General features: G+C 63.5%; 54 protein-coding genes (2 of these 54 only partly in view). 23 read left to right on the top strand and 31 right to left on the bottom strand.

The genetic code is table 11. The features are described 5' to 3' along the window. A protein-coding gene (locus AQZ50_RS00525; protein WP_067741147.1) for an SDR family NAD(P)-dependent oxidoreductase crosses the window boundary here: on the top strand, positions 1-52 show its final stretch. 719 nt of this gene lie to the left of the window's left edge; only the last 52 of its 771 coding nucleotides appear in the window; the start codon falls outside the window, past its left edge; the stop codon is at positions 50-52. Next, positions 45-581 carry a nuclear transport factor 2 family protein gene (locus tag AQZ50_RS00520; RefSeq protein ID WP_231730036.1) on the top strand — a complete coding sequence of 179 codons (537 nt, stop codon included), beginning with the start codon at positions 45-47 and terminating at the stop codon, positions 579-581. Before AQZ50_RS00525 ends, AQZ50_RS00520 begins: the two co-directional genes overlap by 8 nt. Positions 582-598: 17 nt before the next feature. Here the strand turns inward: AQZ50_RS00520 and AQZ50_RS00515 are convergent, their stop codons facing one another. The 6 genes from AQZ50_RS00515 to AQZ50_RS00490 are packed head-to-tail and all read right to left on the bottom strand — an operon-like array spanning position 599 to position 6,858. Further along, positions 599-1,348 carry an SDR family NAD(P)-dependent oxidoreductase gene (locus tag AQZ50_RS00515; RefSeq protein WP_067741143.1) on the bottom strand — a complete coding sequence of 250 codons (750 nt, stop codon included), beginning with the start codon at positions 1,346-1,348 and terminating at the stop codon, positions 599-601. Then, complete coding sequence (locus AQZ50_RS00510) at positions 1,348-2,478, bottom strand: Gfo/Idh/MocA family protein (protein ID WP_067741140.1); 1,131 nt, start codon at positions 2,476-2,478, stop codon at positions 1,348-1,350. The genes AQZ50_RS00515 and AQZ50_RS00510 overlap by 1 nt, the downstream gene beginning before the upstream one ends. Continuing rightward, on the bottom strand, positions 2,475-3,326 hold the full coding sequence (locus AQZ50_RS00505) for a sugar phosphate isomerase/epimerase family protein (RefSeq protein WP_231730035.1): 852 nt from the start codon (positions 3,324-3,326) through the stop codon (positions 2,475-2,477). The genes AQZ50_RS00510 and AQZ50_RS00505 overlap by 4 nt, the downstream gene beginning before the upstream one ends. Before the next feature lie 5 nt (positions 3,327-3,331). Further along, positions 3,332-4,549: a hypothetical protein gene (locus AQZ50_RS00500; protein ID WP_067741134.1), complete on the bottom strand. Its 1,218-nt coding sequence runs from the start codon at positions 4,547-4,549 to the stop codon at positions 3,332-3,334. Between the two features lie 3 nt (positions 4,550-4,552). Next, positions 4,553-5,812, bottom strand: a complete 1,260-nt coding sequence (locus AQZ50_RS00495) for a sulfotransferase family protein (RefSeq protein WP_067741131.1) — start codon at positions 5,810-5,812, stop codon at positions 4,553-4,555. After that, entirely contained in the window at positions 5,809-6,858 is a 1,050-nt protein-coding gene (locus tag AQZ50_RS00490) for a zinc-dependent alcohol dehydrogenase (RefSeq protein ID WP_231730034.1), read from the bottom strand. The genes AQZ50_RS00495 and AQZ50_RS00490 overlap by 4 nt, the downstream gene beginning before the upstream one ends. Positions 6,859-6,974: 116 nt before the next feature. Between AQZ50_RS00490 and AQZ50_RS00485 the strand changes: the two genes are divergently transcribed. After that, positions 6,975-7,604: a TetR/AcrR family transcriptional regulator gene (locus tag AQZ50_RS00485; RefSeq protein WP_067741128.1), complete on the top strand. Its 630-nt coding sequence runs from the start codon at positions 6,975-6,977 to the stop codon at positions 7,602-7,604. 108 nt (positions 7,605-7,712) lie between these two features. Further along, positions 7,713-8,216: a nuclear transport factor 2 family protein gene (locus AQZ50_RS00480; RefSeq protein ID WP_067742268.1), complete on the top strand. Its 504-nt coding sequence runs from the start codon at positions 7,713-7,715 to the stop codon at positions 8,214-8,216. Here AQZ50_RS00480 and AQZ50_RS00475 read toward each other — a convergent pair whose 3' ends face one another. Both AQZ50_RS00475 and AQZ50_RS00470 read right to left on the bottom strand, forming a co-directional pair. Continuing rightward, on the bottom strand, positions 8,217-9,953 hold the full coding sequence (locus AQZ50_RS00475) for an N-acyl-D-amino-acid deacylase family protein (RefSeq protein WP_067741126.1): 1,737 nt from the start codon (positions 9,951-9,953) through the stop codon (positions 8,217-8,219). Beyond that, entirely contained in the window at positions 9,953-10,807 is an 855-nt protein-coding gene (locus AQZ50_RS00470) for a hypothetical protein (RefSeq protein WP_067741123.1), read from the bottom strand. The genes AQZ50_RS00475 and AQZ50_RS00470 overlap by 1 nt, the downstream gene beginning before the upstream one ends. 334 nt (positions 10,808-11,141) lie before the next feature. On the opposite strand from AQZ50_RS00470, the gene AQZ50_RS00465 reads away from it, so the two are divergent. The 4 genes from AQZ50_RS00465 to AQZ50_RS00450 all read left to right on the top strand — a co-directional run bounded on the left by AQZ50_RS00465 (position 11,142) and on the right by AQZ50_RS00450 (position 15,240). Beyond that, a complete protein-coding gene (locus AQZ50_RS00465) occupies positions 11,142-12,062 on the top strand; it encodes a VOC family protein (protein WP_197412343.1) in 921 nt (306 codons plus the stop codon). Between the two features lie 15 nt (positions 12,063-12,077). Next, complete coding sequence (locus AQZ50_RS00460) at positions 12,078-13,271, top strand: flavin-dependent monooxygenase (protein WP_067741120.1); 1,194 nt, start codon at positions 12,078-12,080, stop codon at positions 13,269-13,271. Between the two features lie 21 nt (positions 13,272-13,292). Next, positions 13,293-14,378: a 3-ketosteroid-9-alpha-monooxygenase, oxygenase component gene (locus AQZ50_RS00455; protein WP_067741117.1), complete on the top strand. Its 1,086-nt coding sequence runs from the start codon at positions 13,293-13,295 to the stop codon at positions 14,376-14,378. A gap of 94 nt (positions 14,379-14,472) precedes the next feature. Further along, positions 14,473-15,240, top strand: coding sequence for an SDR family oxidoreductase (locus AQZ50_RS00450; protein WP_067741114.1), 768 nt, complete (start codon positions 14,473-14,475; stop codon positions 15,238-15,240). Between the two features lie 50 nt (positions 15,241-15,290). Here AQZ50_RS00450 and estDL136 read toward each other — a convergent pair whose 3' ends face one another. From estDL136 to AQZ50_RS00410, 8 genes are read right to left on the bottom strand one after another with little or no spacing between them, the layout of a single operon-like run. Beyond that, entirely contained in the window at positions 15,291-16,223 is a 933-nt protein-coding gene (gene estDL136, locus AQZ50_RS00445; protein WP_067741111.1) for a chloramphenicol hydrolase, read from the bottom strand. A 21-nt stretch (positions 16,224-16,244) separates the two neighbouring features. Further along, entirely contained in the window at positions 16,245-17,150 is a 906-nt protein-coding gene (locus AQZ50_RS00440) for an NAD-dependent epimerase/dehydratase family protein (protein ID WP_067741108.1), read from the bottom strand. Positions 17,151-17,208: 58 nt separating this feature from the next. After that, complete coding sequence (locus AQZ50_RS00435) at positions 17,209-17,643, bottom strand: nuclear transport factor 2 family protein (protein WP_067741105.1); 435 nt, start codon at positions 17,641-17,643, stop codon at positions 17,209-17,211. Further along, positions 17,640-18,509, bottom strand: coding sequence for an SDR family NAD(P)-dependent oxidoreductase (locus AQZ50_RS00430; protein ID WP_067741102.1), 870 nt, complete (start codon positions 18,507-18,509; stop codon positions 17,640-17,642). The genes AQZ50_RS00435 and AQZ50_RS00430 overlap by 4 nt, the downstream gene beginning before the upstream one ends. A 37-nt stretch (positions 18,510-18,546) precedes the next feature. After that, complete coding sequence (locus tag AQZ50_RS00425) at positions 18,547-19,419, bottom strand: SDR family NAD(P)-dependent oxidoreductase (RefSeq protein WP_067741099.1); 873 nt, start codon at positions 19,417-19,419, stop codon at positions 18,547-18,549. 17 nt (positions 19,420-19,436) lie between these two features. Further along, positions 19,437-20,318: an AraC family transcriptional regulator gene (locus AQZ50_RS00420; RefSeq protein WP_067741096.1), complete on the bottom strand. Its 882-nt coding sequence runs from the start codon at positions 20,316-20,318 to the stop codon at positions 19,437-19,439. Positions 20,319-20,325: 7 nt separating this feature from the next. After that, on the bottom strand, positions 20,326-21,039 hold the full coding sequence (locus tag AQZ50_RS00415) for an EthD domain-containing protein (protein WP_067741093.1): 714 nt from the start codon (positions 21,037-21,039) through the stop codon (positions 20,326-20,328). 10 nt (positions 21,040-21,049) lie between these two features. Beyond that, positions 21,050-21,811 (bottom strand): SDR family NAD(P)-dependent oxidoreductase, encoded by a 762-nt coding sequence (locus tag AQZ50_RS00410; protein WP_067741090.1) that lies wholly within the window; start codon positions 21,809-21,811, stop codon positions 21,050-21,052. Between the two features lie 156 nt (positions 21,812-21,967). Here AQZ50_RS00410 and AQZ50_RS00405 point away from each other — a divergent pair, with 156 nt between their 5' ends. Beyond that, complete coding sequence (locus tag AQZ50_RS00405) at positions 21,968-23,659, top strand: FAD-dependent oxidoreductase (protein WP_067742266.1); 1,692 nt, start codon at positions 21,968-21,970, stop codon at positions 23,657-23,659. 112 nt (positions 23,660-23,771) lie between these two features. Here AQZ50_RS00405 and AQZ50_RS00400 read toward each other — a convergent pair whose 3' ends face one another. The 3 genes from AQZ50_RS00400 to AQZ50_RS00390 form a co-directional block, all read right to left on the bottom strand. Then, the gene (locus tag AQZ50_RS00400) at positions 23,772-26,141 is read right to left on the bottom strand and encodes a TonB-dependent receptor (protein ID WP_231730033.1); all 2,370 of its coding nucleotides are present in this window, start codon (positions 26,139-26,141) and stop codon (positions 23,772-23,774) included. A 197-nt stretch (positions 26,142-26,338) separates the two neighbouring features. Beyond that, positions 26,339-27,220: a hypothetical protein gene (locus AQZ50_RS00395; RefSeq protein ID WP_067741087.1), complete on the bottom strand. Its 882-nt coding sequence runs from the start codon at positions 27,218-27,220 to the stop codon at positions 26,339-26,341. 5 nt (positions 27,221-27,225) lie between these two features. After that, a complete protein-coding gene (locus tag AQZ50_RS00390; RefSeq protein WP_067741084.1) occupies positions 27,226-28,968 on the bottom strand; it encodes an N-acyl-D-amino-acid deacylase family protein in 1,743 nt (580 codons plus the stop codon). Between the two features lie 129 nt (positions 28,969-29,097). Here AQZ50_RS00390 and AQZ50_RS00385 point away from each other — a divergent pair, with 129 nt between their 5' ends. Continuing rightward, entirely contained in the window at positions 29,098-29,865 is a 768-nt protein-coding gene (locus tag AQZ50_RS00385; RefSeq protein ID WP_231730032.1) for a helix-turn-helix domain-containing protein, read from the top strand. Between the two features lie 10 nt (positions 29,866-29,875). On the opposite strand, the gene AQZ50_RS00380 is transcribed toward AQZ50_RS00385, so the two are convergent. Then, on the bottom strand, positions 29,876-31,066 hold the full coding sequence (locus AQZ50_RS00380; RefSeq protein ID WP_067741081.1) for a sulfotransferase family protein: 1,191 nt from the start codon (positions 31,064-31,066) through the stop codon (positions 29,876-29,878). 167 nt (positions 31,067-31,233) lie between these two features. Beyond that, positions 31,234-32,088, bottom strand: coding sequence for a LysR family transcriptional regulator (locus AQZ50_RS00375; protein ID WP_067741080.1), 855 nt, complete (start codon positions 32,086-32,088; stop codon positions 31,234-31,236). Between the two features lie 130 nt (positions 32,089-32,218). On the opposite strand from AQZ50_RS00375, the gene AQZ50_RS00370 reads away from it, so the two are divergent. The 7 genes from AQZ50_RS00370 (at position 32,219) to AQZ50_RS00340 (ending at position 40,564) form a co-directional block, all read left to right on the top strand. Beyond that, complete coding sequence (locus AQZ50_RS00370; RefSeq protein ID WP_067741078.1) at positions 32,219-33,298, top strand: 3-ketosteroid-9-alpha-monooxygenase, oxygenase component; 1,080 nt, start codon at positions 32,219-32,221, stop codon at positions 33,296-33,298. A gap of 391 nt (positions 33,299-33,689) precedes the next feature. After that, positions 33,690-36,224 carry a TonB-dependent receptor gene (locus tag AQZ50_RS00365; RefSeq protein WP_067741077.1) on the top strand — a complete coding sequence of 845 codons (2,535 nt, stop codon included), beginning with the start codon at positions 33,690-33,692 and terminating at the stop codon, positions 36,222-36,224. A 192-nt stretch (positions 36,225-36,416) separates the two neighbouring features. Next, positions 36,417-36,881, top strand: coding sequence for a nuclear transport factor 2 family protein (locus tag AQZ50_RS00360; RefSeq protein ID WP_067741075.1), 465 nt, complete (start codon positions 36,417-36,419; stop codon positions 36,879-36,881). Beyond that, positions 36,878-38,122 (top strand): MFS transporter, encoded by a 1,245-nt coding sequence (locus tag AQZ50_RS00355; protein WP_067741072.1) that lies wholly within the window; start codon positions 36,878-36,880, stop codon positions 38,120-38,122. Before AQZ50_RS00360 ends, AQZ50_RS00355 begins: the two co-directional genes overlap by 4 nt. Before the next feature lie 19 nt (positions 38,123-38,141). After that, a complete protein-coding gene (locus tag AQZ50_RS00350) occupies positions 38,142-38,921 on the top strand; it encodes an SDR family NAD(P)-dependent oxidoreductase (protein ID WP_067741069.1) in 780 nt (259 codons plus the stop codon). Between the two features lie 22 nt (positions 38,922-38,943). After that, positions 38,944-39,741, top strand: a complete 798-nt coding sequence (locus AQZ50_RS00345) for an SDR family NAD(P)-dependent oxidoreductase (RefSeq protein ID WP_067742256.1) — start codon at positions 38,944-38,946, stop codon at positions 39,739-39,741. 46 nt (positions 39,742-39,787) lie between these two features. After that, positions 39,788-40,564 carry an SDR family NAD(P)-dependent oxidoreductase gene (locus AQZ50_RS00340; RefSeq protein WP_067741066.1) on the top strand — a complete coding sequence of 259 codons (777 nt, stop codon included), beginning with the start codon at positions 39,788-39,790 and terminating at the stop codon, positions 40,562-40,564. Here AQZ50_RS00340 and AQZ50_RS19915 read toward each other — a convergent pair. From AQZ50_RS19915 to AQZ50_RS00320, 3 genes are read right to left on the bottom strand one after another with little or no spacing between them, the layout of a single operon-like run. Further along, on the bottom strand, positions 40,561-41,379 hold the full coding sequence (locus tag AQZ50_RS19915; RefSeq protein WP_082703320.1) for a nuclear transport factor 2 family protein: 819 nt from the start codon (positions 41,377-41,379) through the stop codon (positions 40,561-40,563). The two genes, AQZ50_RS00340 and AQZ50_RS19915, sit on opposite strands and share 4 nt — an antisense overlap. Continuing rightward, a complete protein-coding gene (locus AQZ50_RS00325; RefSeq protein WP_067741064.1) occupies positions 41,376-42,479 on the bottom strand; it encodes a zinc-binding dehydrogenase in 1,104 nt (367 codons plus the stop codon). Before AQZ50_RS00325 ends, AQZ50_RS19915 begins: the two co-directional genes overlap by 4 nt. After that, positions 42,476-44,128, bottom strand: a complete 1,653-nt coding sequence (locus tag AQZ50_RS00320; protein ID WP_067741061.1) for a GMC family oxidoreductase — start codon at positions 44,126-44,128, stop codon at positions 42,476-42,478. Before AQZ50_RS00320 ends, AQZ50_RS00325 begins: the two co-directional genes overlap by 4 nt. Before the next feature lie 189 nt (positions 44,129-44,317). Here AQZ50_RS00320 and AQZ50_RS00315 point away from each other — a divergent pair, with 189 nt between their 5' ends. From AQZ50_RS00315 to AQZ50_RS00300, 4 genes are all read left to right on the top strand, one after another. Continuing rightward, positions 44,318-44,527, top strand: coding sequence for a ferredoxin (locus AQZ50_RS00315; protein WP_067741058.1), 210 nt, complete (start codon positions 44,318-44,320; stop codon positions 44,525-44,527). Beyond that, positions 44,527-45,759 carry a cytochrome P450 gene (locus AQZ50_RS00310; RefSeq protein WP_067741056.1) on the top strand — a complete coding sequence of 411 codons (1,233 nt, stop codon included), beginning with the start codon at positions 44,527-44,529 and terminating at the stop codon, positions 45,757-45,759. Before AQZ50_RS00315 ends, AQZ50_RS00310 begins: the two co-directional genes overlap by 1 nt. A gap of 203 nt (positions 45,760-45,962) precedes the next feature. After that, positions 45,963-48,281: a TonB-dependent receptor gene (locus AQZ50_RS00305; protein WP_231730031.1), complete on the top strand. Its 2,319-nt coding sequence runs from the start codon at positions 45,963-45,965 to the stop codon at positions 48,279-48,281. A 50-nt stretch (positions 48,282-48,331) separates the two neighbouring features. Further along, positions 48,332-49,072: an SDR family NAD(P)-dependent oxidoreductase gene (locus AQZ50_RS00300; RefSeq protein WP_067741052.1), complete on the top strand. Its 741-nt coding sequence runs from the start codon at positions 48,332-48,334 to the stop codon at positions 49,070-49,072. Positions 49,073-49,081: 9 nt separating this feature from the next. On the opposite strand, the gene AQZ50_RS00295 is transcribed toward AQZ50_RS00300, so the two are convergent. Continuing rightward, the gene (locus tag AQZ50_RS00295; protein ID WP_231730030.1) at positions 49,082-49,570 is read right to left on the bottom strand and encodes a nuclear transport factor 2 family protein; all 489 of its coding nucleotides are present in this window, start codon (positions 49,568-49,570) and stop codon (positions 49,082-49,084) included. A 29-nt stretch (positions 49,571-49,599) separates the two neighbouring features. Here AQZ50_RS00295 and AQZ50_RS00290 point away from each other — a divergent pair, with 29 nt between their 5' ends. Continuing rightward, the gene (locus AQZ50_RS00290; protein ID WP_067741047.1) at positions 49,600-50,685 is read left to right on the top strand and encodes a DUF1214 domain-containing protein; all 1,086 of its coding nucleotides are present in this window, start codon (positions 49,600-49,602) and stop codon (positions 50,683-50,685) included. A gap of 34 nt (positions 50,686-50,719) precedes the next feature. On the opposite strand, the gene AQZ50_RS00285 is transcribed toward AQZ50_RS00290, so the two are convergent. After that, positions 50,720-51,412 carry a hypothetical protein gene (locus AQZ50_RS00285; protein ID WP_067741044.1) on the bottom strand — a complete coding sequence of 231 codons (693 nt, stop codon included), beginning with the start codon at positions 51,410-51,412 and terminating at the stop codon, positions 50,720-50,722. Positions 51,413-51,558: 146 nt separating this feature from the next. Between AQZ50_RS00285 and AQZ50_RS00280 the strand changes: the two genes are divergently transcribed. After that, on the top strand, positions 51,559-52,359 hold the full coding sequence (locus tag AQZ50_RS00280; RefSeq protein WP_067741041.1) for a sugar phosphate isomerase/epimerase family protein: 801 nt from the start codon (positions 51,559-51,561) through the stop codon (positions 52,357-52,359). Here AQZ50_RS00280 and AQZ50_RS00275 read toward each other — a convergent pair whose 3' ends face one another. The 5 genes in view from AQZ50_RS00275 to AQZ50_RS00255 are tightly spaced (at most 21 nt apart) and all read right to left on the bottom strand, a layout consistent with a single transcriptional unit that may run on beyond the window. Further along, positions 52,360-53,322 (bottom strand): aldo/keto reductase, encoded by a 963-nt coding sequence (locus AQZ50_RS00275; RefSeq protein WP_067741039.1) that lies wholly within the window; start codon positions 53,320-53,322, stop codon positions 52,360-52,362. It abuts the gene before it with no gap. 13 nt (positions 53,323-53,335) lie between these two features. Next, positions 53,336-53,869, bottom strand: coding sequence for a nuclear transport factor 2 family protein (locus AQZ50_RS00270; RefSeq protein WP_067741036.1), 534 nt, complete (start codon positions 53,867-53,869; stop codon positions 53,336-53,338). A 4-nt stretch (positions 53,870-53,873) separates the two neighbouring features. After that, complete coding sequence (locus AQZ50_RS00265; RefSeq protein WP_231730029.1) at positions 53,874-54,422, bottom strand: SRPBCC domain-containing protein; 549 nt, start codon at positions 54,420-54,422, stop codon at positions 53,874-53,876. Next, a complete protein-coding gene (locus tag AQZ50_RS00260; protein ID WP_067741033.1) occupies positions 54,419-55,192 on the bottom strand; it encodes an SDR family oxidoreductase in 774 nt (257 codons plus the stop codon). The genes AQZ50_RS00265 and AQZ50_RS00260 overlap by 4 nt, the downstream gene beginning before the upstream one ends. A 21-nt stretch (positions 55,193-55,213) precedes the next feature. Further along, positions 55,214-55,905, bottom strand: the 3' portion of a protein-coding gene (locus AQZ50_RS00255) for an FAD-dependent oxidoreductase (protein WP_067741031.1). It continues 766 nt past the right edge of the window; the window shows 692 of its 1,458 coding nt (coding positions 767-1,458); its start codon lies beyond the right edge, outside the window; it ends in the stop codon at positions 55,214-55,216.

The following is a 55,905-nucleotide window of genomic DNA, read 5'->3' as shown; positions in this document are numbered from 1 at the left end:
CAACTACGTCACCGGGCAGACCATCTCGGTCGCAGGGGGCTTTGGTGTCTGACCATCCGCTGGCCCCGCGCGCTATAAGCGCGCAAGAGGCCGCGAACCGCGAGGCGTTGCGCCATCTGGTGGCGGCCTACGGTCATGGCATCGACCGGCGCGACTATGATCTCGTGCTCAGCTTGTATCATGATGACGGCACCGACGATCACACGCCCTATTACTCCGGATCGGCCAAAGGCTACGTCGATTGGCTGCCCGGCATGATGGCCCATTGGCGCGCCACCAGCCATGTCATGCTGAGCGCGCTTTACGCATTTGATGGTGATCGGGCCGAGGGTGAGGTGGTGGCGCGGGCCTGGCACCTGACGCTCGATGGCACGCGGCAATTCGTGGCCTGGGGCCGCTATGCCGACCGCTATGAGCGCCGCGACGGCATCTGGCGCTTTGCCCACCGTTCGTTCATCCTCGACCATGCCGAGGATCTGCCGGCGAATGCGGGCGACGATTTCGGCAGCGATGGCGTGGGCAGGGGCAGGGCAGGGCGCGACGATCCGGTCTATGCCCGGCTGCCCCTGTTCAACCGCTGATGTTCAATCGCTGATGTTCAACCGCTGACGGTATAGCCGCCGTCCACGGCCAAAGTCTGACCGGTGATCCAGCTTGCCGCAGGGCTGGCGAGAAACAGCACTGCACCGGCAATATCCTCGGCCTCGCCAAGGCGGCCCAGCGGCGTGCGGGCAAGGGTGGGCGCGGTCCATGCGTCTTGCGCAAAAGTGTCGGCGGTCATGCGGCTGCGCGTCAGGCCCGCCGCAACCGCATTGGCGCGCACGCGCCGTGGACCCCAATGCACCGCCATCGTGCGCGTCAACCCGACCAATCCGGTCTTGGCCGCACCATAGCCGGGCACTATCGGAATCCCGAAATAGCTGCTCATCGAGGCAATGCCGATCACCGAGCCGCCGCCCGGAATCACGCTTTGGGCGAGCAGGTCGACCGAGCGTCGCGCCATTCGGAATGCGGCGTTGAGCAGCATGGCCACGGCACGATCGAACACATCGGGCTCCCATTCGTCGAGCCCGATCGAGGGCAGGGCAAACCCGGCGTTGTTGACCAGTACGTCGAGCCGGGGGAGCGATGCGGCCAGCGCATCGATCTGGTCGGGCTGTTCGATGTCGAGCCGGTGATAGCCAAAGCCCGACAAGTCATGGTCATAGTCGGCAGGCGAAGCGCGCGTGCCGGTGATCGTCACCCATGCGCCCGCGTCACGAAACGACGCCGCACAGGCCGCGCCAATCCCGCTGGTGCCGCCGGTGACGAGCACATGCGCTCCGGAAAAATCGTGGCCCGTTTTCATCATGGCGCCTCCACTGCGATCCATTGCCCCGCTTCGGCCGAGGCGCGCGCAGCGTCGAGCACGGCTTGTCCGGCGGCAGCATCGTGGAAATCGGCCGCCGGATCGGGCAGCGGTGTCGGCTGACCCAGGATCAGCGCGCGCGCCTGCCCGAACAGTTTGGCATAAGGCGCCACATCGAACCCTTGCGTGTGCCAGCGATCCATCTCGGTCTGGATCAGCTCGGTCACGGGAAAGGGTTCGGGCGCGGAATTGGTCAATTCAGGCGGCATCGGCAGCGCGCGCGCGCCTTGTGCATCCTGCAACCAGACCTGTTCGGGTTCGCCGAAGGCCGCGCCCGACTGGATCCACGCCGCGCCCGTAGTGCCGGCCACACGCGTGCCCATCGTGAACGGCCCGGGCAGGCACATCGCCGCCTCGATCACCGCCATGCAACCGTTGGCGCAATGCAATTGCACATTGTAGTAATCGTCCGAAGTCATCGAGGGGCGTCCGGTCGAGAGCTTGCGCAGGATCGCGCTGACCGCCGTGATGTCGCCCACCGTGGCGCGCACCTGATCGATCATGTGCGTGCCGAATGCGCCGAGAAAACCGCCACCTTGTGCGGCATCGATCCACCAGTCGGCCAGCGGTTCGTCCTGTTCGCCGGCCTGATTGCCGGGTTGCTGATAGATGCGGTGGAACAGCAGCGGATCGCCGATCATGCCCGCATGCACCACCCTTGCCAGCAACGCCTGCGCGCTGTCATAGCGGAATTCGGCCCCCAGGAGAGCGACCACACCCGCCTCGCGCGCGGCCTTCACCATCAGGCGCGCTTCGGCCAGATCGCGGGCAAAGGGCTTTTCGCACACGACGTGGCGCCCTGCGGCCAGCGCCTGAAACACGGGCCCGGCATGAGCATGCGGCGGGGTCGCCACGGTAACCAGCCGGATCTGCGGATCATCGTTCAACAGCGCGGGCAAGTCATTGGCGGCGCGCGCAATCCCGAGTGGTGCGGCGCGCGCCTTCGTTTTGGCCAGATCGCGGCCGATGATCGCGCGGACTTCGAAGCCGGCCATGCGTAGGGCGCGCACGTGGGTAAACAGGCCAAAGCCGGTGCCGACGACAGCGGCGCCGATGGGGTTTTCGCTCATGGGCGGGTCCTTGCCTTGGCCTGTACCGCGCGCGTGCTGGTGACCCAGTCTCGCGCAGTATTGGCCAGTGATTGATCATTCTGGCGTAAATTGAACACTTCGACGCCGGTCGGCGCTGTGCAACCGATCGCATCGAGCGTGCGGATAAGGCCGACGAGATCGATCGCCCCTTCGCCCGGCAGCAGCCTTTGCGTCATCAGTTCGGCCCATGCGTCGGGCAGGGGGCTTGGCAGGGCATCGCACAGTTGCACCGCGTGGATGCGCTGCCCCGGGATGGTCGCCAGCAGGTCCAGCGTCGAACCGCTGCGGTGGAAATGCCAGGCGTCAAGCGTGATCCCGCCATTGGCGCGGCCCGCTGCCGCAGCGATAGCCCAGGCATCGGCCAGCGAGCGGATGCCGCCCACCGGCAGGAATTCGATATGCGCTTTCAGGCCATGCTCCGCGGCCATGTCGCACACCCGCGCAAAGGCTTGCGCGGCGACATCGACCGGGGTGGGTTTCGGCGACATGTCGATCAGCGCGACCGACAGCGCACCCAGCCGCGCGGCGGTTTCGATCACGCGTTCCGGGGTCAGCATGCGCAACAGGCGCGACAGGTCATCGTCGGCACCTTGCTGCTGGTGGTCCATCCAGCAGGCGATGCAATCGAGCTCGGCAATGGCAAGGCCGGCATCGCCGATCCGCGCGGCAATGTCGCGCACCGCCATTCCTTGCGCCTCCAGCGCCCAGACATCGCCGGGGCTGATCGACAGGGCGGCAAATCCCGCCGCGCGAAGGGGGGCCAGCCGATCGAGCAGCGGCACGTGCAGGAACGGTGCGCTGCAGAAACAAAGGTCGTTTGGTCCCATTGCCATCAATCCACGAACTGGCCGGTCAGCACGGCCTGTGCGGGATCGAGCGTACCAACGCCCGCCAGCGGCGCGCGCCACAGCCGCACCGGCACAGTCCGGGTGGTCTGCACCAGCCGCAGCCCCCAGATGCCGCGTTCATGGCCATAGGAATTGATCCAGTTGCCCCCCGTGCCCGGATCGTGTTCGGCGATTACCACGCGCACCCGGCCATCGGGTTCGGCACGGTGGCGGGTGTTGTTGATCCAGCCGTTGCCATCTTCAAACGTATCGAGATTTTCCTGCCACATATTGCACACCTGAAAATTCCAGTATTCGCACGGCGGCGGGGTGAACTCGAGCACCAGGGCCTCGTCCAGCCGCTTTTCCCAGCCGCCGAATGCGACATGCCGATCGGGCACGCCGCCATTCGACAGGTATTGCGCGCGGCTGTAGTCCAGCCGGTTCAGCCGCGCGGCAAAGTTGCCCTGGCTGCCCTGCCACCAGTTGCGCACCAGTTCGGCGTAGCCGAGCACGGCTTGCCCGGTCCAGGCGAGGCCGTCGGCGATCAGCGCGGGGGTGATCGGTTCGGGCGCGGCATGGTCCATGCGTTCGATCGTCATGGCGGGGGCCACGTCCTGCGTGCGGTCGCGCCAGGTCAGGCGGATCAGGATGCAATTCGTCTCGGGCGAGAGCTTCAGCCAGGTCTTGCCAGGCCCCGGATTGTGCTGCGACGCGATCACTTCGAACGTGCCGTCTCTGCCCACCGGGATCTGCTGGCTGGCGAGAAAGCCCGTGGTCTTGAGGTTGCCGGGATCGAACCGCGCCAGTCCGTCCAGTCCTTGCGGCGCCCAGTCCTCGGCGCCCGGAGTCGGCGGGGCAGGGCAGGTCAGCACCGCCATCACGAAATAGGGGATAGTGCCGCGCGTGCCGGTGATACGATAATCGCGTGCCGCATCAAACTGGCACATCAGATGGTCCTGATCGACCGTCTGGACATTGATCGACTGGCGCCAGACCATGTCACGCAAACGCGGCCGGGTCGGTTCGGCATTTTCGATCAGGCGTTCCATGCTCGAACGGGCCAGCCGGGTCATGAACCTGTACCATTCGGCGCGGTCGAGATCGGACAGCGGCCCGTCAAAGGCCTCGATATGTCGCCCGGCGCGTTTCAGCGTGTCGCAGAAATCGTCCCATGCCTGCCCGGAATTGAGCCGCTGGCGCGCGGTTTCGTGGCGGTTCATCGCCTAGGCCTCCTGCAACACGGGGAAACGGTCGTAATAAAAGGCGAAACGGCGCCGCAGGTCGGCAAGGTCCACGCCAAACGTGCCTTCCAGGTCATAGATCACCCGGCCTGCGGCATGGCGCGGGTTTTCGGCGAGATAGCCGTTCAGCCGCGCCTCCGCTTCGTCCGTCAGCGGCAAGCCGGCGCGGGCATAGATCGCGCGCGCCATGCCCGGCTGATCGGCCATGTATTCATGAAACAGCACATCGATCGACTGGCCCGCCGGCCAGACTTCGCGGGTTGCGACACAGGCGCGCAACAGCCGTTCGATCCGGTCGATCCAGTGGCGTGCCAGCCCTTCAGGATCGGTCGGCTGGCGACGGATGCGGTCGGAATAGCCCAGCATCGTGGTCAGCGAGCGCAGCACGTCGACCGGATCGCGGTGCGTGATGACCATCGTCGCGTCGGGAAACACCGCCTTGATCGCGGCCAGGTTTTCCATGTGTTGCGGTGATTTCAAGAGCCAGCGCCGCCGCCCCGTTTCGCCCCGGTACCACGACAGCACTTGCAGCACCTTTTTCTCATAAGCATAGGATCCGGTGCGGTCGTGCGCGAAATAGTGGTCGATCCAGCGCGGCAGGCGGGCCTGGAATTCCCAACTGTAGCAATTGAGATCCATGAACAGCAGTTCGTTGTCTTCGTGGATCCCGGTCGCCGCCATTTCATGCATCGCCGCCATGTGCGGCAGCAGCGCGCCGAATGTCGCCCAGACTTCGGCCGATCGGGCAAGGCGCGGATCGGCTTCTCCATGTGCGATCTGCACCGCAGGAACCGGCTCTTCGGATTCCCACAGTGTCAGGGAATTGAGCCGGTCATCGCGCGCCAGCCAGTTGACGAGGTGGGTGGTGCCCGATCGCGGCAATCCGGCGATGAAGATGGGGCGTTCGATCGCAATGTCGCGAATTTCCGGATGGCGGCGCACCAGATCGTCGACACGCAGGCGATTGGCCAGCGCGCGGACGGCATTGCCGACAATGGTGATGCGCCCGCCGCGCGTCAGCCCTTTGTCCTCGTACAGCGCTTGCAGCGTGACCGAGAGCCGTTCAAGCAGCCCCGGCGCCCCATCGTCGTCGAATTCGCGCAGCCCGGTTTCGGCCACGGCGCGTTCGATCACCTGTTCGGCGGTCAGATAGTCGGGAAAATCAGCCGGTCCCTCGCGCGCGGCAATCAGGCCCGGGGTCATGACCGGGTCGGCCATGTCGCGGATCACGATATCGGTCATGCCGCACCTTCGGGAAAGGTCAGCATGACTTTCGCCGCCTTGTCCGCATCGGCGGCCATGGCAAGCGCCTCGGCAAAGCAATCAAACGGATAGCTGTGGCTGATCAGCGGGGCGAGCGCGGCGCCATTTTCGGCGATCATCGCCAAGGCCTCGGCAAATTCGCGTGGGCGATCGTCGGCGATGGCCCCGGCCAGCGTAATCTCGTTGGCCATCAGGCGGAACAGGTCGATCGGCAGCGGCGCCTTGTGCAGCGCGATGACGGCCAAGCGCGCGCCTTTTTTGGCATGGCCGATCGCCTCGGCCAGCGCGGGGCCTGATCCTGCCGCATCGACAAACACATCAGTGCCGACAAATGGCGCGCCAAAGCGATTACCGGCCCCGTGCCATCGGCCAAGCGCCGCCGACAGCGGTTCGGTCGTGACATTGACGGCCAGGCTCGCGCCCAGCGCGCGGGCACGTTCGAGCCGACTGTCCACCCGGTCGAAAATCGCGATCCGGCGTGCGCCCATGTGGTGCAGCAGCGCGACCGTGCACAGCCCGATCGGCCCCGCGCCCAGGATCGCGACAGAATCAGCCGCAGTGGCGCAGACCATGCGCAAACCGTGCAGCGCGACCGACAGGGGTTCCGCCAGCGCCGCGTCGGCAAAGGAGACATGATCGGGCAGGGGAAACAGCGTGTCGCCCATTTTCGCCGCGCCGACCCGGATATAGGGCGCCATGGCGCCATCCGGCCCGCCGCCGCCGATATAGGCCCGGTCGGGATTGACCGCGACGCGCGATCCCGTCGCCACGCCGTCGACGCCCGATCCCACCGCAACCACGGTTCCGGCGAATTCGTGACCGATCGGCAGGGGGTGAAGCAAGGGGTGAACGCCATCGAGGCTGCCCTTGGCAATGTACCCCAGATCGCTGCCGCAGATGCCGCAGGCGGCCACGCGTACCAGCACTTCGCCGGGGCCAGGCAAGGGCACCGCGATGGGGTCGAGCCGCACATCGCCCGGCCCATGCACATGCGCGGCCATCATGGTCGCAGGCTGCATTGCCATTGTCCTCTCCCAGGGGGCGGCACGTGGATTGCGCCTTGTCGGGCCTTATAATATACTTGAAAGTATATTTAGCAAGCGGGATTGCTTCATGCAGCGGCGCAAGCCATGGAGAGCGCGTGCCACAGGAAAAAACGCCTACGGCCCGGCGCGGGCGACCTTCGGCGGATCAGACCCGGCTGCGCATGGCGCATCTGATCGGGGTTGCGCGCACAATCTTTGTCGCGCGCGGTTATCGCCTGACCACGATGGACGAAGTCGCGGCCGCCGCCGGGATCACCAAGCGCACGCTTTACGCCTGGCATCGTGACAAGGCGGCGCTGTTCCGGGCCTGCGTCGTAGCGGGGGCGGAACGCTTTCCCGGGCTGACGCCTGCGAGTGACGGGGGCGGCGACGTGCGCGGCGCGCTCGAACGCTATGTCATGGCGCTGCACGGTGAACTGACGCGCGAGGACAGCTTTGGCATGGGCATGCTGAGCATGCGCGAATCCGCCGAATTTCCCGAACTGGTTGAAGCCGTGCAGCGCGGGCATCTCGATTACATGGTCGAACCGCTGGCACGCTGGCTGCGCGGGCATGGGCTCGAAGCGGCGGGCAGTGTGGAGCGGACCATGCTGTTTCTGGCCATGGCGCTGTCCCCGATGCACAACACCATGATGGTCGGCCTGCCTTTGCCCGGTCGCGACGATCTGGCACGGCACGCGGCGCGCTGTGTCGCGCTGTTTCTCGACGGGGCCCTGAAGGCCTAGCGTGATTTGCGATTTTGTGCGCAACTGTGGATACATGTCGCCATGATTTCGGTATTTGCGTAACATTTTGCCGGACAATGCCGCGAATCATGCCAATGGGAGAGAATGATGCCTGTCACGATCGAGGATCTTGCCGCACGCCTTGCCGCGTTGGAGGACAAGGAGGCGATCCGTCGCCTGAAATCGCATTATCTTCGGGCCTGTGACCTGAAACAGGTGGATCAGGTGCGCGACTGCTTCCTGCCGACCGGCGTGCGCATCGCCTATCAGAACTTCCCCGAATTTTCCGACCGCGACGCGTTTGTCGCGATCTTTGAACAGATGGCCTGCCAGGGCGGAGTCTATGACTTGCACCACGCCACCAACTGGGAAATCGATCTGGTCGGCCCCGATGAGGCGCACGGGCTGTGGTCGCTCAATTTCCGCACCATTCTGACCGGGCCACGTCAGATCGTGCGGCTCGCGGTGGAATACGAGGATGTCTATCGCCGCCACGCCGGACGCTGGTGGATCGCGCAAAGCGTCAGCCGGGTCACGTCGATGGTGACCGAACAGATCGGCGAAGACGGCAGCGTGACCGTGCTGGCGCTGGCCGAACCGCCCGCCGCCTGATCAGGCCGGGAGCGGCTCTGCGGGCGCCGATTGCGATCCGCGCACCACGCGCCCCGGACGCGCACCGGTCGAGGCATCGTGGCGGCGGATCACCCGGCCATTGACCAATGTCGCAACATAGCCGGTGGCCGCCTGGTCCAGCCGCCGGCCTTTGCCCGGCAGATCGAACCGCACCACCGGCGCATGGAGCGACAGCGCGGCGAGGTCGATCACATTGACATCGGCCTTGAAGCCGGGGGCAAGAATGCCCCGGTCGTCCAGCCCCATGACTTTGGCGGGCTTGGCCGACAGCGCATGGATCGCCTCGGCCAGTGACAGGCGATCGCCGTCGCGATCGCGCACCCAATAGGTCAGCAGGAACGTGGGATAGCTGGCGTCGCAGATCGCGGCATAATGCGCCCCGCCATCGCCCAGTCCCATGACCGTGTCGGGGCGGCGCAGCAGCGGCAGCAATTCGTCCAGTCGCCCATCGTGGAAATTGCCGAGCGTGTTGAGGATCATGCCCTGCCCGTCGCGTTCCATCATCGTGTCATAGGCCACCTCTTCGGGTGATCGGCCTTGCGCGCGGGCCAGTGCGGCAATGCTGGTTTCGGGCGCGGGTTCATAGCGGGGCGGATCGCCGAACGGAAACATCCAGTCCCAATTGCGCGTCAGCATCGCCAGCGGATGCCCCGCCTGCGGCATTTCGGCGATCAGTGCCGCGCGAAATGCCGGGTCGCGAAGGTGTGCCAATTGGTCGTCCAACGGCAGGTTCGCAATCGGCAGGTACGTCGGGCAAAGGCAGAACGCGTGCGTCGACAAGGCCCAGCCTGAAATCATGCCGATCGGGCGCGGCAGGATCTGCGGCCAGACTTCCACGCCGCGCGCCCGGGCGGCATCGACCACCTTGAGCGCGCTCTCCCAGATTGGCGGGCCGCTGTTGCTGACCGCAAACGTGAATGTCGCAGGGCGTCCTGCGCTTTCGGCCACCGCCAGCAGCTTGGGCAATTCGTCTTCCCAGGCGGCAAACGGCGCATCCAGCACCGCCTGCAACACGCCTTTTCCCGCATCCTTGAGCGCGCCGGCGATCGCCTGCAATTCCTCCGGATCGGCGCCATAGGTCGGGATCAGCTCGCCCGCCTTGGTGCGATGGATGTTGAGCCGCGACGTGGCAAAGCCGATCGCACCGGCGGCCATTGCCTCGCCCGCGATCCGGCGCATTTCGGCAAGGTCGCCTGCCGTCGCGGCTTCGCGCGCAAGCGCGCGTTTGCCCATGACCCATACGCGCAAGGGGCTGTGCGGCAGGAGGCAGGCGACATCGATGTCGCGCGGGCGGGTTTCGAGCGCGTTCAGATATTCGGGAAAGCTTTCCCAGTCCCACGGCAGTCCTTGCGCCATGACCACACCGGGAATGTCCTCGACCCCTTCCATCAGGCGGATCAGCGCGTCGTGGTCAGCAAGTCGGCAAGGGGCAAAGCCGACCCCGCAATTGCCCATGACCACCGTGGTCACGCCATGGCTGGAACTGGGCGACATTTCCTCGCCCCAGATCGCCTGCCCGTCGTAATGGGTGTGTATATCGACGAAGCCGGGGGTGACGATGCAGTCTGTGGCATCGATGGTTTCGGCAGCGGTTCCGGCAAAGCGCGGGCCGACCCAGGTCACGCGGTCCCCCGTCAGCGCGACATCGGCCACGAACGGTGCGCCCCCGGTGCCATCGACAACGATGCCCCCGGTGATGAGGAGATCGGCGCGCATCAGGCAGGCTCCATCGCAAGCGGGGAGGCGGGCAGCGGGCCACGTTCGGCCCAGAAGGCGCCTGCTTCGTCGGTATCCACATCGACCGCGCCGCGCACACCCAGCGCCGCACGGGCCTCGTTCAGCGGCAAGTGAAAGTGATCTTCCAGCCGCGCCAGGAACAGCGCATCGCTTTGCTGGCCCACGCGCATCCCGCGCTGGATGGCGTTGACGCACGTCGGCCAGACGTGCGGGTAATGCAGCATCGTGCGCACGGTATAGCGCAGCGATCCGAAAATCTGGATCATGCTGAGTTCTGCGGCCAGTTCGGGATTGCGGATGAACTTGAACACGTTGGTCAGCCGATACCAGTAGGGCACCAGTTCGCCCATGAAATTGAACCCGCCGCCGGTCAGGATATGTTCGAAATCGTGCGTTTGCCCCGACCGCAAGTTGTAGAATTGCAACTGCGTCTTCGGCTCGCTCCATGGCACGATCTGCAGCTCGTAAGCGCCGCGGGTCATTTGGGTGTAAAGAATGCCGCCCAGAGATTCGGGCGCATATTTCGAAAAATCCTCGATTGTATAAGTCGAGACAAAGCCTTCCTTGAACCAGGCGTCGAGCGCGGGGTTTTCGCGCCGTTCCTGGTCAAACATCGCCTCGATCCGGTCGTGGTCGCGCAGCGATTCGAGGATCGGCAGGAATTCGTGCATTTCCGCCTGGGGCGGCATGTCCGGCCCGTTGCGGCGCAACAGGATCATCGCCAGCCATTCGCGCAAGGCCGGGTTGTTGAGGTATTTCGACGAACTGACCAGCACGCTGGATGGTGTTTCCACCGGCATCCAGCCGCGCGCGAGATAGGGAACATCGACCATTACCGGGCTCCTCTGGACAGGATGTGCCGGGGGGCTGGCAGTCTGGTGGCCATGGCAAAGTCTCCCGGTCATGCCTCGTGGCAGTCCTTGTGTGGCCGCCATCTTGCCGATCAAGCTAACCCACGATTCGCCCGTGATCAACAGGGTGCGTTGAAAATCCGTTCCGGAAAAATGCCTTGAAAGGCATTGTTGGCGTATCATCAGCCATATGCGGAACAAAAAAGATAAATAATTACGCATTGCTCCATAAAACTTGATTCGCGTCAATTTCCCGGCTCCGCCTTGGCCGCATAATCGTGCCCAACAACCCGTCCTGCGGGAGAGGAACGCGATCATGGACATTGCCGCGCTGGCTTATAGCGTCGTTACCGCCACCGACCTGGAAAGCTGGGTGCGGCTGGGCGAGGATATCGCCGGTTTTTCTGCCACGCGTCTGCCCGGCGGCATCGCGTTGCGGCTGGATGATCGCGCCGGGCGCATCTTTGTCGAGCAGGGCAGGGATGATTGCTATGCCGCCAGCGGCTGGGAAGTGCGCAGCCGCCGCGCATTCGACGCCGCGATCGACGAACTGGCCGGTCACGGCGTGACAGTCCAGCCCTCGACGCAGGATGAACGCGCGCTGCGCCATGTCATCGACATGGCCTGGTTCACCGATCCTGCGGGCAATCGGCACGAACTGGCCTATGGCTATGTTTCCGCGTTCGACCGGTTTGTCTCGCCCGCCGGGGTGCCGGCGTTTGTGACCGGTGATCTGGGCTATGGCCATGCCGTGCTGCCCGCGCCCAATATTGCACAAACGCGCGATTTCCTGATCGATGTCATGGGCTTTGGCCTGTCGGATTTCATGGTTCACCGCCCGCTGGGGCCCGGTGGCCCGGAAATGCGCATCGATTTCATGCATTGCGGCAATGCCCGCCATCACAGTCTGGCCCTGTTCGAAGGGGCAGTGCCCGCAGGCTGCGTCCACATGATGGTCGAAGTGCCGACGCTCGACGAAGTCGGCCGTGCCCATGACCGGATGCTGAAATCCGGCGCGCGGCTGATGGCGACGCTGGGCAAGCATACCAATGATCACATGACCAGTTTCTACATCCAGACACCGGGCGGCTTTGCGCTCGAGTACGGTTTCGGCGGGCTGCAAGTCGACTGGGCGCGGCACACCGAGTTTGAATTTACCGAAGTGAGCCTGTGGGGCCACGATTTCAGCGTCGGCTTTGGCGCCGACGAAAAGGCACAACTGGCCGACGCGGCCTGATCCGGGAGAGATGCGATGACGGTAATCGAGGCAATCAAGGTGCCGACTGCGGACGAGCTGGTCGCGCGGGCCCAGGCGCTGGTGCCGGTCTTGCGCGAACGCGCTGCGCAGTGCGAGGCCGGGAACCGGGTTCCTGCGGAAACGATCCGCGATTTCCAGGATGCCGGGTTTTTCAAGATCCTTCAGCCGCTGCGCTATGGCGGGTATGAGCTGGACCCGGACGTGTTCTATGCGGTGCAGATGAAAGTGGCCGAAGGCTGCATGTCTTCGGCCTGGGTGTTGGGCGTCGTCGCCGTGCACAACTGGCAGCTCGCGCTGTTCCACCCCCAGGCGCAGGACGATGTCTGGGGCGATGATCCGACCACGCTGATCTCTTCGTCCTACATGCCGCGTGCCGAAGTGACTCCGGTCGATGGCGGCTACCGCGTTTCGGGCCGCTGGGGCTTTTCCAGCGGGGTCGATCATTGCGAATGGGCATTTCTGGGCGGGCTGGTGAAGGATCCCGAAACCGGCGTGCCTGATTTCTGGACGTTTCTGGTCCCGCGCAAGGATTTTACCGTCCTGCCGATCTGGAACACGATCGGGCTGGGCGGCACCGGCAGCCATGACGTGACAGTCGACGATGCCTTTGTCCCGGCGCACCGCACGCACCGATCGAAAGACGGTTTTGCCCAGACCAACCCTGGCGCGAAGCACAATCCCGGCCCGCTCTACAAGCTGCCGTTCGGTCAGGTGTTTGTTCGCGCGGTGTCGTCCTCATCGATCGGGGCGCTGCAGGGCGCGCTCGACGTGTTTGAAGCGACCGGGGCAAAGCGGAAAAGCAACAACACGCTGGCAAGCATTGCGGGCGATCCCGACGTGCAGGGCGTGATCGCGGAAACCCGCGCCGCGATCGACGAGATGAAGACTGTCCTGTTCCGCAATTTCGGCGTGCTCAATGCCTTTGCGCGCAAGGGGGAATCGGCGGATCTCGAAACGCGTTTGCGCTTTCGCTATCAATCGGCGCAGATTTCGGGTCGTTGCTGCGAACTGATCAGCCGGATGTTCTACCTTGCCGGCGCCGACGGGCTCTATCGGGGCAGTCCGATCGCACGCACGTTCTGCGACATCCATGCCGGGCGCACGCATGTCGCCAACAATCCCAATACCGTGGGCCGAAATTTCGGGGCGGTCATGCTGGGCGCGCCCAACGCCGACAGCTTCATCTGATCGGGCGGAGGAGATAACGACATGGCAACGACCGCAGAATATGGCCTTGGGCCGCTGGCTTATCCACGCGGCTGGTTCATGATCGCGATAGCCGATGACGTGACCACTGCGCCGCAGCCGGTGCACTTTTTCGGCAAGGAAATGGCGCTTTACCGCGGCAAGGGGAGCGGTCGGCCAATCCTGCTCGATGCGTTCTGCCCGCATATGCGGGTACACATGGCGCGCAACACCACCTCCTATGTGGTCAAGGACGGGAACCAGGTCGAAGGCGATTCGCTGCGCTGCCCGGCGCACGGCTGGCGCTATAATGCGCAAGGCGCATGCGATGACATTCCCTATTCCAACCACGGCATTCCCAAGGCGGCCTGCGTCACGTCTTACACAGTGGTCGAAAAGGCCGGTTGCATCTGGATGTGGCACGATATGGAAGGCGGCGAGCCCGATTTCGATCTGCCTGCCTTTGCCGAATGGGACAGGGAAAATGTCGGGTGGGTCAGGTGGAAGCCCGATCATCTCGGCACGCTGCCGATCCATCCGCAGGAGATCCTCGACAACATGGCAGACGTTGCCCACTTCGTGCCGGTTCACGGCAGCCTGGGCAATGTCTATTTCGAAAACACTTATGAAGACCATATCATGCGCCAGCGGTTCGGTGCCGGGCATCGCACACTGGTCGATACCGCCGCCTTGCTCGAAACCGATACGTGGTACACCGGCCCGGGCATCCTCTTGTCCCGGATGTCCGGCAAGCACCCTTCGGTGATGATGATCTGCAACACACCGGTCAGGGATGGCGAGGTGCGCGTGTGGTTTGCGGTCATGTCGCAGACCGCCGACAACCATCAGCCAACGCGCGAGGAACAGGCGATCGCGCGGGCCTATCACGAAGCGGGGCTGGCTGCCTTTGCCCAGGATTTCGAACTGTGGCAGTACAAGGAAGCGGCGATCACCGTGCTGCAGATTCCCGATGATGGCCCGTTTCACAAGGGGCGCATCTGGTATCGGCAATTCTATAATCCGCGTGACAAGGCGCGCGAGATTCAGCAACGCGTCAACGGCAGCCATGTCACCTTGCGCGGCAAAGGCGAGGTGCGTGAAGTGGCTTGATATTTCGCAATGCCGCTGAATTTTCGGTCATTGACCTTCATTTGCGTCAACGTCTAATCTGTTCATTACGAAAAGATGAGAGAGGATTCGGCGGATGAGTGATTTGGGGATCAATTACGGCCTGAACGGCAAAGTCGCGCTGGTAACCGGCGCAGGCGGCGGCATCGGTCGCGCCGCAGCGCTGGTCTTTGCGCGATCGGGGGCCAGTGTACTCGTCAGCGATGTGAACGAGGCCGGCGGCGCCGAAACCGTCGCCCTGATCGAGGCGGCGGGGGGCAAGGCCGGCTTTTTCCGCTGCGATGTGAGCAAGGCTGACGAGGTCAAGGCCATGGTCGCCGCTGCGGTCGATCGCTTTGGCGGGCTCGATTGCGCCTTCAACAATGCCGGGATCAACCGGTTGGGCGATGATGAATACGATGATGCCATCTGGGAGCGCAACATCGGCATCAATCTGTCAGGGGTGATGCGTTGCATGCGTGAAGAGGCTGCGGTGATGGTGTCGCGCGGCGGCGGGGCGATCGTCAACACGGCCTCGATCAACGGTCTGGTCGGCAATCCCGGGCAACCGGCCTATGTCGCGGCCAAGCACGGGGTGGTCGGGCTGGCCCGACACGGCGCGCTGCGCTGGGCAAAGGCCGGTATCCGCGTCAACGCGGTCTGCCCCGGCGTGATCGAAACGCCGATGACCGCGCCGCTGGTCGCCGATCCGCAAATGAAGGCGGTAATCGATGCGATGACGCCGATGGGGCGCATGGGCACGGCTGCGGAAATTGCCGAGGCGGTGGTCTGGCTCTGCTCGCCGGCAGCCAGCTTTGTGACAGGCCACGCCATGGTGGTCGACGGCGGCAATACCGCGTTCTGATCGAAACTGGACCGCACCCGCCGGATGATCCGGCGGGTACGGTTCCCGGTTCAGGAAAAGGCGGCTTTCAGCCGGGCCCCGGCATCGTCGATATAAGGCAGGGCATCGGGTACGGCTTCGAACATCGAGAAAAAGCCGTGGATCATCCCCGGCGCAACCACGCTGTGGACCGCATTGCCTGCCGCCCGCAAGGCTTGCGCATAGGCGAGGCCTTCATCGCGCAGCGGATCGTATTCGGCCATGATTACCGTCGCCGGAGCGAGGCCGGAAAGGTCGGCCGCGTGCAGCACCGTTGCGCCTTCGACATGGCCTTGCGACAGATCGCCAATATATTGGCTCCAGAACCATTCCATCATCGCGGACGACAGGAAATAGGCCCCGCTGCCATTGTCGACATAGGACGGGCGGGTAAAATCGGCATCGGTTACCGGATAAAGCAGCAATTGATGGCGCAGCACCGGACCGCCCGCGTCGCGCGCGCGGATCGCCACGGCGGCGGCCAGATTTCCGCCCGCGCTGTCGCCCGCGACCGCCAGCCGCGTGCCGTCGATGCCCAGCGCCGCGGCATTGTCGCGCGCCCAGACCAGCGCATCATGGCAATCATCCAGTGGGGCCGGGAAGGGGGCTTCCGGGGCGAGCCGATAGCCGACCGACAGCACCGCCGCACGGCTGGCATTGGCCAGGGCCCGGCATGTGCCGTCATGCGTATCGAGGGTGCCGATGACCCAGCCGCCGCCGTGGAAATAGACCACCAGCGGCGGATTTTCCCCCGCGCCTTCGGGCACATAGAGCCGCGCGGGCAAAGTCCGGCCGGGCAGGTCGATCGCCACGTCGCGCACGGTGGCGACAGCCGGTGGCGGCCCCATCTGCATCGGCCGGTCGTTGATCGCGCGCAGTTGGGGCGCGGTGATCGTGGCCATGTCGACGGGCGGCATCTGTGCGAAAAAGCCGAGCAGCGCCTCGACTTGCGGATTGAGTGTCATCGTATCCTCTTTTTCCGTGTGTCAGCCGAATTGCGCGATGATCTCGCGCACCGCGTTGGCGACATCGCGGCGATGATAGCCGAGCAGAGCGGTTTCGTCCGCATCGGGTTCATAGCTGATGAAATTTCCGCGCCCTTGGGGGATGGCGACATCGGGCAGCAGCGGCAATTCCTGATCGAGCGGCTCGACGCGCACGTCGCTGCGCCCGGCCGCGTCGAAAAACAGTTGGAAATACTGCGCAAAGGACAGGTTTTCATCGCCCACCAGATAGGCCTTGCCCGGCTCGCCGCGAAGCAGGGCGCCCTCGATCGCCTCTGACAACGACCGGAACGACATGAAATTGGTGCCCCCGGTCGGCGCATAGGCGGGTATCGGGATCAGCCCCTTGGCCCATTGGGTATACGGTTCAAAGATCGCCGATGGCAGGCCCGGCACCGTCCCGACCATGAAGGGGGCATTGACGCTGATCACGTCAAACCCGGGGCGGCCTTCGGCGCGCGCGCCTTCGCAGGCAGCCAGGCGCGAGCGGATATAGACATTGCCTTCAAGCAATTCCGGCGCGGCCTGGGCATAGAAGCTGCCGAGCTGAATGGCGCGCGACACCCCTGCCTCGCGCGCGGCGGCAAAGAAGGCGGGCAATGCGACATGGTTGGCCCGGTGCAGCCAGGCGCCGAAATCTTCGCCAGGCGGAACATGGCGCGGATCATTTCCTGCGGCAAACACCACCCAGTCGAACCCGCGCAGCCGCTCCGGGGTGAAATCGCCCGCGACATAATCGCCGCGCAGATAGCCCAGTCTGGTGAGCGGCGTGTCGGGATGCGCGCCTTCGCCACGCCCGGTGATCGTGACGTCGTGGCCCTTGGCGGCGAGGTGCAGGGCGGCGTGACCACCCAGGGCGCCGGTTCCACCGACGACGAGAACTTTCATGCGAGATTCCCTTGATTGGCTTGATTGGCAGGATTGCGGGGCAGCAGAGGCGCGCGGTTCATGCGCTGCCCCCGACCTGGCGAACGGGGCGCAGCTCTTCCCAGTCGACCACCAGTTCGCGGCGGGTGAAGCGCCAGGCGGCGCCGTCGCGCCGCCATGTGTCCTGATAGCGGATCGCCCAAACCAGCAGCTTGTCGGCGCCATCGACCCCGGCGAGGCGGTGTTCGGCAGTAGAGCGGGTTTCGCCATGCGCGGTATCGCCCTCGATCACCGCGTCGATGTCGTGAACGACATGGCGCGTCGCGACGAAGGCGTGGGCGAGGTGATCGATCGATCCGAGATTGGCCTCAAGCCCTGCAATGGCAAAACCGGGGCCGAGGATTTCGACATCGTCGGCAAGCACCGCACGCCAAAGATCCTTGTCGCGCCGGTCTGCACCGCGGGCATAGGACTCCGCCGCGTCGCGCAGCGCGGCAAGATCGTCCGCGCTCATTGTGCCGACCCCGGCACGACCAGACCGTTGCCCGAAATCAGCGGCACATTCGACCATTCGCCCTGCGGCGTGCGATACCAGCCCGATGCGGCGAGCGCGCCGCCATCGACATGAATCGCGGTCCCGGTAACCCAACTGGCCAGCGGGCTGGCCAGATAGAGCGCCGCGCCGGCGCAATCGGCCGGCCGTCCAAAGCGGCCCAGCGGGATCCAGCGCTCTTCGTGCGCGCGGTTTTCCGGGGGGATCATGGTATCGAGCGCGACTTGCGGCGTATCGGTGGTTTCAGGCGCGATGTCGTTGACGCGGATGCCCTCGGGCCCGAGTTCGAGCGCCAGGCTCTTGGTGAATCCGGTGATTCCGGCCTTTGCGGCGGCATAGACCGAGCAATGGGGAATGCCGCGAAACGCCTCGATCGAGCTGACATTGATGATCGACGAACCCGGCGCCGCCTTGCGCAACAGGGGGATCATCGCGCGGGTCATGCGCAGCAATTGCCCGATGTTGATGTCGAGCACGTCGTCGATCTCGCCATCGCTCATCGTGGCAAAGGGCTTGGCATGCAGGAAATTGCCGACATTGTTGACCAGCACGTCAAGCTTTCCGGTCTCGCCCGCGATGCGTTCGGCCAGCATCGCTGGCACCCCGCGCCTGAGCACATCGCAGTGGATCACCCGTGCCGTTGGCAGCGCGGCTTCGACCGCACGGGCCCGGTCTGGATCGATTTCGGCGATCACCAGCCGCGCGCCGGCACCGGCAAAGGCTTCGGCAATGGCGCGGCCGATGCCGACCCCGCCGCCGGTGACCAGCACGGTCTTGCCGGTAAAGTTCAAGGCGCCGTGCAGATCTTGTGGCCCTGTGGTGGTCATGGCGGGTGCTATCCTCTCCGTTCGGACGGGGCCGTGTTCAGTAAACGGCTGCCGGGTTCTTGGCGCGCGGGCTGCCCAGCATTGCGCGGTGCGACGGGGGCTGGCTGCCGCGATCGGTGATGCCCAGTTCCTGCGCGATTTCGGCGACGATCAGCGTTTCGCCCGACAGCGCGTCGCGGTTGGGGGCCTTGTCGATCGCATCGATGACGTGCGCGGAAAATTCGGGATTCTCCGCCATGGCGAGGAAACCCTCGTACTGTTCGGGATTCGTTCCGGCGGCGATCTGCGAGCGTTCGGTGATCTGCATGCCCAGCCACAGCGAAACCGCGATCACCCCGGTGCCGCGCAGATCGTGCTCCATGTCGTGCGCCAGCTTGTCGAGCCCGGCTTTCTGGGCGCCATAGGCGGGGCCATGCATATAGCAGCTCGCGCCGAACGAACTGGTCATGGCGATCACGCCCGATCCTTGCGGCACCATGATCCGGGCCGCATGCCAACTGGCGACATAGGCAGAGCGCAGGCCGACATCGAGGATTTTTTGCGCGTCGAGATCTTTTTCCCAGAACGGCTTTTTCTCGATCAGCTGATCGTGGATAAAGGCCGCGTTGTTGACCAGCACATCGAGCCGACCCGCTTCGGACCGGATCTGGTCGAACAGTCGCGCCACGGCCTCGTCATCGGCATGGTCGCACACCACGGGGATGCCCTTGCCGCCAAGCGCGGTCACTTTGGCAGCGGTTTGGGCGACCGTGCCGGGCAGGGCAGAGCCGTCCCAGCCGCGCGCATTGCCCGGCGTGATCGTGCGGCCGGTTACATAGACGGTATAGCCCATTTCCCCAAAGCCGCGGGCAATTCCCGCCCCGGCGCCGCGACTGGCCCCGGTGACAAGGGCGACTTTTGCTTGTTTCATGGCGGTATCCTCTCGATTCAATGGGTTATCATGGGTGTGCTCAGGCTGTCCCCGCGCTGGCGAAATGCCAGCGGGGTCAGCCCGGTCGATCGGCGAAAGGCGCGCGCAAAGCTGTTGGCATGGGCAAAGCCACAGGCCAGGGCGATTGCCTTGATTGGGTGCTCGCGGGCGTGGAGCAGGCGCTTGGCCTGTTCGATCCGGGCGTTTTCGATATAGTCAGCAACCGTTGCGCCGGTCAGCGCGAGGAACTGGCGATGCAGATGGCGGGCACTGATCCCGCACAGCGCGGCCAGTTCCGCGACGCTGGGCACCGCGCCCGGGGCAGCCAGCCTTTCGCGAATGCGGCGAAATTGCCACGCGGCCAGCCGTCCGGTGCCGACCGGTTCGTCCGGTCGCGCGATCAGTCGGGCGAATTCGATGGCGATCAGTTCGGTCAGCGCGGCGATCGCCGCATCCGACGGGTCGACCGGATTCGCCAGTTCGCGGCGCAACAGTTGCATCAGCATGCGCAAGGCCTCGCTGCGGATCGCCAGCAGCGATTTGAGGAACGCGGTCGAGGGCCTGGGCCGCCCCGCCAGCAGCGCACGAGTCCGATCGGGGGCAAAGACACAGCGCACCACGCGGATATGCCCACCTTCGGACCGTCCACTGACCATCACCCCCGGCCAACGCGCGAACAGCGATCCCATGTGGCAGCGGCGCGCGGGATCGAGTTCGGGCAGGCAGGCGGAGGCTTCGGCAGCCATCGGCGGCAGCGACATTTCGACCATCAGCGAGTCTTCGGTCCGGGTGAAATCGAACATCGTCGGCCAATGCCATTCGACCAGTTCGGCGCGACCGGTCGGTGTCTGCATCTGGGCCAGAATGGTTGGGGCCAGAATGGTGGGTGTGAGGTCCATCGCCGGGTCAGTCGCGATGCGCGAAATCGAACTGTGTGGTCGGAATGATGTCGATCCGGCTGAAATCGATGAAGCTCTGACAGCTATCCATCATCGTTGCCAGGTTGGCCTGAAAGCGGTCGGCATTGCCCACCGCGTCAAAGAACACTTCGGGCTGTTCAAGCGCTTCGATCGCGAAGCATTCTTCGACAAAGGCATCATAGGCCGGGGCATCGGCGGTCAGCGGCCGCACGATCAGGTTCTGCACATATTCGAAATTGGCCTGCGTTTCGATCGCCACGCGGGTGTGATGGCCGTGCCAGTGCTCGATCGCGGCGGACCGGGCAAGATCGGGGCGAAAGCTGATGAAGCTTGCCTGGCTCCACCCCCAGGTCCGCTGTCCGGGCCCGACCGGATGGGCGGTGTTGGGGATGATCGACGATTCGGCCACCAGCCACAGCGCAAAGCGCGCGCTGTGCGCGGCGAGCGCGGCGTCGATGGCGCCGCGAAACCGGGCATTGGCCGAGGGCAGCCAAAATTGCGCGATCGCCGCCTGTTGCGGCGCCTGCCACGATTGGATCAAGGCCTCGCCGGGCTTTACTGCCTCATCGCGGATATTGATCCGCACCTGCCTTGCGCCCGCAGCGCCAAGCGCGTCGGGCAAGGTGGCGAGCAGACGCGCGCCAAAAGCCTCGCGCGGCTCTGCATCGGGGGCCCACAGCGCGGCAATCACCTTTTCCATGGGATCCCCCTCAATCGAAGTTGGCCTGGCCGCCATCAAGCGGGATCGTCGCACCGGTCAGATAGGCCAGGTCACTGCCGCACAGCGCAACCAGCGCACGGCCGATATCCTGTTCCAGCGAACCGACACGGCCCAGCGGAATCGTGCGGAAAAACGCCTGCGCCTCTTCGGGGTTGTTTTCGATCCACCATTTCAGGCCCGGCGATTCGGCGTGGGGTGCAATGGTCAGCACGCGAATGCCTTCGCGGCCCCATTCCGCCGCGGCCGCGCGGGTCAGCGAACGGATCGCCTGTTTCACGGCCGCATAGGCGCCATAGCCGGCCATGTCCCAGCGGATCCCGGCGGACGAACAGAAATTGAAGATCGTGCCGCCGCCGCCCGCGACGAGATGGGGGCGTACCAGCTTCATCAAGCGCAGCGTCGCGAGCGGACCCGATTCGAAGCCTGCCAGAAATGCCTCGTCGGTCACATCGTCGAGCTTGCCCAGCGGCACTTCCTGGGCATTGTTGACCAGGATGTCGATCCCGCCCAGCCCCGCGACGGTCAACCCGACGATCGAGGCGAGGTCACTGGCGCTTTTGACATTGCCGGACAGGGCCAGCGCGGTGCCGCCGCGTTCACGTACCAGACGCGCGGTTTCCTCGACTTTTTCGAGCGTGCGCCCGGTCACCGCGACCGCTGCGCCGGCGCCGGCCATGGCCAGCGCCACGCCCTGGCCAATGCCTTGCCCGGCGCCGGTGATCAGGGCTACCTTGCCTGTCAGTTCGGCCATGACTCTCCCTTTGTATTGTTCGTAGATTATTTGCATACATTTTACGCATGGAGTTGACATGATGGCAAGTAGGGGCGAGCTTTGCGTGAAATAATTGGGGTGGCGAATTCCGGAATGGCGGACAGCCATGCGGAATCGCCGACAGGCAGGATGTCCATGAGCAGCAATTGGGATAAGGAAGTCGATGTCGTCGTGGTCGGCTCGGGCGCGGGCGGCCTGTTGAGCGCGCTGGTCGCGGCGAAAAACCGCGCCGACGTGCTGATCGTCGAAAAGGATGCGCAATGGGGCGGAACCAGCGCAACCTCGGGTGGGGGGATCTGGATTCCAGGCAGCGACCAGGCGCGCGCCGCCGGGTTCGAGGACAATCTTGACGACGCGTTCCGCTATGTCCGCGCGCTGTCGGCGCCCAATGTGCCCGATGCGAATATCCGCGCCTATGTCGACAATGCTGCGGCCATGCTGCGCTGGGTCACCGCCAATACGCCGGTGGTCTATACCGCTCAGCCCTATCCCGATTACCACGCCGAAAACCCCGGCGGATCGCCGACCGGATTTCGCACCCATCTGCCGGAAATGTTTGACGGAACGCTGCTGGGCGATGATCTCGGGACGCAGCGTTTTCCTTCACCGGCGGCCAGCCTGTTCGGCTATCTCAACTGGACTTTCGCAGAGACCTATCAACTGCTCTATCGCAGCAAGGGCTGGGCCATGGGCCTTGCGCGCAACATGGCGAAATATTGGTTCGATTGGCCGCTGCGCTTTTCCTCGCGCAAGGATCGGCGGCTGACTTTGGGCAACGCCCTGACCGGCGGCTTGCGCGTGGCGGTCAACGCGGCGGGGGTGCCGTTGTGGCTGTCGACCCCGATGCTGGAACTGGTGCGCGAAGACGGGCGGGTTGTCGGCCTGGTGGTCGAGCGCAACGGTCGTCCCTTCCGGATCCGCGCGCGCAAGGGCGTGATCCTGGCCGCAGGCGGCTTCGACAAGAATCAGGCGATGCGCGATGTCCATGCGCCGCTCTATCGCAGTGCGCCTCTGTCGGGCGGGGTGACCAGCAATACCGGCGATGCGATCCGCGCGGGGGCGGCGGCAGGCGCGGCCACGATGAACCTGCATTCGGCCTGGGCCGCGCCGGTGTTCCATGTTCCGGGTGAAGATCGCGGCAGGCTGGTGACGATCGAACGCGCCTTGCCCGGCTGCATCATGGTCAATCAGAAGGGGCAGCGTTATCTCAACGAAGCGGCGTCCTATCACATCGTCGGGCAACAGATGGCGCGCCGCCAGGCCGAGCATCGCGATGCCAGCCCAAGCTGGATGGTGTTTGATGCCCGCTATCGCCGGCAATTTCCGATGGGGCCGCTGTTGCCGCTGATGCCCGACTGGTTGCAATCGCCCGGCGTGCGCAAGATCATGAAAAAAGGCCGCACGATTGCCGATCTGGCCAAGGCGATGGGCGTCGATGCGGCCACGCTCAGCGTGACGATCAACCGCTTCAATGCAGGCGCCGCGAATGGCGAGGATCCCGAGTTCCATCGTGGCGAGGCGGCCTATGACAAGATGTACGGCGATTATCGCCACCAGCCCAATCCGTGCTTGCGCCCGCTGACCGAGGCTCCGTTTTATGCCATGCCGATCTATCCCGGCGACATCGGCACCAATGGCGGGCTGACCACCAACGCCCGTGCGCAAGTGGTCGACGCGGCGGGCGAACCGATCGGCGGGCTTTACGCGGTGGGGAACAACGCGGCCTCTTCGATGGGGGAAAGCTATCCCGGCGCGGGCGTGACGATCGGCCCGGCGATGACGTTTGGCTATATTGCCGCACGCGACCTGACCGGCGCCAACGACTGACGGGAAAGACGGTCGCAAAAAAGAGGGCCGGGATCGCGTTGTGCGATCCCGGCCCTTTCAGTTTGCGGTTCACTGCCCAGTGGGTAAACCGGGCAGCGCCGGGCCTTGTTTGTTAGAAACGGACACCCAGTTCGATGCCGTAGGTCCGCCCGCGATCGTACATTCCGGTAAGCAGGAGCACCGGCGCGCCAAAGCTGATGTACCGCTTGTCAAACAGGTTATCGCCAAATGCGGAGATCGAGACTTTTGCGCCGCCCAGCGACAGGTCGGCCAGACCCAGCCGGCCGTTGACCAGCCAATAACCGGGCTGATGGTTGACGTCTTCGAGCGCGTTTTGCCCGGTGGCAATGTTCACTTCCGGGGTGGAGGTCAGGTAATAGGCGCTGCGATAACGCGCCTCGATCAACGCGCTGACATGCGGGCCGCCGCTGGTCAGTTCGGTCGAATTGTAAGTGGCCGCGGCCCGTCCGGTCCAGTTGGAAAAATACGTCGGACGCGCGACAGACGCGACATCGACGCCGACCAGCACGAATGTCTTGTAGGTGAAGTCAGTATAGGCAAGGCTGCCCGACAATGTCAGCCCGCGTACCGGCACGATTTCGGTTTCCGCTTCGAAGCCCTTGATGTCGGCCTTGCCCGCGTTGTCGAAGAACTGCACCCCATTGATGAAATTCTGCGTCTGCAGGTCGGTATACGTGTTGTAATAAGCCGACAGGTTGAGCCGCAACCGGTTCTGCAGAAACTGCGTCTTGGAGCCGATTTCGTACGAGGTCAGGCTTTCGGGTTTGTAGGGAATGCCGCTGAGAATGCCGCCGGAGACATAGCCCGAGGCGGTCTTGGCATAAATCGTTGCGTCCTGATCGGGGCGCCAGGTGGCGATCGCGGTATACGTGGCCTTCGAATAGGCCAGGCGATAGGCCCCGACCCCCAGGTTTCCGCCTTCGGCTGCAGAAATTTCGTCGAGGCGCAAGTGGCGCTTGTCGAACGTGCCGCGCAGGCCGCCGGTCAGGTCAATCGTGTCGGTCAGGTGCCAGGTCAGCTGACCATACGCCGCGATCGAATAGTTTTGGGCATAGGTGCGCGTCACGCCGCTGCCGAATGTCGCATCGAGCGGGCTGGGTACGATCGTGCCCGATGGCATCGGTTCGAGAATACCCAGCACTTCGGTGGCAGGTGCGCTTTCGGCGAAATAGAACAGCCCGGCGGTCAACTCATAGCGGTCGTGCGTGACCTGCACTTGCAGTTCCTGACTGAACTGTTTCTGGCTGGTCGAACGCGCGCTGAGCAGCGGAAAGAAATAGTCTATCGGGCCAGGGGCATTGGCGGGATTGAACAGCGCCGCCTGAATCTGTTGCGCACTCAGGCCGGGTGTGATCAGCGCGCCAAGCTGCGCAAAGGTAAAGCGCATGCCCCCGGCGGAGCCGAGGTCGAAAATTACCGGGTCTTGTGTGAACTGGCGATAGGCGGTGATGCTTTTGACGGAAATGCTGTCACTGGCGTGCCAATTGAGTGTCAGGCTGTGGCCTTGCGTGACGGTATGTTCGTTGCTTGTCGCTGCGGCAACCGCGCTGAGAGGCCCGGCGGTGCCGGGATTGGTGGTGCCGCCGAAATAGGGCTGCAAGGCGACGATGGGAGCGAGCAATTGGCCCGAGGCGTCGGGGATCACGCCCAGCGATTGCATCGCACGGGCACTGGCGTTGGAATCGGTATAGTCGAACCGGTAATCGGCGGTGACATCGCCAAACTGCCCGCGCACCGCGACTTGCCCGCCATCGACATTGCGCTCGCCAAGGCGGGATACGAATTTCAGCGTGCCGAATTCCGCCGCCCGCGCCGAAAGGTTCAAGGTCTGGCCACCCATGGTGTTGGTGACATCGCCTTCGATCTGGTCATGCAGATAGGAAAGCTTGATCGAGAAGGGCCCGATCTTGGGCAGATCGACCGACAGCTTGCCGCGAAACGCGTTGTAATTGCCATAGGACAGCGTGCCGTTGACGGCCCAGTCCCCCTTGGGCGCGGCCGTGGTGATCGAAATCGCCCCGGAGGTGGCGTTGCGGCCAAACAGTGTGCCTTGCGGCCCGCGCAGCACTTCGAGCCGCTGGATGTCGGAAAAGTCGAGCAGCGAACCGGTCGTGCGACCGATGTAGACCCCGTCGATATAGATCCCGACTTTGGGATCGACCGAATTGCTGGATGTGCCCGAGGCGACGCCGCGAATGATGATCGTCGGGTTCGATTGCATCCCCTGGGTGTTCATTTCAAGGCTGGGCGCCAGCCCGGCGATGTCGCGCAGGCTGGCGACGCGCAAGTCGCCGAGTGCTTGCGCACCGATCGCGGTGACGGCCACGGGAACTTTCTGGATGCTTTCTTCGCGTCGTTGCGCGGTGACGATGATCTCTTCAACGCTTGGCGGGGCGGTGGCGCCGCCATCGGCGGGGGCTTCGGCATGGGCCATGGTGGCTGTTGTTGAAAGGCCGGCCATGGCCATTACCAGAGTCGATGCGCGCAGCAATGGGCTGCGTCGTGCGCTTCTGTTCATCGTATCTGCTCTCCCACCATTGTTATTGTTTTTGTATTTTTTGTTTTTTCGGCACTTTCCGGGGGATCGTGCGTGATCCGGTCATGGCGCAACCCCACCCGGCGTCGCTCGCGCCGGGTGGGGGCAGGCCTTGCGTCCTGTTATTCTGCCGCTTCGAGCAGCGGTTCCCCGTAATGCGGATCGTCTTCGTTGCAGAGCCGGTTGGTATCGGCCCATAGCCCTTCGGCGGGGACCGGCGTGATCCCCAGCTCTTCGCGGATATCGGCGATTTGCCAATCCGCCCAGTCGCGCCACGGCGCCAGCATGATCGGGTATTTCCAGTTGCGTCCCTGGATGGCGCCCTGATATTCCGCTTCGAGATTCAGCACCATTGCTTGCGGGTAATGGAGGCCGTCTTTCATGATCGTCTTGGCCTTCAGGTAAATCGCCACACGGTTGAAGAACGCGGCGAGCACCGGGTGGAAATACCGCACTTTGGCATGCATGTTGGCATTGATCAGCGCGAGTTCGCCGCCGTGGTTGGGGCCGAAACCGGAAACCAGGTGTTCGATGTCATGGGTCAGTGCCGTCTGTCGCAGATAATACGTCAGGTCGTTTACCACCTGGATTTCGCGGTAGAAGATATCGAGTTCATAGCCGCTGTTGACCATGAAATCATGCAATGCCGCGCCCAGCGTGCCGGGCGCACAATCCTTGACTTCGTCTTTTTTGAAATCCGCCAACTGACGCTTTTCGAGCCATGTGCGAAACAGTGGCAGGCGGGCCTTTTCAGCTTCGAACAGGCCGATGACTTCGGAAAAATCCTCCATCATCATCAGGATCTGCGCCACTTCGGGGATATAGGCGGTATTGGGCATGTCGGGCCCGTTGCGCCGCAGCATTTCCTGCGCGATCAGCCCGCGCAGTTCCGGGTGGTTGAGGTATTTTGACGAGCTGACCAGCGTCGAGCTGGTCGTTTCGATTTTCTTGATCCCGCCGTTGAAATAGGCGCGTTCGCCTTCACCGACTTTTACTTCGACCATGGCGCTTACTCCGCTGCGATAGAGAGGCTGATGTTTTCGTTGGCGGGGGACAGGAATTCGCCCGGCGTTGCGCCGGTGTAGGCCCCGTTTTCAAAGGTCGGCACGCCGTTGACCAGGGTCAGACGGGTCGGCATCGCCTTGCGCGTAAAGCGCCAGGTCGTTCCGCCGCGACCGTCGGGCACGTCGTAGGCCTTTTCCATCTCGCGCCGCTGGATCTCCTCCATGTTGAACACCGCAATGTCGGCGCGCTTGCCCACCGCGATCACGCCCCGGTCGGTCAGGTTGAAATGCAGCGCCAGCTTGCCGGTCATGACGTGGATCGCTTGTTCGAGCGTCAGCTTCTTTTCGTCGCGGACATACTGGGTCAGCAGCAGGGCGTTTTCGCCCCCGCCGCACAGCATTTGCAGATGCGCGCCGGCGTCGGAAATATTGCCCACCGTCTTCGGGTCGCGCATCAGTTCGATGGTCAGCGCCTCGTCCTTGGGGAACGGGGCCATGTGCACGGTCGAACGCGTGCCGTTTTTCAAGATCCAGTCGGCCATCGCGTCAGACCGGTGCAGGCCGAGGCTGTCGGCATAGTCCTTGAGCGTGATGCCCACCGGGCCGGTCCCGTTTTCGCTGTCGAGCAGGAACAGTTCCTGCGGGTTCTTCAGCGGCGAATGGCCCCACGCCTTGGTGTCCCAGCTTTCGCGCGCCCGCGCGCGCCAGTCCGGATCGGCGAGCAATTCGGCCTTTTTGCGGTGGTCGTCTTCCAGCACGACTTCGTGCCAGACGTAATCATTCGACTGCGCAAAGATCAGCGATTTGACCAGGCTGAGCGTCGAAGTGGGCGAAACGTGGGCATAGCCCGGCCAGACATCGACCCCGGCTTCGCGCATTTTGCGCACGCTTTCCTGCATCGCGGGCAGGATGCCTTTCTGGAATTCCAGAGTCGGGATCGCGCCGGCGATCTGGACCTTGATGTTGCGGTGCGCGAGCAGGCGGGACAGGCGTTCGAGGTTTGCCGGACCGGTCATGCGCATGAACGTGTCGACGATCACCTGGTAACAACTGCCGGGATAGCGTTCCATCACGTCGAACAACGCCGTGAATTCGGCATCATTGGCCTTCAGCGTCGGCACCGGCCGGTCCTGTCCGTCATGGTCGTGCATGTTGTCCGACATGCCGAGCGCGCCGGCGGCCAGCGCGTCATCAAGCAATTCGGCCATGCGTGCGATTTCGGCGGGCGTCGCCTCGCGATCCCAGGCTTCGACCCCCATTGCGGCCAGGCGGATGGCGATATGGCCGACATAGGCGGCATAGTTCAACGGCACTTTGACATGGCGTTCGACCGAGGCGCGGTATTCCGACCACAGGTTCCAGTTCCACGGCAGGTTCTGCATGAACGGGGCTTCGGGAATGTCTTCAAAGAACGAGAAGATGCCGATCATTTCGCGCTGCGCGGGCATGTATTTGTGCAGGGGTGCCGGCGAAAAGCCGCAGTTGCCGAGGATCATCGTCGTCGCGCCATAACCGGGCAGCGGGTCGAGATCGTTTTGCCACCACATCGTGCCGTCGTAATGGGTATGGCTTTCGATGAAGCCGGGGGCGACATGGCACCCCGTGGCGTCGAACACGCGTTCGCCCGCCGGGGCAAGGCCTTCGCCCACCTCGGCGATCACGCCGTCCCGGATGCGGACGTCGGCCTTGCAGGCCGGAGCACCGGTGCCGTCGACGACGGTCCCGTTCCTGATGAGGATGGCGGTCACTATGTTTCTCCCATGGTCATTGCCGAACGTCTGAGCGTCGGCGGTTTGGCTGCAGCATAAAGTGCAGCATGGGTGTAACGAAGCAGGCCCTTGCCAAGCGGATCATTTGATTATCTGTTACAGATCATCATGCGATACGAATCGACATCGTCTGCCATGCTTGCCGTGCTGCGCCGCCATTTGCGGCAGGGCGGCTGGACCGTGGCGCGACTGGCGCGCGAAATGGCGATTGGCGAGGCAACGGCCAAGCGTTGGCTGGCGGGCAAGGGGGTCACGCTTGAGCGACTCGATGCGCTGGCAAAACTGGTCGGGCTGACTCTGGGCGAACTGGCGCGCGAGGCGGAGGACGCGCCCAGAGGGCTGGCGCATGAGCTGACCCTGGCGCAGGAAAAGGCCTTGTCGACCAATATCTTTCTGTCGTTCCTGTTCATGGCGCTGCTCAACGGGGTGCCGCCGGACGAGATTGCGACCGATTTCGCCATTCCCCAACGCACGATGGACGCCTCGCTCGCGCGGCTCGAACGGCTGGCGCTGATCGACCGGCTGCGTGGAGGGCGTGTGCGGGCGCGGGTCGATCGCGCGCTGGTGTTTCGCAAGCTGCCGCTGCGCAGCCTGTTCGACACCCATATGAAATCGGCGTTCTTCGAGCTGGATTACGGCGATCCAGAGACGTGCTACGTGTCCGAAGTGCACAAATTGTCGCGCGTCGGTGCCGCACAACTGGCCGAAATGATGGAGCGCTATCGTCTGGAGGTGCAGACCCTGGCAGACCGTGACCGCCAAAGTGCCGTGCTCGATCGCGACTGGTATGGGACGCTGATGGTCATGCGCAATCTGGACATGACGCAGGTCCGCCGCGCCGGTGCGGGCGAATGGCAGGCGCGCGACGGCGATTGACCCCCGCGGATCAGGTGATGAATCGCTCTCGATAGCTGGCAAAGGCGGCTGCGATGGTCGGCTCGTCCAATCCAAAGCGGTCGAGCGAATAGGCGTGCGCGGGGCGCTGTTCGCGGGTGTTGCCTGCCATGAATTCGGCCAGCGCTGCCTCGATCCGCGCATCGATCGGAACGCCGATGCGGGCCAGTACGCGCTCGGCCTGGCGCAGGGGTTCGCGCGCGACCTGGCGATAGTCGATATCGATGAACCGGTCCTCGCCGATGCGTTCCCGCGCGGCTTCGAACCGCTTCATCCATCCCGCCAGGCGCTGGAACCAGAAACCGGCGACTTCGGCATCGGAATGATGCGAATTGAGTTTGTAGAGCGCGCATTCCATCGAGATGTAGCTGGGCACGACGTCGAGCGGGTCGCGATGGGTCATGATCAGCACGGCATCGGGAAAGGCCCGCGCGGCGACTTCGGTATAGGGCAGGTTCGACGGGCTTTTGAGGATCCATTTGCACCCGCGCCGCGCCGGGTCCTGCCATTGCAGGTATTTGAGGATGATCTTGAGATCCTCGTGCCCGCGCGACTGGTCATACGTGTCGAGCCATTGCGCGAATGAGGGGATGAAGGTCATCGCCTCCACCATCGTCGACACGAACATCTGCCCGATGATGAGGATTTCCTCGTCCGGCGCATCGGGATCGAGCGGATGGATCGACGCCAGTTCGGGCGACAAGTGCAGCCAGCCGTCGATCATCGCCTGGGCATAGGCACGCCGGCCGGCGGGATTGCCCGGTTCCTCGTCGGGGAAGGGGGCAAAGTTCTGTGCCTCGAACCAGCGGATTGCGGTCATGCCCGGCGCGCTGGCGAGCAGGCGGTGAAAGATCGTGCTGCCGGTACGCGGCAGGCCAAGGATGATCCCGGCGACTTCGAGCCGTTCCTCCAGGATTTCAGGGTGGCGCCGGATGTCTTCGACCATGCGCAACCGGCTGGCGAGGCCCTTGACGATCACTTCGGTCTGCCCGGCAAAACCTTCGGGCGTCAGCCGCGCCTCGGCATTGGCCGCCGCGATGTAATGGTCCATCGGTTCGAGGAACCACAAGTCGCCAAAGTCGGACAGCCCGGTACGGTCGCGCGCGGCCTGCAACAGGTCTTCGCGCACGAATTGCGGGGCCGCGACGGTATCGGCTGTCGCATCGGCGGATTGCAGGGTCATTGTCTCTCCGTTCGTCGTTCAGGCTGTCGTTCGGGGCGTCGATCACGGCATCGCGCACGAGACTGTGCCCGGTCATCCGCATCCCTTTTGCATAATGCGTAATTTATAATGCCATGTTGCATGGTGATTCGCGCAACAGGATAGTTCCTGTACGGAAAAATAATGACTCAGGCACCGATTCGATTCGCAATCGCCTGTTCAAGGAACGCGATCAGGCGTTGCAGCGCTGCCCCGGGCGGGGCCTTGGCGCGGTGCAGCAGCCACAGCGGGCTTTCGTGGCGCGGATCGGGTGGGGCCAGCCGTTCAAGCGTGGGTTCGGCATCTCCGGCGAAGCACCAGAGGCTGGCCCGGCCCAGGCCCGACAGTGTGGCAAGCTTCATCTGTGGCCACGAATTGCAGGTCACCAGGCCTGCCGCCAGAGCCTCTTCGCCCAACGGATTGGCCGTTGTCCAGGGCGCGCCCGAAAGTGCGGATTCGAATTCCAGCCCCCAGCCGATCGGTTCGAGATCGCCGGCACCCCTGCGGCCATAAGGCGCCTGTTGCAGCACGGCGACCTGCCGCCCGGCAAAGCGCAGCGGGGAGGATCGCACCAGCGCCAGCGCCAGATCGGCGCGACGTTGGGTCAGCGCCTCCAGCGGGTCGAGTTCATCAAGGATCTCGATCGGGCAATCGGGGTTGGCGCGGCGAAACAGGGCGAGATCAGGCAGGAATTCGCTGACGATTCCCGCCGACCCGGCCACACGGATCGGTGCCTCGCGCAAGTGATTGCCGCCGATGTCGTGGCCCATCGCGGCAATTTCGCGCTCGATCGCTTCGGCTGCGGCCAGCACGCGCTGGCCCGCACGGGTTGGTGCAGGGCCCAGCGCGGAATAGTCGAACAGCGCAATGCCCAGCGCCTGTTCCAACGCCTCCACCCGGCGTCCGACCGTGGTGCGGTTTACCCCGAGCTGGCGCCCGGCGGCGGTGTAGGACCCGGCGCGCACTGCGGCGAGAAACATTTCAAGATCGGACCATTGAATCATGCGTGCATTTTTGCACAAATAGTGTGCAGCGCAATTTCTTTCGCAAATCGGGGGCGAGCGCCGTATTGATAGGGCAAATGCGCCGCCCGTCGCAAAGGCAAAGGGCGGTCTGGCTAGGAGCAGATGCACGATGGCGACCTCTCGCGAATATGGGCTGGGCGATTTCGACTTTCCGCGCGGCTGGTTCATGATCGGCCCGGCAAGTGATGCGACGCGCACGCCCGCCCCGATCCGCTATTTTGGCAAGGATCTGGTGCTCTATCGGGGTGAAAGCGGCACGGCCTATGTGGTCGATGCCTATTGCCCGCATATGGGCGCGCATCTGGCGAAAAACAGCACGTCCTACATCGTGCGCGATGGCGAGCATGTTGAAGGCGAATCGATTCGCTGCCCGTTCCACGGCTGGCGCTTTGGCGCCGACGGCGCGTGCAATCATATTCCCTATTCGGATTTCATCCCCAAGGCGGCAAAGCTGCAGACATATCCGATCATCGAACGTGCGGGGATCATCTGGATGTGGCACGATCCCGAAGGGCTCGAACCCGATGTCGAACTGGCCAATTTCGGCGGCCATTTCGGTGAGCCGGGCTGGGTCGAATGGAAGATCGACTATATGGGCGATCTTGGCTGCCATGGCATCGAGATCCTCGACAACATGGCCGATGTCGGCCATTTCGTTCCGATCCACGGGGCCACGGACTGGCAGTATTTCGCCAATGAATTCATGGGCCATACCGTCCATCAGTATTACAGCGCCGGACATCGTACGCTGACGGCCTCTGCCGAGGATCAACTTGCGCTCGACACCTGGTACGAGGGGCCCGGTTTTCTCCAATCGGAAATGGCCGGTACATTCGACAGTTTCATCATGATCGCCAACACCCCCGTCGAGGACGGGGTCAGTCGAGCATGGCACGCCTTGATGGTCAAAGTGCACGACGGATCGCGCGAAACCACCGATGAAGACCGCGCCAACGCGCTGCTGTATCAGGAAGGCAGCCGGTTGGCCTTTGCGCAGGATGTCGAGATCTGGGCCAACAAGCGCGCCTGCCTCAACCCGCTGGTGATTCCCGCCGACGGGCCCTTTGGCAAAGTGCGGACCTGGTATCGCCAGTTCTATAACCCGCGCGCAAAGGCCCCCGAATTCCAGGGCCGGGTCAACGGCCTGACTGTAACGCTCGACAAGCGGTCGGGCACTCGCGCTGCCTGAATAGCTGCAAAATACTGAATTATAAATAAAAACTGCCTGCCGGCATCGTGTCGGCAGGCGGTTTTTTTGTGCGTTGTGCCTATCATGCGTGATGGTGGGCGCTGGGGGGATGGGGAGCGGATGCTCAATTACTTTACGCAAAGAAAGATCAGAAATCGATCTTGTGCTCAATTTGCGTAGTTGCTAACATGGGGGCACAAACAAGAATTATCCGGGCTGAGGATTTCTGAAGCGACCATGCGGTTGGATGCGCCATCGAGGCGTAGCCCGATTTGCGTGCCTTCCTCCTGGCACCGGATGGCCCATCTTTCGGGCGCCGATGACAATGTTTGATGAGAGGGAGGATATCGTGAGGATCACCGATCGCGTGGGGCTTTCAGGGCAACGGCCCATGGCAAATCACAAGACGCTGGTTGCCGCCTTGCTGGGTGGCGTGGTCATGTGCGGCGGCGCCATGCCGCAGCTGGCATGGGCCGATGACGCGGCTCCCAGTGCCGCATCTGCGCAACCAAGCACGCCGGAAATCATCGTCACCGCCAACCGGCGCGAAGAACGCGCGCAAGACGTGCCGATTTCACTGACCGCAATTTCCGCCGCCAGTATCCAGGAACGCGGCATCACGCAGTTGCAGGATCTTTCGGCCTCGGTCCCGTCGCTGGTCATTGCGCCCAACGGGCAAGCCTCGCGCGATGTGCAATCGCCGTCGATTCGTGGGCAGAGTGCCTCGTTCCAGGGTTCGCCTGCGGTCGTGCTCTATTTTAACGAAGTGCCGCTGCCGGCTGGCTATACCCTTTCGAGCCAGGGCGGGCCGGGCAATTTTGTCGACTTGCAGAGCATGCAGGTTCTTGAAGGGGCGCAGGGCACGCTGTTCGGGCGCAACACCACGGGCGGCGCAATTCTGCTGACCCCGGCCAAGCCGACCGACAAACTCGAAGGCCATATCCAGGCGGGATACGGCAATTACAACCTCAATGAAGCCGAGGTGGTGCTGAACCTGCCGGTGAACGACAAGGTGCGGCTGCGTCTGGTCGGCGCCTCGCACGACCGCGATGGTTTCACCTATGATGTCGTCTGGAACAAGGCGCGCGATGATCAGCATTGGCGTACCGGGCGGATCGGCCTGTGGCTTCAGCCGTTCGACAACGTCACCAACTATACCATGGGCTATTACACCGAATCGCACAGCAACGGTACGGGCACGATCGGCGTCTCGGTCAATACGGCGCATCTGGTCGGGCTTGCAGAAACGCCGATCCCGGTGGGCGGCGGCGTATATTACCCGCTGGGCGCGATTGCCCCTTCCTACAATTTCTGCGGCGCAGGGACAGGCGTTGCCAATTGCAGCCTTTACACCAACGCCGTCGCCCGGCAGCAGGCGCTTGGCATTCGCCAGACTGCGCATGACATGGACGATTTCGAGCGGCTTTCGACCGGCGGTATAACCAATACGACCGACATCGACCTCAATTCGTCTCTGAAACTGCGAAATATTGTCAGTTGGTCGGAAATCAAGGAGTACTACGGGCAGTCGACATCGGGGTTGGATGTGCCGATCTATGATAGCGGCACCACGGTTGAAAGCCGCACTGCGCCGCGTGACTGGTACAAACAGTTCACCGAAGAACTGCAATTGCAAGGCAGCGCCTTCGACAAGAAGCTGACCTATACTTTTGGTGGTTTCTATTTCAACGAAACGCCTGGCGGCACCATGCAGTCCTGGTCGGTCAACGTCTGCGCGGCCGCGACCCCGGAAGCCTGCCCGATTGGCACATCGCAGGTCGCTGTGACGAACCGTTCAAAGGCGCTCTATGGACAGGCCACGCTCGATCTTGGCGCGCTGACTCCGGCGCTTGACCATCTGCGCCTGACCGGCGGCTATCGCTATACCTGGGACACCGTGATCGGATCGGCGGCCTCGTGGAACTATGTCAACCTGCAAAATGGCGCGCAATATGTGACCGGTTGCTCGTGGACGGGGGGGGCGGTGATCAATCCGCTGACCCAATGCCAGTTCGGCGCAAGGCTCAACAGTTCAGCGCCGAACTGGACCATTGGGCTCGATTACCGCCCCGATCGCAACGTGATGCTCTATGCCAAGGTCACGCGTGGCTACAAGGCGGGGGGCTTCAATTCCTACGCGGTGTTTGACAATACGCGGACCTTCGGACCCGAAAATGTCACCGACTATGAAGCCGGATTCAAGTCGAACTATAAAGTCGCCGGCATGCCGACCATGCTCAACGTCAACGGCTTCTACATGGATTACAGCAATATCCAGCGCGCTGCGGGTGACTATAACCTGGCAACGGGCGGTAATGGTGCGATTACGCTGAACAATGCTTCGGCGGTGATCAAGGGTATTGAGGCCGAATGGATGGTCAAGCCGTCGAGCTTCCTCGAACTCGGCGGTAACTACAGCCACCTTGAATCTCACTACAAATCGTTCGTTTTCAACTCGAATTCCGGTGTCTGGGACTGCACGGCCACGTCGATCAATTCGCCCAAGGTCTATGCCGGGGCGAACATGGGTTGCCGCCCGTTGCAATACCTGTCGCCGAATATCGTTTCGGTCTATGGCCGGGTGACTGTGCCGACTCCAGAAAAGGTCGGCAATGTCAGCGTCTATGTGTCGTATGCCTGGACAGACAAGCAACCGACCGCGCCGTTCTCCACCGAAACCTTCCCGGACGGCACGACCAACGAGCCGGGCGTGCTCCTGCCGAGCTATGGCTTGCTCAATGCGACGCTCGAATGGAAGAACTTCTTCGCCATGCCGCTCGATATCAGCGTGTTCGGCACCAACATCGCCAACAAGACCTACCTCATCAGCAACACCGGCGTTTACCAGACGATCGGTGCGCAAGGGGTGATCTATGGCGAGCCGCGGATGTTCGGTGTTCGCCTGAAGTATCGCTTTGGCGGATAAACGCTGAACCCCTCGAACCGGGGGCAAGGGCCGGGCAGCGATGCCCGGCCTTTGTTGCGCCGAGGGACTCGCTTGCGATTTGATTCAATATCCGGCAATGAACTACGCATAAAAACGTCAAAAGCGCGATGTGGTATTTGGATTCGTATCCATATGGCAAAAATGCTTCGAACGCGTAGTGGGAGAAAGCCTGTGATGTCGTTGCAGGAGATGTCGGACCGCCTCGAGATTCAGGATCTCTTTGCGCGCTACAGCTTTGCCATCGACGAACGCGACTGGGATGCGCTGGATCGCGTGTTTACCCCGGATGCGCGTATCGATTACAGCGAAACCGGCGGTGCCAGGGGTTCATTTCCCGCGATCAAGGCCTGGCTGCCGATCGCGCTCGAACGCTTTGCGATGTTCCAGCACATGGTGGCAACGACAAGGCTTGATCTGACAGGCGATACCGCAACCAGCCGGACCATTCTGTTCAATCCGATGGTTCATCGCGACGCCGCCGGCGCCGAACAGGTGTTTTTCATCGGGCTATGGTACCGTGATCGCCTGGTGCGCACCGGCGAGGGCTGGCGCATTGCCGAACGGTACGAGGAAAAGGCCTATAGCCACAATGTGCCGCAGATGGACCCCGCGCCCGATCTGAAGGGTGCGGCATGACCATCGGCGGCCGGTCCGGTTCTGCGGGGGATATGCCCGATCCGCGCCGGCATGCGATGGCGCTGCGCGCCTTCCTTTGTCAGAACGTGGCAATCGGTTCGACCTTCGGCTCGTTTGGCGTTGCAGTGCTGACCTTGCAGCAGCGCTTTGGCGTGGGTCGCGGCATGGCGAGCCTGGGGATCGCGCTGGCCGTGCTGATGATGGGCGTGGGATCGCCGATCGCGGCGCGGATGATCGGGCGGATCGGCCTGCGCGCCACGATGCTGATCGGGATCGTGCTGTCCGGATCGGGAAATCTGGCGCTCGCTTTTGCGCCCGGCTTTGGTGTTGTGCTGCTGGCCTATGCGCTGCCGATCGGGTTGGGGCTGGCGATGTTCGGGCCGTTTCCGTCAAGCGTGCTGGCGGCGCGCTGGTTTCAGCCAAAGCCCGGCCCGGCCATCGGTTTTGTCAACATGCCGGTACTGGTGGCGCTGGTGCCGCTCGGAGTCGGGCCGCTGCTGCATTCCTTTGGGCTGACCGGGGTCTATGTCGCGCTGGCGGGGCTGCATGCACTGCTGTTGCCGTTTGCCTGGGGCATTGTCGATGCGCCGATGGGGCTCGTACTGCCGGCATCGTCGGTCAAATCGGCCCCGGACGCGGGCCCTGTGCTGTCGCGGCCGTTGTTCTGGTTCATCGCGATCGGGTCTGGCGTGCTGCATGCGGCCGGGATCACGGTGTCTTCGCATATCGTCGCGCTGGGGATCGAGGCCGGTCTGGGCGCGGGTTCCGCCGCCATGCTGCTTTCCGTCATGGGCACCGCCAGTATTGCCGGGGCGTTTGGTGCCGGGCTGCTGTGCGCCCGCATCGGCGCGCCGATGACACTCGCGTTGATTGCCGCGACAAATGCGCTGGCATGGCTGGCGCTGCTGTCGTTGCATGATTTTGCGCTGATGGCGCCGCTGATTGCGCTGCTGGGGGCAGGTGGCGCGGGTGTCTTCCCGTCGGTCAATGTGCTGGTCGGCGAACAGTTTGGACTGGCCGCCGCGGTGCGCGTGGTCGGGTTGCTCGGGTTGGCCACGCTGCCGTTCAATTTTGGCCTGCCGCCGCTCGCCGGCGTGCTCCACGACCGGACCGGAGGCTATGCTGCGGTCGGCGTGGCGATCGCGGTGGCCTGCGGCACGATCACGCTGCTGTTTTTGGCGATGGCTCGTTGGCCCGCTCGGCGCGACGCACCCCCGCGCGCATTTCTACGGTCTCTTTGACACAACAGGATTGAAACACATGGGCAGACTCGATGGCAAAGTCGCGATCATCACTGGCGGCGCGCGCGGCATGGGCGAGGCGACCAGCCGCCGCTTTGTCGCAGAAGGCGCAAAAGTCGCGATTGCCGACGTGCTCGAAGACCGCGGGCAGGCGCTGGCCGCCGAACTGGGTGACGCCGCGCGGTTCTGGAAGCTCGATGTGACCAGCGAAGACGCATGGACCCGGGTTGTGGCCGAAGTCGAAGCCGCCTTTGGCGGGATCGACGTGCTGGTCAACAATGCCGGGATACTGCTGTTCAAGAGCATTCTCGATACGACCAAGGCCGATTACGAACGCGTGCTGGGGGTCAATCTGGTGGGCGAATTCCTGGGTGTCCGGTCGGTCGCCCCGGGCATGATTGCGCGCGGGCGCGGTTCGATCGTCAACATCTCGTCGGTCGACGGGATGAAGGGCGCCAACAGTCTGGTCGCCTATGCCTCGTCGAAATGGGGGGTGCGAGGGCTGACCAAAGTCGCCGCGATGGAGCTGGGGCACAAAGGCATCCGGGTCAATTCGGTCCATCCCGGCGGGGTCGATACGGTGATGTCGAACCACGACGGCCGCGCGCGCAGCGATGTCGACAAGGCCTATGACAACGTACCCTTGCAACGCATCGGCGGACCGGAAGAGGTCGCTGCCGCCAGCCTGTTTCTTGCCAGTGACGATGCCTCGTACCTCAATGGTGCAGAAATCGTCGTCGATGGCGGCATGACCGTCGGCACCTATTACCATGGCTTCCCCGGCGCACCCGGCGTCTGATCCGCAAAAAGGAAACGGTGCAATGACCAAAGGCATGTTGGCGGGCCGCGCCGCGGTCGTTACCGGGGCGGCCGATGGCATCGGCCACGGCATTGCCCGGCGTTTCGTGCGCGAAGGCGGCGCGGTGATCGTCGCCGATTTCGATCGTCAGCGCGGTTCGGCAGTGACGGCCGAACTGATCGCATTGGGCGGACGGGCACGCTTCGTTGCCTGCGATGTGACGCAGCGCGATCAGGTATTTGCAGCCGTGGACACCTGTGTCGATGCGTTCGGGTCGGTCGATGTGCTGGTCAACAACGCCTATGCCGGCGATGGGGCGCTGCGTATCGAGCGCAACAGCGATGAACGGTTCGACGCCGCGCTGAAGATGTGCCTCTATGCCACGAAATGGGCGATGGAACGCGCGCTGCCGCACATGAAGGCAAAGCGGTGGGGCCGGGTGATCAACATGGCCTCGCTCAATGGTGTCAATGCGCACATGGGCAGCGCGCACTACAATGTCGCCAAGGAAGCGGTGCGCGCCTATTCGCGCTCGGCGGCGCGCGAATGGGCAGGCCATGGCATTTGCGTCAACGTGATCTGCCCGGCGGCGGTCTCGGCCGCCTATCGCCGGTTTGTCGAAATGGCGCCCGAAGTGGCCGCCGCGACCGCCGCAGCCAACCCGATGGGGCGGATGGGGGATCCCGAAACCGATATCGCCGGTGTTGCGGCGTTCCTTGCCAGCGAAGATGCGCGCTATCTGACCGGCAACACGCTGTTCGTCGATGGCGGCGGGCATATCAACGGGGTGCCATGGGTGCCCGACCTCGGGCCGGAATGAGAACATTTGGGCTAAGAATACAGCACGATATTGGGAGTTTGCCGCAATGACCGACTATATTCCCCAGCTTGGCAATCCCGGCACCGGCGTGGTGATCACCGGGGGGGCTTCCGGCATCGGCCTTGCCTCGGCCCATGCGCTCGCTGCCGTCGGGCGCCCGGTGGCGCTGTGGGACATCAACGCCGAGGGGGCCATGGCCGCCGCGGCTGTCATCAGCCGCCAATATGGGGTGGCTGCAATCGGCCAGGCGGTCGACTTGCGCGATCCGCAGGCAGTGTCGCCTGCGGCCCTTGCCACGCGCGCGGCGCTGGGGTCGGTCGGTGGCATTGTCCATTGTGCGGGCACGGCGTTGCAGACCGGCATCGGCGGGGTCACGCCGGACAATTTCGATGCCGGAATGGCGCTGCATGTCCGCGCGATCCTGCTGCTGACGCAGGCTTTCATGGACGATCTGAAAGCCAATCCGGGCAGCGCGATCGTCGCCATTGCCTCGATCAACGCGACGTTCGGCAATGGCATGATCCCGATCTATACGGCAGCCAAGGGAGCGGTGATCTCGCTCGTCCGGGCCATGGCCGACGAACTCGCGCTGTCTGGCATCCGCATCAACGCGCTCAGCCCGGGGATGATCGACACCCCGATTCTGGGCGAGATGCGCGATGCGATGGAACAAGCCTATGCGGGGCGCGTCTTCCTTGGCCGGTTTGGCGACCCGGCGGAAATCGGCCGCACCGTGCGTTTCCTGATGTCGAACGAGGCCAGCTATATCACCGCGACCGAGATCGTCGTCGACGGCGGCATCCTGCATTCGCAACGGCCCTAGCCAAGAGCGGCATTTCCAGCCGACAGGATCGTCGGGTCGCCGGTGTGGTTTTGCCAGCGCGCGTCGCGGCGCACGATGCGCCAGCCCTGGGGGCGCAGTTCCCAGCGGTCGTGGTATTCGCCATTGGAATCGAATACCGCGCCTGCCGGGTCATGGCTGCGCTGGTGGCGCGCCTGGACATAGGCATGGCTGTCGGCGCGTGCCCCGTCGACAGTGATCGTCACGCTGCCAATCAGGTGCTGGGTCGGGCCGCAACCGTCGAGAAAGCGGCGCATGTTGTCGGTCAGCGCGGCGATCCCCGCGCTTTCGCCCGGACCGTAATCAAATGTCAGGTCGGCCGCGAACACCGTATCCAACGCGGCCCAGTCCTTGGCGTCGATCACCCGGGCAAAGCGCGCCAGCCCCTCACGCACCGCGCGTTCGGCCTCAAGCGCACGCAGTCGCGCAAACAACGCGGCCTCGGTCGCCCTTCGCGCGGGCACTTCATCGACTACCATCATCCGCGTCGCGCTGCGGTCGAACAGGTTTCCCTCGTCATCGGCGATCGCCTGCGCCACCGCCGGGTCGGCCGAGCGGGCAAGAAAGCCCTCGTAATCGGCGCGCGTGGCAAAGCGCATTTCGGTCACGCTGTCGAAATCGATCGGCGCCACCGCGCTGTCAAAGGCGCCAGCGCGATCGACATAGTTGCGGTTGTAGGCGATGATTTCGGGAAAGAGCGACCGGATCAGCGGCGCGTGGCGCGTTTCATAATACGTGATGAAATCTGCCCGCGACAGGTCGGCGCGGCGGCGCAGCAGGGCGATGGCCTTGATCACTGGTTGCTCTCCTTGAAACTGACCACGCTGCGCAGCGCTTCGCCCGATTTCATCAGGTCAAACCCCCGGTTGACGTCGGCCATCGGCAGCCGGTGTGTCACCAGGTCATCGAGATTGAGCCGCCCCGCGACATAATGGTCGAGCAAGCCGGGCAACTGGCTCCGGCCCTTGATATTGCCCATGAACGAGCCTTTGACTGTCCGCCCCAACTGGATCGAAAAGGGCACCAGTTGCAGCGTCTGGCCATCGGGCGGCACGCCCAGCACCACGGTACAGCCCCAGCCGATGCGGGTGCAATCGAACGCCTGTTGCATCAGCCGGGTCTGGCCGACGCATTCGAACGCGAAATCGGCACCGCCTCCGGTCAGCGCGCGGATTGCCGCCACCGCATCGGTCTGGCCTCCGTTGACAAAGTCGGTCATGCCGAACCGCCGCCCTTGCGCATCGCGCGCAGGGTTGATGTCAACGCCGATGATCCGGCTCGCCCCTGCCAGCTGCGCACCTTGCACGACATTGAGCCCGATCCCGCCGAGGCCGAATACGGCAACGGTCGCGCCTTTGCCGACATGGGCGGTGTGCAGCACCGCGCCGACCCCGGTCGCCACCGCACAGCCAAGCGTGCAGGCGAGGTGAAACGGCACATCCCTGCGAATTAGCGCCACATTGCGTTCGGGCATGACCACGTATTCGGCCAGCGAGCCGACTCCCGAATACGCCGAGACCTTTTGGCCGTTCAGCGAAAAGGGCGACGGCTGCGTGGCGATTTCACCCAGGAACACTTCGCACAAATTGGTCCGCCCCGACAGGCAAGCGCCGCAAGCGCCGCATTCGCCGATGCCCAGCGGCACGACATGATCGCCCACCGCGACCGATGTCACGCACGCGCCAATTTCGCGCACGATTCCTGCGCCTTCGTGTCCGACGACCACGGGGAACGGATAAGGCGCGGCCTTGCCGTCCAATTGGCTGAGATCGGTGTGGCACAGCCCGCTCGCCATGATCTCGATCAGCACGTCGCCGGGGCCGGGCGGCGCCAGATCGAGCACTTCCTCGACGAGCGGTGTGCAGGGCGCATGGGCAACCATGGCGCGGATTTTCATGGGGTTTCTCCCGCTGGAAATTCCGGTGCGGGCGCAGCCCGGCCCAGGATCATGTCGGCGGCTTTTTCCGCGATCATGGCCACGGGGATCGCGGTGTTGCCGCCGGGCAGGTGCGGCATCACCGAGGCATCGACAACGCGAAGACCGTGCATGCCATGAACCAGCAGGGCATCATCGACCACGGCCATCGGGTCGCGGCCCATCCGTGCGGTGCTGGTCGAATGGTAATCGGCCTCTGCGGTGGCACGGATATAGGCGTCGATTGCTCCGTCGTCGTCATCGAAGACCGATGGCCCAGGCGCCAGTTCTTCGCCACGCAGATCGTCGAACGGGCTTTGCGCAAACACGCGCCGCGCGATGCGCACGCCCTCGCGCAACACGCGTCGGTCGCGTTCGGTGGCGTGATAGTTCTGGTCGATGACCGGGGGCAGGTCGGGATCGGCCCCGGCCAGCGTCACGGTCCCTCTGGCATCCGGCCGGGCGACATTGATATGGGCATAAAACCCGTGCATCGGCACCATCTTGCGGCCGTTGGCCCCGAACAGCGCCGACACCAGCAGCATCTTGATATCGGGTTCGTCGAGCGCGGGATCCGACCGTACCATGCAGGCAACCGACATCCCGGGATCGGCCAACGGCCCGGTACGAGTCAGCAGATATTGCCCCATTGCCAGCGCACCGCGCAGCGGGTTCAGATATCGCAACATCGACAGCGGCTTGGTCGCACGGTATTTGACATGGGCGGCAAGGTGATCCTGCAATCCCTGACCCACGCCGGGCAAATCGGCGACCACCGTGATGGCATGATCGGCCAGATGGTCGGCCGGTCCCACGCCCGACACCATCAAGAGTTGCGGCGTGTTGATCGCGCCTGCCGACAGGATCACTTCGTGTAATGCCCGGGCGATCCGGTCCTGCCCTTTGTGGCGCCAGACGACACCGACTGCGCGCCGCCCTTCAAACAGTACGCGCCGGGTCTGTGCCTGGGTAACGACGACAAGATTGGACCGTCCCTGCGCGGGCCGCAGATAGGCGGACGCCGCGCTTGATCGCCGGCCGCGCCCGACTGTCAGGTCAACCGCGCCAAACCCGTCGCGCGTCGCGCCGTTGAGATCATCGGTCAGCCGATAGCCGGCAGCGACACCTGCCTCCAGAAACGCCTTGGCAAACGGGTGGCCCTGGCCCGCACGCGTGACCTGGATCGGTCCGCCCTGGCCATGCCACGCGTTGTCGGCGGGCAGGAAGTTTTCAAGCCGGCGGAAATAGGGCAGCACTTCGGCAAATGACCAGCCGCGATTGCCGGACTGGGCCCATTGGTCATAGTCGGAATGAAACCCCCGGTCGTAAGTCATGCCGTTGACCGACGAACCGCCGCCCAGCACTTTGCCGCGCGGCAGATAGAGTACGCGATCGTCAAGATGCCGTTGCGGCGCCGACATATAGCGCCAGACAAACGCTCCCGACATCATGATCGGCAAAAGCCCGCCGGGCGCTGTGATCAGCGGGCTCGAATCCCTGCCCCCGGCTTCCAGCAGAAGCACGCGGTTGCCGGGATCGGCGGACAGGCGGTTGGCGAGGATACACCCCGCAACGCCCGCCCCGACAATGACGAAATCGAACTCTTCGGGCGTGGGTGCCAAAACGCTCATGCTCTCCCGCTTTTTCGATCTGATCGGCCATGGTTGCATCGTGGCGCGTTGGGTCATGCTGCGCAACAAACGCGGCGGCGCAAGCGTGAAAGCTGGCGCTCGGGGTTTGTTATGGCGGGTCCGGTTCCTTCGCTCCGCTTGGGTAATTGCCGATTGCGTGCTTGGTCTTGCGCGAGAGGAGAACCGCCGATGCGTGTCATCGCCAACCATGCCTTGTGCCAGGGCCACGCCCGTTGCGAGGATCTATGCCCCGAAGTGTTCGCGACCGATGCTGTCGAGGGCAAAGTCGTGATCGCCGATCCGAACGTGCCCGAGGCGCTGGAGGCCAAAGTACGGCTTGCCGTGCGCAACTGCCCCGAAGGCGCGCTGCGCGTGGCCCGGTCGCAAGAGGAAGACTGATGACCCTGCATTTTCAGCCCCCGCCGCCCGACCATGTTCCCGCAGCGCGCATGGTCGATTTCGATTTCTTCCACATTCCCGAGGGTGTCGCCGACCCGGCGGAAATCTGGCACGATCTGGTGCGTCGCGGGGTGCCACGCATTTTCTACACTCCGCGCAACGGCGGGCACTGGGTGTTTCTCGACTATGCCGACATTGTCGAGGCCTATCGCGACTACAGCGTGTTTTCGACCTGTCAGACGCCGATCCCGCCGATCGAACCTTTTCCGGTGATGCAGCCACAGGGCGTCGATCCGCCCGCGCACAATGTGTTCCGACGCCTGCTGGCGCCGATGTTCACGCCGATCGCTGTGCGCGCGATGACCGACGAATTGCACCGCCGCGCGGCCTCGCTGATCGAACCGATTGCGCGCCGGGGCGAATGCGATTTCATCACTGAATTTGCCGAACGCTATCCGACCGGCACGTTCCTCCACCTGTTCGGCCTGCCGGAAGACCGGATCGATGAATTCCTGGCTTTGGCCAAAGTGTTTTTCCGCAGCACCGATCCTGCCGCGCGGGCGGCCAACATCGTCGAGATCTACGCCGTGCTTGAGGCGCTGTTCCGTGAAAAGGAGCGCAATCCAGGCACCGACATCGCCACCGCGATCGTCACCGCGCGTGACGATGCCGGCAGGCAACACGCGTGGGAGGATATCCTTAATTGCGGGTTCCTGTTGTTTGTGGCGGGGCTCGATACCGTGACCAACACCATGGCCTATGTCTGGCGCTATCTGGCGACGAATCCGGCGGCACAGGCGCATTTCCGCGACCGGCTGGATGATCCCGACGCGTTTTTGCGCGCCAGCGAAGAGCTGATGCGGATCAACGCCGTGTCCAATCTCTATCGCCGGGTGGCGCATGATTGCGAATTTCGCGGCGTGACCTTGCGCCGCAACGACCGGGTGATCCTGCCCAACACGGTGGCCAATCGCGATCCGCGCGTGTTTCGCGATCCAGACACGATCGATCTCGATCGCGCGGTCAATGTCCATGTCACGTTTGGCGTCGGCCCGCATCGCTGCATCGGTTCGTTGTTGGCCAAGCGCGAGATCATGGTGTCGCTGCAGGAATGGCTGCGCCGTATTCCGGGGTTCGAACTGGCCCCGGACCAGCCACCGGGATCGGTGTTCGGCGGATCGGTCATGGGCTTTACCGGGCTGAAGCTGCGCTGGACCGTTCCGCCGCAATAGCCCGCGCGGCGCGGCTTCGGACTCCATGGGCGGGCCGGATGCGGGATTTCGTCTGCTTGAGACGTTGGGGGTTGTGAAATGCGTAGCAAAAATGCAACATTTCTACGGATAGTGCGGGACGAGTTGCGTTTGCAATCGGTAAATCATATGGATCCGCCATAAATTTGTACGCGATAGCGTAACCGATGCAATAGAGAGAGGATATGATGAAGACCCTTCTTGCCGCGACGGCATTGTCGAGCCTTGCCCTTGTCACCAGCCCGGCGTTTGCGGCCGATGCTGCACCGGCCGCCCAGAACGCCAACGGCACGGACAGCAGCGGCCCTGGCAGCAATGGCCCCGGCGTCGGTGAAATCGTGGTGACCGCGCAAAAGCGGTCGGAAAACATTCAGAACGTGCCGATCGCGATTTCTGCGGTGTCGGGCCAGTATCTTGAGACGCGCGGCATTACCTCGATCGACAACCTCGGTTCGATCGCGCCCAACATGCAGATCGCCCGTGCGCCGTCGGACAAGACCATTACCCAGATTTCGATCCGCGGTTCGGTGACGATCAACCCCGCGGTGACCTGGGAGCCGGCGGTCGGGCTCTATTTGAACGGGGTGTATATCGCCAAGGCGCAAGGGTCGGTGTTCGACGTGGCCGATCTGGAGCGTATCGAGGTGTTGCGCGGGCCGCAGGGTACGCTCTATGGCCGCAACGCGCTGGCCGGCGCGGTCAATCTGGTGCCCAAGGCGCCTACCGGAAAGTTCGACCTGGCGGCCGAAGCGTCCTACGGCAATTACAACTACTGGAAGGGCAAGCTCGTGCTCGACCTGCCGGAATGGCAGGGCTTTTCGGTCAAGCTTTCGGGTCAGATCGAACAGCGCGACGGTTTCATCAAGGTCACCGGCAACCCGGCCTATAACAGCATCAACAACCTCGACAGCAAGAGCGCGATGGTCCAGGTGCGCTACAGGCCGGCGGGCTCGGCGGTGACGGCCGATTACATGTTCGACTATTCGAACCACGATCAAAGGCCCGACTATTCGCAGCTTTACAGCGTCTACACCGACCACAGCGCCTATGCGATCTTTGATCCGAAGAGCGCAAGCTATTCGGGCATCCCGTTGGCGCAATATGCCTCGACCACGCGGCAGACGACGACGTCGCTCGACGCCAACCCGGAATATGAAAAGTCGGAAACCTGGGGTCACGCGCTGACGCTGTCGGTGCCGCTGGGCAGTGCCACGCTGAAGTCGATCACGTCATACCGCTGGATGCATTGGCAGGATTCGACCGACCTCGACGGATCGCCGTTGCCGGTTGCGTTTACCCAGCGCAACACGCGCTTCCACAGCTTCAGCCAGGAATTGCAGGCGACCGGCAAGGCGCTGAACGACAGGCTCAATTACGTTGCCGGGCTGTTCTATTATTCGGAATTTGCTGCAACCGACAATCCGCAGAGCTATTTCTTTGGTTCGGCCAATTACCTTTCGGTCTATGGCTCGCACACCAAGGCGTTTGCCGCCTATACCCAGGCTGACTACAACTTTACCGAGCAGTTGAAGCTGACGGTCGGCGCGCGCTATACCCACGAGCAGAAAGATATCCGCAAGCTGCTGGTGGCCAATGGCACGACCGTTGCCGACATCAATTATGGCGATGTGCCCGATGCCAAGTACGACAGCTTTACCCCCGCAGTGACGCTGTCCTACCAACCCGACCGCAATATCAACGTTTATGCCCGTTATGCGCGCGGCTTCAAATCGGGCGGGTTCAACGGCGAAACCAATATCTTCTTCGATCCCAATGCGCCCAAGGGGTGTATCGATGGGGCTACCGAGCTGTGCCATCCATACAAGCCGGAAACTGTCGACAGCTATGAAGTCGGCGTGAAGACGCGCCTGCTCGACGGCAAGATGATCCTCAACCTCGCCGCGTTCTGGGACGAGCACAGGAACATTCAGTTGTCGGTGTTCACCGCATCCGGCGCGGCGGCGTCCGAAGTGCTCAACGCGGCCGGCGCGCGGGTGCGCGGGCTGGAGGCCGAACTGACGCTGCGCCCGATCGATGCGATCACATTCCACGGGTCGGCGGCCTATCTCGACCCCAAGTATGAAAGCTATATCGACGGTGGCGTCGATGTGTCGGGCAATCGCGCGTTCCCGCATGCGCCGCATTACACCGCCTCGGCCAGCCTCGATGCGCGGCTGGCCCAGGGCGACTGGGGCCGTTTCTCGGTGTCGGGTGACCTCAATTATACTTCGAGCTATTTCACGTTCCCCTATGCGCTGACCGGCAGCCAGCAGACTGCCTGGCAGACGCAGGCCCCGGCGCAGATTTTCTTCAATGCGCGGGCGACCATCGCGCAGATCCCGATGGGGGGCACGACGGCGCAAGTCTCGCTGTGGGGCAAGAATCTGTTCAATTTCAAGAAGCCGGACAATTTCATCGATTTCGGCACGTCGTTCGGCGGGCTGACGGTGGCCTATTTCCCCGATCCGCGCACCTATGGCGTGACGATCGGCGTGAAGTTCTGACAGGAAACGGCTCGCCCGGCATCACGCCGGGCGAGCGGGAGGAGAGCAGGATGATGTTGCAGGGCAAGAACGTTCTTGTCACCGGCGCGGCCTCGGGCATCGGGCGCGCGACCGCGATCCGCTTTGCCGCCGAAGGCGCAAAGGTGACGATCGGCGACCGCAATGAGGCGGGGCTTCACGAAACGGCGGCGATGATGGCATCCGTGCCGGTGATCCAGTTCTATGACGCGGTCGACACCGCTTCGTGCCGCCGCCTGGTCGAAGTGGCCGCCGCCGATGGTCTCGACGTGGTCTGCAATATCTCGGGCATTCTGAAATGGGGCCGGTCCGAAGACTTTCCGGTGGAAGACTTCGCACTGGTCATGCAGGTCAATACCAACAGTGTCTTTGCCATTGTGCAGGCCGCGCTGCCCCATCTGATCAAGAGCCGGGGCAACGTCATCAGCACCGCGTCGGCGGCGGGACTGATCGGTATTCCCTATACTGTCGCCTATGCCGCTTCGAAACACGCGGTGGTCGGTTTGACCAAGAGCCTCGCGATCGAGTTTGCCGCCGTCGGCGTGCGTTTTAACGCGATTGCACCGGGGCAGGTCAACACGCCGATGACCCAGGCGACCGCGTTCCCCGAAGGCATCGATTACAGCCTGTTGATGCGCAATGCGCCGAAACTGCTCGACGGCTCGTGCGAGTCGTCGGACATCGCGGACCTGTTCGCGTTCCTTGCCAGCGACAAGGCGAGGAAGATCACCGGCGCGATCTTTTCAATCGATGGCGGCCAGATCGCCGGCTGACGCGAGAGGTCAAGGCTGTTTGGGCGGCATGTCTGTGGCAGAAAGCAGGACTCGTGCGGCTTTGGCCCCGTCGAGCAGGGCATTGGCGCGATGAACCACGCGCCAGCCCTGTTCACGCCGTTCGAGCGTCCAGCGGTTGGCGGCGACGCGGTGTGCGACAAACCGGCCGTCGTCATGACGAAACACCACCGAATGCCCCCGCGCCAGCGCGCGATCGCCATCAAGCGTGATGGCGACAGGCCCAAGCAGGTGCGCACAGCCATCGGCCATCAACGATCGGTGCACCGGTCCCTCGATCAACGACGCGATGGCCGCGTGCCCTTTTGCGGCGGCAAATCCGATCACTTCGTATTCGCCATCTTCCACCCAAAGCGCCGCCAGGGCGATGGCGTCGCCGCTGTCGGCGAGCGGGCCATATCGTGCGATCAGATCGCGGATCGCTTCACGATCCTCCAGCGCGCCAAGGCGGGCAGCGAGGGCGTCAATCCTGTCGTGCATGTCTCTCTCCATCCCGAAGGACCACCCCGATGACACATTCCCAAAGTCATGTCGGCCATCTCGATCATGTCTGGCGCCGGTTCTGCGCCGCGCTGGCCGATGCGGGCGACGTGCTGGCGCGTCCTTCGACTCCGACCACTGCGCTCGATCAGGCGGAAGGGTTGCGATACCTCAGCCGTCTGACGCGCACCGCGCTCAATATGCTGGTCGACAGTGCCGACCCCGATTTCCCTCGCCTGTTCATGCTGTGCGACGACAAGATCAAGATCGGCGCCGACAATCCCGACAATATCTATCAGCAATGCGTCGTGCGCCCGGATTGGGAATACCGCATCACCGGCCGGCGCAACAGCGTTCCCTATTTCTCGATCGGCAGCAAGGCCAACCGTTATGCCATCGACGGCACAATGGCCTCGACCGGCGAAATCGAATTTGGCCAGATGGAATTCGGCTCCGACGGCAGTTTCGAAATCATCGTCAGCCGTAACCCGCATCCGGGCAACTGGCTGCCCATGGCCGACGACACGTCGCTGCTGATTGTGCGGCAGACGTTCGACGACAAGCATCGGCAACGCCCCGCCGATGTGCGGGTCGAACGCATCGGGCCGGGCGCCGATGTGCCCGCGCTGCTCGATCCGGCGACGATCGAGCGCCAATTGGTGGGCGCGGCAGCCTGGGCCCGGGGCACGGCCAACACTTTTGCCAACTGGTCCGAATGGTTTCAGGGGCAGTCGAACCGGATCTATGACGGCGACCAGTCGGTGTTCTGGAAAGCGGGGGGCGATCCCAATATCTGGTACGGCCATTTCCATTACGCACTGGCCGAGGGCGAGGCGCTGGTGATCGAAACGCCGGTGCCCGAATGCCGCATGTGGAACCTGCAGATCGACAACTGGTGGATGGAGTCGCTTGACCATATCCACCAGAAAGTGTGGATAAACAATTCGATGGCCCAATATGAGGCCGATGGCAGCGTGGTTGTGGTCTGTGCCGACCGCGATCCCGGCTGGGGCAACTGGGTCGATCTGGCCGGGCATCGCAGCGGCACCGGGCTGTGGCGCTGGATCAACGCCAGCGAAAACCTCGTGCCAAACATCCGGATCGTCAAACTGTGACCGGTTTGCGGGACCGCCAGGGCCCGCGCCGGGGTCAGAGCTCGACTACCGAGAGGATATGGCTGGCACGATCCGGAAAGATGTAATCGAATTCGAAAACCATGTTTTCGCCCAGTTGCCCCGCGCGCACGAGGTCGGTTTCGACAAATACCTGCACGCCCGCGCTGCCATAGGCATAGCGCGCGGCATTGCCGAACACGGGTGAGGCGTCGAGCCGCACGTCGACTTCGGCATCGCCCCGCCGCGCCCGGTTCATGCCGACATGGATGCGGCCCTTGAACGCGGGGTCGGACGCTTCGAGTTCGCGCAAGGCCTGTACCAGCGCTTCGAGTTCTTCGAGCGTGGGCACGAGAAAGCCGAAGTGAAAGCTGGCTTCGAAATCTTGCGCCATCATCGCGCGATAGCCCTTTACGGCATCATCCTCGTGGTCGGTGCCGACATGCAGGGCCTGATGGATCGCCTCGATCAGCCGCGCCTGGGGTTCGGGCAGGCACGACAGATAAACGATGCCGTCGCCACGCGCATAGTGCTCGCGGTTGGCGACAAAGCGATAGAAATTGCCATTGGGCAAGGGCAGAACCTGCGTTTCGACCAAGCCCATCACCTGCAACAAACGCGAGGCGAGCGGACCTTCTTCGGGCTTGCCATAATGCAGCGCCAGATGGCCCATTGTCAGGCCTGGTGCGGATACCGGGTTCGCTGGGCGATCGGGGGCCATTGTCGCCATTCTGTTTGATCCTCTCATGCGCGGTAAGTGGATACTGACATATCATGCGTATATAAAAAAGGCAAAGGAAACGCATATCACCTATCGTGATTGCGGCGGGGTTCTATATGCGCATATAAGGCGCAATATCCTGAAAGGATACGCAGATGCGGCGAGTGTCGCTGGATCATATTACCGTTGTCGATGCCACCCCCGTGCGACTGGTCGAACTGGCCCGGGCGACGGGGTGCGACGGGATCTGCCTGTTCATGACCTCGATGGATGTCCTGCCGCTGATGCCGCACTTCGACTGCGTCGGTGACTTGCGCCAGCGCGGCGCGATGAAGCAGGCCATGGCGGCGCACGGCGTGGCGCTTGACCTTGCCTATCCTTTCACATTGGCGGGGCGTACGGACGTGGCTGCGCTTGCCCCGGCGCTCGAATGTGCGGCAGATCTTGGCGCGGGGCTGGTCAATGCCCTGGTCTATGATCGCGATCCGGCGCGGCGGGTCGATGTGTTCGGCCGGTTCTGCGATCTGGCGCGCGCGCATGGCCTGAACGTCGCGGTCGAATTCTATCCGCCCAGCCAGATCCCCTCGCTTGGCGCGGCGCTCGATCTTGTCGGCCGGATCGGGCGACCCGGCGAAGTCGGGATCAACGCCGACCTGCTGCACCTGATGCGTTCGGGCGGGACCGTGGCAGACCTGGCCGCCGTACCGCCCCGCACTATCCTCTATGGCCAGGTCGCCGATGGCCTGCGCGAGGCGCCGTCCGATCCGGTCCACGAAGCCTCATCGCAGCGCCTGTTGCCGGGCGAGGGCGCGTTTGACGTCGCCGGGTTTGTCCGTGCGCTGCCGGCGCATTGCCCGATCAGCGTCGAAATCCCGCGCGATGATGCAGTAGCCGGACAGCGCGCGCTCGACCGCGCGATGCTTGCTGTCACAAGACTTCGTGCGGTTCTTGGCTAATCAGGCGTTCCGCAACTGCGCCAGTTCGTCGGCGGTCAGCACAAGCGCCGCCGCCTTGACGCTGTCGCGCACCTGGTCGGGGGTGGAACCGCCAAAGATCGGGATGGTCTGGTTGGGCTGGCTGGTCAGATAGGCCAGCACGACGTCATTGAGCGACACATCGTGCGCGCCGGCAAGGGCCTGCGCCACGGCCAGCCGCCGGTCGTTGACCGGATTGCCGTAACGGTCTGCCAGCGTACCCAGTTCGGCGCCATTGGCGCGTTTGGTGAAATAGCCTCCCGATTGTGCGGCATAGGCGACAATCGGCAGCCCGGCCGCGTGGAGCGCTTCGTATTCGCCCTCGTAATAATGCACATAGCCTTGCGCCGCCGCCGCCGCGACATCGGGCACGGCCAGACCCCAGAATGTTTCCGAGGCGACAAAACCGGGCTTGCCGAGCGAGGCGGCATAGGCGTTTGCGGCCGCAATCCGCGCGACGCTCCAGTTCGACGCAGCGAAATGGCGCACCCGTCCGGCTTCGCGGTGGCCGATCAGCGTGTCGATGATCGGTTCGACCGGGCTGTCGGGGTTGTCGGTATGGACGAAATAGAGGTCGATCGTATCGAGCCCGAGGTGATCGAGGCTTTGTGCAAGATCGGCGGTGATATCCTCGGGCGTGACGCGATTGCGGTAATCGCCGACGCGCATGTCGAAAAAGCCGCCCTTGGTGGCGATCACGAAATCGTCGCGACGCCGGCTCTTCAGCCATGCCCCCACCGCACGTTCGCTGGCCCCGACCGGCGCATCGGGCACCCAGTCGCCATAGGACCGGGCGGTGTCGATGAAATTGCCGCCGAGCCCGGCAAACGTGTCGAGGATGGCATTGGACTTGCCCTGGTCGAGCATCCAGCCGAGCATGTTGGTGCCATAGCACAGCCTGCTGACCGAGAGATCGGTCTGGCCGAGCGTAATCTTTGGAAGCATGGCGAAATGGTCCTTATTGGTCCCAGTGGATCAGATGGCTGATGTCGGTGCGTTCGTGTGGCTTGCGCCCGGTCGTGGCGAGCCGCTGCACGCTGACCTGTCCGCCCGTGGCGCTGAATTTGGTCAGCACTTCGATCACCCGGTCGTACCAGGTGGCCTCGATCTTCCACACGCCGCCCTCGCGGCGATAGCGGTCGGTGTAGATCGCGGTGCCAAAGGTGTGAGCGTCCTTTTCCAGATCGATGAACACGTCCTGCAAGGTCCAGATGCCGGTGGCGCTGTTGTCGCCCGTCACCGTGATTTCCGGCATCAGGCCGATGTGCATGGCCGCTGCGCCCGAATGAAACGCATTGGCGAGGAATTCGAGCATGGCGGCGCGCCCGGAGAGCGAAACCTTGTACGTTCCGCCGTTGTAGGTGACCGCAACATCCTCGGTGAACAAATTCGACAAAAGCGCGGCATCGCCGGTGTCGATCCCGCGGAAATAGCGGTGCTTGAGTACCTTGATCTCTTCGATGTCGGAAAGCTGCTGCAGGCTGAAGGTCATTGGCTCAGGCTCCCTGTTCGGCAGCGAACAGCTCTTCTGCGCGGGCTTTCAGCGCCCGGCCGCTATCGTCGAAGGCGCGCTTCACCCATGGCCCGGCAAAGCGGAAGACATGGATGCCGTTGGCGCCGAGAAAGGCGTCGGTGGAAAAATAGCGGCACGACGTCGGCCCGGTCGCCTCGATCACCTGATCGCGCCGCGCCGGATATGGCCAGAAATCGCTGTGCGGCAATTCCCACGAAATCATGCGTTCCGGTTCCAGCGCGCAGATATATTCGCAATTGGGCACCAGACTGCCGGGCGCGGCATAGTTGACCAGCTTCATGTGCACCGCCGCGCCCATTTCCAGCGTCGATTCCGCGCGCACGCAGAACGGGTTCCATTCGTTGTAGCGCGGCATGTCGGTCAGCACCTGCCACACCACGCGGGCGGGGGCGGCGATCTCCACCGTTTCGCTGATCGTGACAGCCTCCGGATCAAGACCCGAGACCGGGTCCTGGGCCAGCGAGGGATGGTGTTTCATCCAGTCGGGCAGCATGGGTTCTCTCCCGTTCACGCCGCGACCCAGTCGCCGCCGTTGACGTCGAGCATCGCGCCCGTGATTTCCGAGGCATGGTCCGACAGCAGGAAATAGACCGCCTTGGCGCAATCGGCGTCGGTCGGGATATGGCCGACCGGAATTTCCGAACCGCGCTGTTTCAGAAACGCGGCGCCCGCTTCCGGGCCCATGGAATCCGCAAACCCCTGCAAGGGCGCGCCCATCATCCAGCCCATCAGCGCGGTGTTGACGCGGATGCCGCTGCCGGCGAATTCGACCGCGAGGTGACGGGTCATGTGGTTGAGCGCCCCTTTGGCCATGCCATAGCCACCTTCGCCGGGCATCGGCTTGCGCGTGCACAGCGTCGAGATATTGACGATCGAACCCGACCTTTGCGCCTTCATGGCCGGGTAAGCCGCCATGCTCATGCGCAGCGCACCTGCCGCAGCGACATTGAACGCCTGTAGCACCTGGTCGATGTCGTGTTCGATCAAGGGGCCCCAGTCGGGATGGAAATAGGCCGAATTGACCAGCCCGTCGATCCGGCCCCAGGTGTCGAGCGCGGCCTTGGCGGCGGCGTGGCACTGATCCATCTGCGTCACGTCGAGCGGTACGGCGATCGCTTCGCCACCGGCTGCGACGATCTCGTGCGCCACCTCTTCGATCGCGGCCCTCGATCGCGCGGTCACGACGACTTTCGCGCCTTCCCGTGCCGCGCCGCGACAGGCGGCCTTGCCCATGCCGGGCCCGGCGCCGGTGACAATCACCACCTTGTCCTTGAGGATCATGCTGCTCTCCCGTTTCTGGTCTTATGTACCCTGCGCCGCCTCGCGTCCGGCCTGCCGCCCGAAAAAGGTGCAGTCGGCCAGGCTCAGGCCCGACGAATAGCCATGCCCCCATGCGGGCAGGCCCGACGTACAGCGACCGGCGGCATAAAGCCCGGGGATCGGTAGCCCTGCGCGGCTCAACACTTCGCCGCAGGCGCTGGTTTTCAGCCCGCCCAGCGTGAAGAAGCTGAAATAGCTGATCTCGAAATTGAGCTCCAACGCCACGAACGGCGACTGATCGAGCGGGACGAGGATCGGCACCTGCTTGTCGAACAGCGGATCGCGGCCTTCGCGCGCATGGCGGTTATAGACATCCATCGTCGCCGACAGCGTGCCGGCGGGCATTTCGAGTTCCGCCTCGACTTCGTCCCAGGTCGCGCCCGTGGCGGCGATGGTGATCCCCGCCAGATCGAGCGGTTGCGAGAAATGGGCGTTGTCGAGCAGGAGATAGACCTTGCCCCCAGGCTGATCGATCGCGCAGCGACTGACCCGGCCGTGATAGCAATCCTCGTTGATAAAGCGTTGCCCCGCGACATTGACGAACACGCCGTGCGCCTGATCGGCGGGGATGGTCCAGGGGCAGGTGGTAAAGAACTGATCCATGTGAACGGCATCGCCGCCGACCGACACGCCCAGTTCGATACCCGTCCCGTCGTCCTTGTCGCCGATCGGGC

This window comes from Novosphingobium sp. Fuku2-ISO-50, from assembly GCF_001519055.1.
Lineage (GTDB): Bacteria > Pseudomonadota > Alphaproteobacteria > Sphingomonadales > Sphingomonadaceae > Novosphingobium.
Note: the sequence above shows the minus strand (reverse complement) of the source record. Positions and strands in the feature narration are given on the sequence as shown.

Coding starts and splice junctions, on each gene's coding strand:
- AQZ50_RS00515 (WP_067741143.1), bottom strand. CDS start 1,348: ATGAAAACGGGCCACGATTTTTCCGGAGCGCATGTGCTCGTCACCGGC.
- AQZ50_RS00510 (WP_067741140.1), bottom strand. CDS start 2,478: ATGAGCGAAAACCCCATCGGCGCCGCTGTCGTCGGCACCGGCTTTGGC.
- AQZ50_RS00505 (WP_231730035.1), bottom strand. CDS start 3,326: ATGGGACCAAACGACCTTTGTTTCTGCAGCGCACCGTTCCTGCACGTG.
- AQZ50_RS00500 (WP_067741134.1), bottom strand. CDS start 4,549: ATGAACCGCCACGAAACCGCGCGCCAGCGGCTCAATTCCGGGCAGGCA.
- AQZ50_RS00495 (WP_067741131.1), bottom strand. CDS start 5,812: ATGACCGATATCGTGATCCGCGACATGGCCGACCCGGTCATGACCCCG.
- AQZ50_RS00490 (WP_231730034.1), bottom strand. CDS start 6,858: ATGGCAATGCAGCCTGCGACCATGATGGCCGCGCATGTGCATGGGCCG.
- AQZ50_RS00480 (WP_067742268.1), top strand. CDS start 7,713: ATGCCTGTCACGATCGAGGATCTTGCCGCACGCCTTGCCGCGTTGGAG.
- AQZ50_RS00475 (WP_067741126.1), bottom strand. CDS start 9,953: ATGCGCGCCGATCTCCTCATCACCGGGGGCATCGTTGTCGATGGCACC.
- AQZ50_RS00470 (WP_067741123.1), bottom strand. CDS start 10,807: ATGGTCGATGTTCCCTATCTCGCGCGCGGCTGGATGCCGGTGGAAACA.
- AQZ50_RS00465 (WP_197412343.1), top strand. CDS start 11,142: ATGGACATTGCCGCGCTGGCTTATAGCGTCGTTACCGCCACCGACCTG.
- AQZ50_RS00460 (WP_067741120.1), top strand. CDS start 12,078: ATGACGGTAATCGAGGCAATCAAGGTGCCGACTGCGGACGAGCTGGTC.
- AQZ50_RS00455 (WP_067741117.1), top strand. CDS start 13,293: ATGGCAACGACCGCAGAATATGGCCTTGGGCCGCTGGCTTATCCACGC.
- AQZ50_RS00450 (WP_067741114.1), top strand. CDS start 14,473: ATGAGTGATTTGGGGATCAATTACGGCCTGAACGGCAAAGTCGCGCTG.
- estDL136 (WP_067741111.1), bottom strand. CDS start 16,223: ATGACACTCAATCCGCAAGTCGAGGCGCTGCTCGGCTTTTTCGCACAG.
- AQZ50_RS00440 (WP_067741108.1), bottom strand. CDS start 17,150: ATGAAAGTTCTCGTCGTCGGTGGAACCGGCGCCCTGGGTGGTCACGCC.
- AQZ50_RS00435 (WP_067741105.1), bottom strand. CDS start 17,643: ATGAGCGCGGACGATCTTGCCGCGCTGCGCGACGCGGCGGAGTCCTAT.
- AQZ50_RS00430 (WP_067741102.1), bottom strand. CDS start 18,509: ATGACCACCACAGGGCCACAAGATCTGCACGGCGCCTTGAACTTTACC.
- AQZ50_RS00425 (WP_067741099.1), bottom strand. CDS start 19,419: ATGAAACAAGCAAAAGTCGCCCTTGTCACCGGGGCCAGTCGCGGCGCC.
- AQZ50_RS00420 (WP_067741096.1), bottom strand. CDS start 20,318: ATGGACCTCACACCCACCATTCTGGCCCCAACCATTCTGGCCCAGATG.
- AQZ50_RS00415 (WP_067741093.1), bottom strand. CDS start 21,039: ATGGAAAAGGTGATTGCCGCGCTGTGGGCCCCCGATGCAGAGCCGCGC.
- AQZ50_RS00410 (WP_067741090.1), bottom strand. CDS start 21,811: ATGGCCGAACTGACAGGCAAGGTAGCCCTGATCACCGGCGCCGGGCAA.
- AQZ50_RS00405 (WP_067742266.1), top strand. CDS start 21,968: ATGAGCAGCAATTGGGATAAGGAAGTCGATGTCGTCGTGGTCGGCTCG.
- AQZ50_RS00400 (WP_231730033.1), bottom strand. CDS start 26,141: ATGGCCGGCCTTTCAACAACAGCCACCATGGCCCATGCCGAAGCCCCC.
- AQZ50_RS00395 (WP_067741087.1), bottom strand. CDS start 27,220: ATGGTCGAAGTAAAAGTCGGTGAAGGCGAACGCGCCTATTTCAACGGC.
- AQZ50_RS00385 (WP_231730032.1), top strand. CDS start 29,098: ATGCGATACGAATCGACATCGTCTGCCATGCTTGCCGTGCTGCGCCGC.
- AQZ50_RS00380 (WP_067741081.1), bottom strand. CDS start 31,066: ATGACCCTGCAATCCGCCGATGCGACAGCCGATACCGTCGCGGCCCCG.
- AQZ50_RS00375 (WP_067741080.1), bottom strand. CDS start 32,088: ATGATTCAATGGTCCGATCTTGAAATGTTTCTCGCCGCAGTGCGCGCC.
- AQZ50_RS00370 (WP_067741078.1), top strand. CDS start 32,219: ATGGCGACCTCTCGCGAATATGGGCTGGGCGATTTCGACTTTCCGCGC.
- AQZ50_RS00365 (WP_067741077.1), top strand. CDS start 33,690: ATGGCAAATCACAAGACGCTGGTTGCCGCCTTGCTGGGTGGCGTGGTC.
- AQZ50_RS00355 (WP_067741072.1), top strand. CDS start 36,878: ATGACCATCGGCGGCCGGTCCGGTTCTGCGGGGGATATGCCCGATCCG.
- AQZ50_RS00350 (WP_067741069.1), top strand. CDS start 38,142: ATGGGCAGACTCGATGGCAAAGTCGCGATCATCACTGGCGGCGCGCGC.
- AQZ50_RS00345 (WP_067742256.1), top strand. CDS start 38,944: ATGACCAAAGGCATGTTGGCGGGCCGCGCCGCGGTCGTTACCGGGGCG.
- AQZ50_RS00340 (WP_067741066.1), top strand. CDS start 39,788: ATGACCGACTATATTCCCCAGCTTGGCAATCCCGGCACCGGCGTGGTG.
- AQZ50_RS00325 (WP_067741064.1), bottom strand. CDS start 42,479: ATGAAAATCCGCGCCATGGTTGCCCATGCGCCCTGCACACCGCTCGTC.
- AQZ50_RS00320 (WP_067741061.1), bottom strand. CDS start 44,128: ATGAGCGTTTTGGCACCCACGCCCGAAGAGTTCGATTTCGTCATTGTC.
- AQZ50_RS00315 (WP_067741058.1), top strand. CDS start 44,318: ATGCGTGTCATCGCCAACCATGCCTTGTGCCAGGGCCACGCCCGTTGC.
- AQZ50_RS00310 (WP_067741056.1), top strand. CDS start 44,527: ATGACCCTGCATTTTCAGCCCCCGCCGCCCGACCATGTTCCCGCAGCG.
- AQZ50_RS00305 (WP_231730031.1), top strand. CDS start 45,963: ATGATGAAGACCCTTCTTGCCGCGACGGCATTGTCGAGCCTTGCCCTT.
- AQZ50_RS00300 (WP_067741052.1), top strand. CDS start 48,332: ATGATGTTGCAGGGCAAGAACGTTCTTGTCACCGGCGCGGCCTCGGGC.
- AQZ50_RS00295 (WP_231730030.1), bottom strand. CDS start 49,570: ATGCACGACAGGATTGACGCCCTCGCTGCCCGCCTTGGCGCGCTGGAG.
- AQZ50_RS00290 (WP_067741047.1), top strand. CDS start 49,600: ATGACACATTCCCAAAGTCATGTCGGCCATCTCGATCATGTCTGGCGC.
- AQZ50_RS00285 (WP_067741044.1), bottom strand. CDS start 51,412: ATGGCGACAATGGCCCCCGATCGCCCAGCGAACCCGGTATCCGCACCA.
- AQZ50_RS00280 (WP_067741041.1), top strand. CDS start 51,559: ATGCGGCGAGTGTCGCTGGATCATATTACCGTTGTCGATGCCACCCCC.
- AQZ50_RS00275 (WP_067741039.1), bottom strand. CDS start 53,322: ATGCTTCCAAAGATTACGCTCGGCCAGACCGATCTCTCGGTCAGCAGG.
- AQZ50_RS00270 (WP_067741036.1), bottom strand. CDS start 53,869: ATGACCTTCAGCCTGCAGCAGCTTTCCGACATCGAAGAGATCAAGGTA.
- AQZ50_RS00260 (WP_067741033.1), bottom strand. CDS start 55,192: ATGATCCTCAAGGACAAGGTGGTGATTGTCACCGGCGCCGGGCCCGGC.